Consider the following 48277-nt stretch of genomic DNA (forward strand, 5'->3'; position numbering starts at 1 on the left):
TTCTTCGTGCGTGGGCGGATTCGAGGATGTAAAAATCAGTGTCCTGCAGGAGGACGGGACAGGGGAGACCCCGCAGGCGCGTAAGCGGCGAGGAGGCTTCCCGAACCGCCTGCGGAAAGCGAAGTGCCTGGAGCTCCAATCAACAGAACTCAGCGAATAAAAAAAGCGAAAAGAATTCTCTTAACTAAGAATCTTTTCGCTTTTATATGATTAAGACCTCGAACGCCTGCGCTTAATCTCATTCATAATCAACCCATCTTTTAATAAAACCTCAAACAAAATAACAAATGTAATATATACAACAACCCCAGCAGCCACTTGTAAAATAGTAGTAATAACAGACGAACCAAGCGAAAGACCAATCCACCTTACAACCCCGTACATAATACCGCCAGAAACGAGATAATACAACGTCTTGGGCATTACCTTTAAGATATTAATATCTTTCCTTACAAAGTACATCTGCGCAAGGGTAACGGCTATTTCCGCAGCCAATGTACCTATTGCTGCTCCTATTGCACCATAAGGTTTAATGAGAATAAAATTTACGATTAAGTTTACGATCGCACCGACATACAAGGTACTAGTATATTGCTTCATTTTTCCTAATGGAACTAAATACTGTGTTCCAAATACACCACTCCACGCCATTAGAAAAATAGCAGGGCTTAAAATGATTAATACATTGGCACTTAATGTAAACTCTTCCCCCATATACCAAGGAACAAATTCCTGTGCGACACCAGCTAATCCGAACATAATCGGAATTGCTAAAAGGGTGGTAAACTCCAATGATTTTCTGATATATTCATTGGCTTTATCCAGGTCGCCTTTGCCGAACGTATTTGCCATCCGAGGGAGCATAACAATACCTAATGAAGTGACAATCGCTAATGCTATTTTTAGGATTTTATCTGCATAGTCATAAATTCCGACTTCACTAGTTGTTGATAAATATCCCAGCATCGTTTTATTTAATATAAAATAGACTTGTGTTGCGATTTGTGGCAAAAAATAAACAATCGTTGGTTTAAAATGTGAAAAGACTGACTGAAAGGAAATGGAAACAGGGACCACATGTGGTTTAACGTAATACCATAGAACCATGGATCCCAAGAAGAGAGAAAGCCCCATAATAATCGTATAAAGGGTTAAATCACTAGTATCCTTTACAAATATAAAGATGGCGATTAAACTCAATACCTTGAAAAAGATATTTCTGGTCACAATCTTTTTAAAATCTTCCAAACCGCTAAAGAACCAGGAACAGTCCAAAACAGTTGCTAGAAGTGCAATTCCCTGCAGCAAAGCAATTAATTTATACTCTTCGAAAAAGTAGAATACAAAAACTAAATACAAGGAGAGAGAGATGAACGAAAAAAATAATTGCAGAAGAAAAATGCTAAAAAAGGTTCTGCTTAATTCCTTTTTATTATCTCTGGCTATTGCAACCATCTTATTGCCATACGTTCCGATACCGAGCATGGCCAGTAACATGAAGTATTGCACAATGGAATTTGTATAGGCATATATTCCAACACCTTCTGGTTTAAGAACCCGTGAGATGTAAGGTACGGTTATCAATGGCAAGGCCATATTTAACACTTGATAGGCCAGGTTATATAAATAATTTTTTTTAATACTCAAGGATGATCACCTTATTGAACAGCATTTACTGTAGAATTATTTTTTATTGATTTTTCATTTGTTTTGTTAAGACTTTGTATTTAATGAGTTCATTAAATTTCCTGATATGGTATTTTGAAATCAGTAGACTTTTTACTAATTTAAATATCCCGTTAAGATAGTGACCTTCCTTAACTTGTCCAACACCTTGGTGGAAAATATCTTCAGCTTCACTATACTTTTGTTTTTCACCAGTTTTTAATTGACCTTCAACTTTGTTTATTTCGTCTTTCACATAGGAATAATCATCTAATTTATTTTTCTTATATAGTTGTATTAACTTTCGTGAAATAATAAATTGTTCAAAATTATTACTTTTAGAAATGCCGGTGCTTCGCATTCTGTACAACAGTAAGTTTTCATTTAATTTCCCAATTTTGAAACCATTGGATAAGGCCCGAAGTGAAAAATCATAGTCCTCGCTGTAAGGGATGTCTCGATAGCCGCCAATCGCCGTATAGACCTCTCTTTTTAAAAACCAAGTAGGATGAAGAGAGATATTCCATATTCCCATGACCTTTTTAATTTCTTCAGGGGTAAAAGCATTATTATCCCACTCATACTGTTTTTTGTCATTCTCATCAATGACAATCATGCCAGAAAACACAAAATCCAGATTCTTTTCTTCTAAATAACTCTTTTCCTTGCTGAGTCTTTCAGGATCGGAAATATCATCTGCATCCATCCGAGCCACATATTTTCCATTACAATGCTCTAAAGCAGTATTTAAACTTTTTACTAACCCCATATTTTTCGGGTTGGGGATAATTTTTATTCGCGAATCTTTCTTCTGATAATCCTCCAGTAGTAACTTTAATTGCTCATTTTCAGGGTTATCCAAAACAATGAGGAATTCAAAGTGACTATAGGTTTGATTCAATATTGAATCGATACATTTCTCTAACCAATCAGGTTCTTCATTGTAGGTACTCATAATAACTGAGACTAAATCTCCCATATTTACCCCTCCTTATAAAAGTAATCTAAACTTAAAAAACTCTAACGATCTATTAACTCTTCAATTTCTTCTAGAATCCGCTTTATGTCGAAAAAACTCCTTCGAGTAAGAGCAAGTTCTCCATATTGTTTTCTTTCATCACTGTTTAATAAGAACTGTCTCACGCCTTGATATAGACCTTCCTCAGAGTTCTCAACAATCATACCATATCTTCCATTATCTAATAGTTCTACTGGACCGCTGCATCTTGTCGATAATACTGGTTTTCCAAGAATTAAAGCTTCTGCCACAACCAGCGGTAAGCCTTCTGCTCGTGAAGAACTTACATATAAATCAGCTGCCGCTACATACTTATAGGGATTACTTTGAAAACCAAGAAAATGGACGCTATTTGAGACCCCGGATTGCCGGCATTGCTGCAGCAGTGATGCTTTCTCTTCGCCTTCCCCGATTAATACAAGATCATGTTCAATCCCTTCTTTAATCAGTCTGGCATGAACGTTTATTAATCGATCAAAGCCTTTTGCCTTGATTAATCGACCAACCGAACAAACCGTTACTTTTTTGTTTACTATTTTTTCTTCTTTCGCTTTAATGATTATATCCTCTGCGTCAATCGGGTTATAAATCACACTATGATTCCCATGGAGCTGGAGAGTAGTCTCGAACCCTTTCCGAGAATCATTTGAGACAAACACAATATCATTAAATTTTTTGTATTGCTGCTTTTCTTCCTCATCACTTTTATAATAATGAACGGTCCAATGGTGATTAGAGAAGTCAGTGTGAACCCAGGCGATTTTTTTTGAAGCAGGATTCGTAGAGCCGGAAATTAATTTTGTTGTACAGCCTTCTAGAAAGGCGATTTCAACATCAAAGGTACCCTTAACATATTTCTTGTATATTTTCTCTGCAGGGAAATACTTAAATATTTTATAAATTATTTTTCTTATCAAGGTGCTCTTAGGATTGAAAAGATAGTTGATTTTCACGTGAGGAGGAACTTCCTTTAAATAGACCCCTTCATTAAATAGTAACAATAATGTAACACTGTATTTGTTCGTATTTAAATTTTTCAAGAGGTTTATTAGGACCTTTTCAGCCCCGCCCCCGCCTAAATTATCTATGGCGATTAATAATTTCTTCATGTATATCCCTTTCCACCAATACAAGATAAAGAGACCCTCTGATCGTTTGAGGTGTCTCAATATAATTAAATGTATGAAGTTATTTGTTTAGTTTATTGAATTTGATTTCCTTTTTTCCAATAACTGATAGGCATAACCCAGAACAATGAAATAATAAAGCATAAACACGTCATTTTCTAGAATATTGTAAACGACAGCACTAGTCACACCGCCAAAAAGGAAAAAGAGAAGTAATGGGGAAATTATAGATCCTTTTCGTAATGCCCATGTCATTTTAAATATACAATAAATAAACAAAGCCACTAATGCTACTCCGATAATTCCTGTTTCGGCCAAGATCTGGATATATTGGTTATCGGAATAAAAATTCCATGCTATTTCATATTCCTTATAGATAGGTGAAGAGTACGTTTGGGTTGCAGAACCTCCAAATGTTGCAAAGCCATAGCCCATGATCGGTTTGTCTTTGAAGACTTCTATTGCCTTTTTGACATAATATACCCGGCCATCTGCATTACTTAGTTCGATATTTTCCTCTGATAGTGCTTCTTTAAAACGATTCAAACCATCATTTTTTCCGGTATTATTATTCTTCTGCTCATCGGTTTCGCTTGGTGCCTTTTCGGTAATGACGTGTTTATCCATATAATCTGTTAGAGATGCTACGGCAAAGAATGTAACCGCAGACGCTATAACAATAATTAAGACCGATTTGAAATGGTAAATTTTACGGTTAACAATAAGATAAGCGACTAAGAATGCTGCGATTGCTAAGACTGCGCCCCTTGAATACGTTAAAAGGAAGACAGAGAGCATTAATGTCATCCCAATATAAATGATAATTTTTGGTTTTCCTTTTGTGATAGCTAATAAATAAAAGCTAATTAAAAATGCGATTAATAAGTAAAGAGCGAGTTCATTTGGACCACTGATTAAGCCATAAATACGCGTTTTATTTGTAGGTGATAAGTTCATATTTGCCCATAATTCAGGTAAAAGAAGGGTTCTTACAGAAATCTTTTCTACGAGTCCATGGATAGATAAAACAACGGCTGTAATAAAGGTGGTTAAAGCAAAATCCCTTATATCCTTCTCGCCAATGTTCATTCTCTTCACAATATAATATAGAAGGAAAAAGACAAGGAATGCTCGTACCTGCATGATAATGGCAATCATCGAAACTCCCGTCAGTAAGGCGGAAACGATTCCAACTATAAGAAAGAGGATGTAGGAAATTTCAAGTAAATTAAAACGGAATAAATTTCGAATATTATTCCTCTGATTATAAATCACCTTTAGAAGAAGGAAAAAAATCAGTATGTCTGCAATAAATTTAAATCCGCTATTATAAACAATTAAAAACGGCCGAATGGGAACGAATACAATCAAAAAGAGAAGGGCGATTTTTTCATCATAAAATACTACTGCAGCTAAAAGCAGGCAAATAACGATGCCGATAATTGGATTAGGAACAAATAATCCTATGATTACAAGGAAAACTCCTATTAAGATGGATAGAAATCGATTAGATATGATAGTCATTAATAGTACCTCATTTATTTATTATCTTCATTTTCCAAATTGTAAATTGCTAATGTTTGATTTAACATCTTATCAAAGGTCAGGTTTTTTAAGAAAAAGTCCTTACCGCTATTTGCAATTTTCTTTGCGAATTCTTCATCTTCTAATACCCTTAAGATACTGTCAGCCATTGTGTTTTCATCGCCATAAGGGACCAGAAGTCCTGTTTCATTATGTCTAATAATCTCAGGCAATCCGCCAACATTGGTTGAAATAACTGGTTTTTCATAGGCCAATGCTTCTATTGCAACAAAGGGAAATGCTTCGTTCTCTGATGGCAAAACAATTAAATCACTATTGATATACACAGTATCCATATTATTTACAAAACCTTGGAAGTTAATGTTAGAGAGTAGATTTAATTTGGCGGCTAATAATTTTAGCTCTTCCTTTAAAGGACCGTCTCCAACGATATTTAACCTCCATTTCAAATGGGGGTGGTTATTTTTTAGTTTTGCTAAACTCTGAAACAGAAATTTATGGCCCTTCTCTTCACTTAAACGTCCAACCACTGAAATCATTTTCTCATTACTGTATACTCTTTTTGAATGGTCTACCTTTGGCTCACTTATTCCATTATATATAACAGTAATTTTATCCTCAGGTATGCCCTTTTGTAATAGTTCCGTTTTAATAAAGTTCGCTACTGATATTACCCTATGGTTTAACCTGATCATAGAGCGGTTTAAAACTTTAAACAAAGCAGGCATTGGAACATTGACATGATAGGTCCAGACAACTTTAACCTTTGCACCAAGTAATGTCGCTAACAGTGCAATGTAATTCTCTCTTAAAAATTGAGCATGAATGTAATGAACACCCTCCTGTTGGCAAATTTTCTTTATCTCCATTGCAGCTTTCAGGTCAAATGGACCATTCATGGTAACTTGGTAGGAGGGTAAACCCAATTCTTTAAATTTGTCTAAAAAAGGACCATTTTCAGAGTAAACAAAAACACATCGGTCTTTCCCAAGAGCAGATATTAAATTTAGAACATATTTTTCTGTTCCCCCATCCCCAGGATAGTTGAGTATATACATAATTTTTTTCATGCTGGATATCAGTCCCTTTAATGTGCAAAGTTAGGTGTATAAAGGTCACAATTCACAAAGATGTTTACCGCTTAAAGTATATTTTATGGAAGGGAAACCGTCAAATACAACCCCTTCATTACTATCTATACACTACCCTTAAATTCTTTTGAGTTCAAACATATTTGTCATCAATACCCTAATAGAATATAATGATTTCTGAAGAATATTAAAATGGGCTTTTCATGGAAACGGTTTTTATAACTGTATGGAGTATTTGGAGATGAAAAAATGAAAGAAGAAAAACATAAAGTAAAAATATTGAATGTTTTTTTTAATCATATAACCAAAAGTGTATTAGTGAACAAATTAGTTGAAAAAATTTCACAAAATCAAAAAACATTTTTAGTTACCGCAAATCCTGAAATTATTATGTATGCTAATACAGATCAAGACTATTTTTCTGTTGTCAACAATGCGGATTATACAATTCCTGATGGGATTGGGGTCATTATAGCATCAAAAATGATTGGTGACCCGCTTTCTGAGAGAATTGCTGGTTATGATCTGTTAGTAGAATTATTAAAGGTTGGCAATGAAAAAGGGTGGTCTGCTTATTTTTTAGGAGCAAAAAAGGAAGTTGTACAAAAGGCAGTCGATAATGTGAAGACAACTTATCCTCAGCTAAAAATAGCAGGTTGGAATGATGGTTATTTTGATTGGAATTCTTCCAACATTTCTGATGAAATAAAGGAAAAGAAACCAGATCTAATCTTTGTTGCCTTGGGGTTTCCAAAACAGGAAATTTGGATTTCTAAAAATATTGAGTCCTTTGAAAAGGGACTTTTTATGGGGGTTGGAGGAAGTTTTGATGTCCTTGCCGGTGAAGTGAAAAGAGCCCCGTTAGTTTGGCAAAAAATGAATATTGAGTGGTTATATCGGTTGATTCAGCAGCCAAGCAGATGGAAACGAATGCTGGTATTACCTCAATTTGTTTTAAAAGTGGTTGTTGAAAAATATATAAAGAAATCCGAGTAATCTTAGGAGCGAACAACTAATGAAGGTGCTGCATCTTAATGCTGGAAATGAAACAGGTGGGGGAATGGTCCACATTTTATCCCTTCTAAATCAATTAAACCGTGAAGAGTTTTATCTAGGGCTTCTTGAACATGGGACTTTTGAGACGAAAGCAAAGGAATTGGGTGTAAATACTCTCGTTTTTGAACAAACCTCCCGCTATGATTTATCTGTGCTTTTTAAAATTATCCAGTACATTAAGAAGAATAGTATCGATATCGTACATACTCACGGAGCCAGGGCTAATTTATATGGTTATTTAATACGGAAGTTAACCAAGGTAGTTTGGATGACAACTGTTCACAGTGATCCGAGAAATGACTTCCTTGGACGCGGTCTAAAAGGGAATGTTTTTACTAAGTTAAATCTTGCCGTATTAAAAAAGCCAGATCATTATTTTGCCATTTCTGAGCGCTTTGCTAAAATGATGGGTGATTTTGGTGTTCAACACGATAGAATTACTACAATCTTAAATGGGATTGATTTTGACAAAAAAAGCACAAATAGAATTTCTTATGAAGATTTGAAACTAAACCCTCAAGATTTCGTCATATTAATGGTAGCGCGTTTTGATCCAGTAAAAAGGCATGAATTGGCGATTTTAGCAATCGAAGAAGTTTTAAAGAAATATTCCTCTGTAAAGCTCCTCTTTGTAGGAGACGGACCTGCCCGTCAACCGATGGAAGAGTTAGTGGAAAAATTAAATCTAACACAAAGTGTACTGTTTTTAGGACATAGAGAAAACGTGGATTCCTTTTATAAGCTTTGTGATATCACACTGCTTACGTCTAAAACAGAAAGTTTCCCGTTAGTGCTTTTAGAATCCTCCAAGGAAAAAACAACGGTTATTACCACTGATGTTGGCGGTGTAAAGGATATGATACCCGATCAATCGTACGGTTTTGTATTAGGTGATGATAAGGTTGAGGATATCAGTAAAGCTATTATGACTGCGATTGAATTTAAAGAGAACGGTAAATTGAAAGAAATGGGCGAAAAATTCTATATCTATACATCCCAAAACTTTTCGATTCAATCCACGGCTGATAGTATTTACCAGACATATAAGAAGTTTGTTTAAGAATAACTGTTTCATTCAATAAAAGTGTGTGCTATAATCCAATATGGTACATTCTTTATCAAAAATCTACTAATATAGACATATAACGAGTTTGCGGAGGGGCCTGTATGTTGTATTTTACATTGATTATTAGTTTCATAGCGGCAATACTCCTAACACCAATTGTGAAAAGATTAGCATTTAAAATTGGTGCCACAGATAAACCAAATACTCGTAAAGTTCATCAAAAGATAATGCCTAGACTAGGCGGGTTAGCAATATTTTTAAGCTTCCTTATCGGGATATTAATTCTACAGCCGCACTACGAGTTCCATTGGGGAATTATTCTTGGCAGCGTGATTATTATTTTAACTGGAATTGTAGATGATATTAAAGAGATTTCACCGAAACTTAAATTATCTGGACAAATACTTGCAGCATTTATTGTAGTTGTTCTGGGTGATTTGAACGTTGAATTTATTAACTTACCTTTCGGTGGTCAAATAAACTTTGGGTTCTTCAGTATCCCGCTTACAATGATTTGGATTATTGGTATCACGAATGCGATCAATCTAATTGATGGACTAGACGGACTTGCTGGCGGGGTTTCTACAATTGCATTGTTAACCATTGCCGGAATGGCAGCGGTTATGGGAAATCCTTACGTGACAATGGTAGCACTTATTGCGGCCGTATCTACACTTGGATTCCTGATTTTCAATTTCTACCCAGCAAAAATATTTATGGGAGATACTGGAGCATTGTTCCTCGGATATCTTATCGGGGTATTATCACTCTTAGGTTTCAAAGGTGTTACCTTTATCTCACTAATCATTCCAATTATCATTTTGGGAGTTCCGATTTCTGATACGTTCTTTGCGATTATTAGAAGATTAGTAAATAAGCAGCCTTTGTCTGCGCCAGATAAATCACATTTGCATCACTGTCTATTAAAATCTGGTTTTTCACATCGTCAAACAGTTATATTAATCTATCTAATGGCTGCTATTTTTGGTCTTGCTGCCTTCATTTTTTCACAGGCTACCGTTTGGGGATCATTAATTATGATACTTACTTTAGTTGTGATTATTGAAATAATTGTTGAAAAGATTGGCTTAATACGCGATGACTATCAACCTTTGATTAAGTTCTTAAAGGGGATAAAACCAATTAATGCTAAAAATAGATAATCTATTAGTCTAAGAACCTATCAAAGGTTTCTTAGACTTTTTTTATGTGATTGGAAAGTTTATCATGGTGAATTTCCGAATATTACTACCCTTATTTTGTTTTTGTTTTGGTTATATTGGACAAGATATTTAGTAAGGAGGATGTTCATGATATTTTTTACCTTAATAATATGCTTTATGATTTCCATTCTAATAACACCTCTGGTTAAAAAATTAGCCTACAAAATACGGGCAACAGATAGACCAAATAATAGAAAGGTCCATCAGACTTTAATGCCTCGACTTGGTGGTTTAGCCATTTATATAGCTTTTTTAGCAGGGGTCATTTTATTACAGCCTGTAAATCCATATTCTACTTCTATCATTATTGGCAGTGGAATTATTGTTATATCTGGAATTCTTGATGATATTTATGAGTTATCTGCAAAACTAAAGCTCATGGCACAAATAGCAGCTGCGGCTATTATTGTTCTTTATGGCGGATTACAAATTACGTTTATTAATTTGCCATTTGGCGGTCTTTTTGAGTTTGGATATTTAAGTATTCCTTTTACGGTTCTTTGGATTATCGGTATAACGAATGCCATTAATCTAATTGATGGTTTAGACGGACTTGCTGCGGGTGTATCCTCTATTGCCTTAGTAGCAATATCAGGTATGGCTTTTATCATGGGGAACCTATACGTTGTTACGATAGGATCCATACTTCTGGTTAGTACGATTGGCTTCCTTTACCACAATTTTTACCCTGCTAAAATCTTTATGGGCGACACAGGTGCTTTGTTTTTAGGATTCATGATATCAGTGTTATCACTATTAGGATTTAAAAACATTACCTTTGTTTCATTTATAGTACCGATTATTATCCTTGGAGTACCAATATCAGATACTATTTTTGCCATTCTTCGCAGAATTATTAACAAGCAGCCACTTTCAGCACCTGATAAGTCTCACCTGCATCATTGTTTACTCCGACTCGGTTATTCACATAGAGAAACCGTGCTAATCATCTATGCAATGGCAGCATTATTTGGTTTATTGGCTATAGTGTTTTCACAGGCAAAGCTTTGGGGGGCAATGTTATTAGGGGCTGTATTATTATTTTTCATTGAAATTATTGCCGAAAAGATTGGCTTATTCGGAAGAGAATTTAACCCTTTATTAAAATTATTGAGGACATTCCGTTTTTCTCCCGAAAAAAATCGGAAAAAGATTTAATTAATACGATTGGAAAATGGGAATGGTGCTGTGGAGCCTTTCTCATTTTTTTGTTTGCCGTAAAACCAAGCCATTATAACGAAAAAAAACTGTATAGAATAAATTCTATACAGGTAATAAGATAAATGGTTATTCTGTTCCGTTTTCAGCTAAATCATTATCTGTTTCAGCTGCTGTCAAATCAGTTGTGTTTCCATTTAGATGAGTTTGAAGCAGGAGCTTAACATTTTCTAAGGATTGTTCGTCTAATTGATAATAATATGCCTCATTGATTGTGGAGTCGCTCCCTTCAAGAGCTAATGTTTCAAAGTTTATGCTCTTATCATTAATTACATAATTCACAAATGATTTCATATTATTAAAAGTAAGATTTGTCTCCATGTTGCTTCCGACAGCACTGATAATATCGGATAGTTTTGTAAGAGAATTAATCGATGTTCCTTTTTTAATGATTGCTTTTAAAATTTCTTGTTGGCGCAGGCCTCTATAAATATCACTATCTTGGTGGCGCGTTCTTGCTAGTGCTAACGTTTCTTCACCATTCAATGTTTGGAGTCCAGGCTGTAGCGTAATCGCATCTGCTAGGTCTTTAGAATCCTGTTCAGTAATTAAATATGGCACTTCCACTTCTACACCGTCTAGGGCGTCCACGACGTCAATAAAGGCGTTAAAATTCATTTTCACATAATAATCAATGGGTATATCTAAAACCTCTTGAACTGTTTCTATCGCAAGATCTGTTCCTCCGATTGCATGAGCAGCGTTAATTCTGGTTTTATTCTTTTTACCAGGAATTTTAACGTAGGAATCACGAGGGATGCTCAGCATCTTTACAGAGTTTTCATCTTTATTGAAAGTGACGACCATTAATGCATCAGATCTTGTTCCTGTTCCAAATTTACGGGTTTCACTGTCATCGACACCAATTAATAGAAGAGAGACATTATCCATTATTGGGTCAACCTTTTCTTCCCTCTTTTGTGTGGCTGTTTCAATGGGTTTATAGGACCCATTTACAACTGACTCTGCTTTTTTATATAAGAAGGTCCCGTAAGCAACGGTACTTAATGCAATGACCACTAATGGGATTAGAATCCACGTAAGGAAACGTTTTTTCCTTTTTTTCCGTTTATTTTGTTTTCTAATGGTTCTAATTTCTTGAGACATAAAGGTAATCTCCTTTTTTATATCAACATTTATATTCTATTCATAGCTGAGTTACATTTTACTATTTTTTACTGGTTTAGTAAATTGTAATTTTTTGTAGATTTATGACATATCTTTAGAGAAATTGATTTTTTCTTCTAAATAGACGTTTTCGCCTTTTGTAAAGTTACAATTTGCATTTGTTAAATCGACCACCCAATTCATGAACTCTTGAACTTGCTCTTCAATTACAAATACGTCAAAGACAACTTTATCTAGGTAATGAATTTTTTTAATGATGTATGGAGACGCCCTTAGTTCCTTTTCTATTTTCCCAATCCAGGTATAGTCCACAGTCACATGAACAATTTGAACAAGCCTTCTTTCGACAATGCCGCCGGTATTTAAGCCTTCCGAAGTCGCCTTACCGTAAGCACGAATCAGCCCGCCTGCCCCTAATTTAATGCCGCCAAAGTATCGGGTAATTACGACCACGGTATCTTTCAGTTTCTTTTTTTTCAGCACCTCAAGAATGGGTACACCTGCAGTTCCGCTGGGTTCACCGTCATCATTGGCTTTTTGTATTTGATCATGTTCACCAATGATATAAGCAGAACAATTATGGGAGGCATCCCAATATTTTTTCTTAAGTGTTTGAATAAATTCCTGAGCCTCAGCTTCCGTTTCTGCTCTTTTAATATGTGAAATAAATCGGGACTTTTGAATATTTATTTCATGTTCGCTAGCTTCCTTTTTAACGGTGTAATAACGAGATAGCATAGTACTCCCTCCATAACTTCTTTTTAGATAATATAAAAAAAACATTGGTGTAATATAACTTTAATATAGAAGTGATTTTCCCGTGGTATAATAAGTAATGTTTCAATGGTGTAAAATCTATTTTTTTAAAATAGTAGTTTAGCTATCAAATATTATACTACTTATGAACTAGAAAGTTGGGAAAATTTCTGTTTTAATGCATTGATATAGTAAAATATTCCAATACGCGTTAAACTAGAAAAAAGGTCTCTGGAGGAGAGCATGGCCAAAATTCAGAAGATTAATTTGAAATCAATTGATGAAATCCGTGAAGAGATGATTGAAACTGTCACTAGCAGTAAAAGCGATATCTTTCAAATAAGTGAGCAATGCCGAAAAGATTACGATAATATGACAAATGAACTAAGAACCATTAGAGAGATGATGGTGAAGCTGATAGCAGAAGAGGAACGCCTTGAAGAACAGGTTCTAAAGGCGAGGTTAACACTATCAGAACTTAGCATGAATTTTAAAGACTATACTGAAGTTGAGGTCAGGGAAGCTTACGAAAAAGCGCATCAGCTGCAAATGGACCTGTCCATTAATTGGCAATACAAAAAACAGCTATTGGATAAGCGGGCAGACCTCGAGCGTAGGCTATTGGGGCTCGATGAAACGATAGACCGTGCTGACCAGCTTATTTCGCAGATTTCTGTAGTTATGAATTATCTGATGAGCGACTTAAAGCTTATGGGTGAAGAATTACAGAATGCAAAAGCAAAACAGGACTTTGGTTTGAAAATTATCGAGGCACAAGAGGAAGAGAGAAAAAGGCTTTCAAGAGATATTCATGACGGTCCAGCACAAATGCTTGCCAATGTGATTATGAGATCTGATTTAGTGGATCGTGTTTATCGCGAGCAGGGACCTGAGGAAGCCTTTAAGGAGATTGGCAGCTTCAAAAAAATGGTCCGCGCCGCACTCTATGAGGTCCGAAGAATCATTTATGACCTTCGTCCGATGGCGCTTGATGATTTAGGCCTAGTTCCTACCCTCAGAAAATATTTACAAACCATCGAAGAATATCATAACAAGTCGAAAATTGAATTTACTAACATTGGATTAGAACGCAGGCTTCCAGTGAAATATGAAGTGGCACTATTTCGTTTGATTCAAGAATCTGTGCAAAATGCATTAAAGCATGCAAATGCCTGTGGGATACATGTAAGGCTTGAAATGACAAAGAATGAGCTAACCGTTCTAATTAAGGATAATGGGGCAGGTTTCGATACCACCCAAAAAAAGCCCGAGTCATTTGGGATCATCGGAATGAGAGAACGGGTAGAGTTGCTTGAAGGAAATATTGCTTTTGAATCTAAAATTGGAAAAGGAACTTCCGTTTTTATCGTGGTTCCAATACCGGCTTAAAACAAAAATAAAATGATTTTATGCGGAGCAGGAGGGGAAATAAATGGTGACTAAGATTGCAATTATCGACGACCATCAGCTATTTAGAGAAGGGGTTAAACGAATTCTAGAATTCGAAAAGGCATTCCAGGTTGTTGCCGAAGGTGATGACGGCAGTGATGCGGTAACCATTGTTAATGCTTATAAACCGGATGTTGTGATTATGGATATAAATATGCCTCAGATGAACGGAATTGAGGCTACACGTGAATTGTCAGAGAAATTTCCAGACACTAAAATTATCATCTTATCTATCCATGATGATGAAAACTATGTTACTCATGCACTTCAAACAGGTGCAAGAGGGTATTTATTAAAGGAAATGGACGCAGATGCATTGATTGAAGCCGTCCGTGTTGTGGCTGATGGTGGCTGCTACTTACATCCAAAGGTAACTCATAACCTAGTAAATGAATACCGCAAGCTGACAGCTGGACGTTCAGGCGGCGGTGCTTTTGTTCAAACACTTGAACTGCGTCGTCCATTACATTTGTTAACACGCCGCGAATGTGAAGTACTGCAAATGCTGGCTGATGGAAAGAGTAACCGCGGAATTGGCGAAGCTTTATTTATCAGTGAAAAAACAGTGAAAAACCACGTGAGTAACATTTTACAAAAAATGAATGTTAATGACCGTACGCAAGCGGTTGTTACAGCTATTAAAAACGGCTGGGTTGAAGTTCGTTAATTTAAGATATACATGAGGGCACGCCACTTGGGAATGGGCGTGCCCTCTATTTTTTTTATCGTTTTTCAGATAGAATAGAACAAAACATACTCTAAGGATGGTTTCAATATGAAGACGGCCGTTGTTACGGATAGTACAGCATACATACCAAAAGAAATACGCGATAAATGGAATATACATATGATCCCGCTAAATGTCATCTTTGGCAATGAGGCCTATCAGGAAGAAGTAGACATTACGGCAGGACAATTTTATCAACAAGTGAAGGAGAAAGAACTCCCAACCACTTCCCAGCCTCCAATCGGCCAGTTTGTAGAGCTGTTTGAAACATTGTCTAAAGACTATGAGGCTGTCATTAGCATCCACCTCTCGAGTGGAATCAGCGGCACTTTTGCTGGAGCTGTCACAGCTAGTACGATGGTGGAAAATATCAAGGTGTATCCATTTGATACTGAGGTTAGCTGCATGCCACAAGGGTTATATGCAATTGAAGCGGCCAAAATGGCTCTAGACGGCGCAGTGGCGGAGGATATTGTGTCACGCCTTGAAGAATTGAAAAAAACAGCACATGCCTATTTTATGGTGGATGATCTTTCTCATCTACAGCGAGGCGGCCGACTATCGAGCGCCCAAGCGATTATTGGCAGCCTGTTGCAAGTAAAACCGCTGCTTCACTTCGAAAACAAAGTCATTGTTCCTTTTGAAAAGATACGCACGAGGAAAAAAGCAATGAAACGGATTGTCGACCTGTTAGGAGAAGACGCCGCTTCAGGTGAGCCCTATCAAGCCGTTATTATCCATGCCAACCGCGAGGAAGAGGCGTTAGTATGGCGGTCTGAACTTGAAAGCCTATATCCAAATGTAGAATTCTCGCTCAGCTACTTCGGCCCTGTCATTGGCACTCACCTGGGGGAAGGTGCCATGGGTCTTGGATGGATGAAAAGTTAGATTTATTGGGAGCTAGGCAATTGTTGCCTGGCTCTTTCTCTTTTTTTAAAAATTCATTCGACATTTTGCAGGAATTTTGCCGCATCTTGTAGAATTGTTTTTGAAATAAAAAGGGAGTGATTATTTATTGTTTATTAATAAAACCAAAAAACGAATTTACTAGAAGGGGTGTTGTTCCCGTGCGTTTTTTCATAAAAGATGAATATTTGGTCCCTCAAATAGGAGAAGACTCCCTTCCAATCTCCCAAATCCAAACCATTCCACAGCCATCATTAAACCCTAACTTTCCCTACAACCCAGACCTACAACTACTTCTGACAGGCAAACAACTTTTACTGGATGACCTGCTCTTCCCTCATGAAGAAATCCAAAAACATTATGAAAATGGTTATGTTACCTACCGAAAGGGGATAGAATACAGCAGAAATCGACCTGCCTGTTCACGTTGTGGCAACAAGGAAGAGAATTGGTTTGCACAATTTCCCTGCTCGCGGTGCGGAGAAATCTGCCATTATTGCCGTAAATGCTTAATGATGGGAAGAATCAGCGCTTGTACTCCTTTACTTGGCTGGAATGGGCCAACGCCAAAGCACCCTTTGCCGAATAAAATCCTTGAGTGGAAAGGGAAGTTATCGGAGGGTCAGCAAGCAGCGTCGAACCAGGTAGTTGAAGCGGTGAATACCAATAAAGAGCTGCTCGTTTGGGCAGTTTGTGGGGCAGGGAAAACGGAAGTTCTTTTTGAAGGCATTGAATCCGCATTAGCATCAAAAAAGAGAGTATGTATCGCTACGCCACGAACCGATGTTGTCCTTGAACTGACGCCAAGACTAAAGGCAGCCTTTCCAGGTATTACGGTTGCTTCCCTATATGGAGGGAGTGAGGACCGCCATCTTTATGCACCGATTACGATTGCGACTACCCACCAGCTCCTCCGTTTTTACCATGCCTTCGATACGGTTATTTTAGATGAAGTAGACGCCTTCCCTTATACAGTGGAGGAATCCCTCCAGTATGCCGCTGTACAGGCAAGAAAACCAGTGTCGGCAATGATTTACCTAACAGCGACTCCGAATGAAAAATGGCAAAGGGAGTGCCGCACAGGAAAACGGGCTTTCACCACAATCCCAGCTAGATTCCATCGGCATCCTCTGCCTGTTCCTCATTTTACATGGTGTGGCAACTGGCAAAAGCAATTGAAAAAAGACAAGCTTCCAACCAATATCCTTCACTGGATAAAAGAGCGACTCGAACACAATAAGCAAGCTATACTCTTTTTTCCTCATATAGCTCTTATGGAAATAGCTCTCCCCATACTAAGAAAGTCAGCGCCCGACATTGAGGCTGTTCATGCCGAAGATCCAGAGCGTAAAGAAAAGGTTCAAAAAATGCGTAACAAAGAAATTCCTTTATTACTGACCACGACGATTTTAGAACGAGGTGTGACATTTCCCAATATTGATGTTGCCGTTATCGGTGCTGAGGATAACATATTTGCTGAAAGTGCTTTGGTACAAATAGCTGGGAGAGCGGGAAGAAGCAAGGATTATCCCAAAGGTGTAGTGACATTTTTTCATTATGGAAAAACAGAGGAAATGATAAAGGCGCGAAAACAAATTACAGCGATGAACCAAGAAGGATACAGAAAGGGGCTACTTGATTCATGAAAATCTTCCCCGAGGAGCAATGTTTAATTTGTCATGAAAAAATCATACCTGTCATTGGGTGGACAGCGATTTTTTCAGAAGAAAAAGAACTTATTATCTGTTCAACCTGTAAGGATAAATTTCAAAGAGCGGAAGGAGAAAAATGTAAGCTGTGCAGCCGTCCGTTTCAATTTTTAGAAGAGAAGTTTCGTCGCGGAGAAATGTGTCATGACTGCGAGCGTTGGGAGGAGGACTGTGATTGGAAGGGATACCTCCACGCAAATCATTCTATTTTTCTCTATAATGATTTTTTTAAGGAGGTAATGGCAAAATATAAATTCCGTGGAGATTATGTATTAGCGAAAATATTTGCCCATAGTGTAAAGGAATTCCTGAATAAGATACAGCCAGATTTACTTGTGCCTATTCCATTAAGTGATGAGCGCCTTTATGAGCGCGGATTTAACCAAGCAGAGGCACTGATTATAGAGTCTGGATTAACCCCGGCCAAGCCCCTTACCCGAATACATGCGGAAAAACAATCAAAAAAATCAAGATCGGAACGAATTCATATTCCGCAGGTTTTTCAGATTAACCGTCAGATTGAAATAAAAGGTAAACATATCCTGCTAATTGATGATATCTATACGACAGGTTCCACTCTTAGGCATGCTGCCAAGTTATTAAAAGAATCGGGAGCGGAAAGAATACAATCCTTAACGCTTGCACGATGACCTTCATCCCCGAGCGTTTATTGTTTTTAGGCTTTTGCAGGCTATTCATTAGAGTTTAAAGTGGTAATTTCTCCTCAAACATAATAGACTAAAGGTGTAAGGAAGATTTTTAAAAATTAGAAAATAGCTAGAAAAGTGGTTCTCACTATTTCCCCTGTGTTTTTGTCAAAATTTCGACAAAATTTTAGTTCTGATTTAGCAGGAAAATCATAGGGTAAAATAGAAATGTATCTACATAGGAATATAAAGGAGGAGTCCACAAATGAATTATAACGTTCGTGGTGAAAACATTGAGGTAACTCCAGCAATTAGAGAGTATGTTGAGAAGAAAATTTCTAAATTGGAACGATATTTCACAGAAGCACCTGAAGCAAAGGTAAATGTGAATTTAAGATTCAATCAAGATAAAACTTCTAAAGTAGAGGTAACCATTCCCCTGCCAAATCTAGTTCTTCGTGCAGAAGAAACGAATGTAGATATGTATGCTGGCATTGACTTGATTTCAGACAAGCTTGAGCGTCAAATCCGTAAGCATAAAACAAAGGTTAATCGTAAATTCCGTGAAAAAGGTGATTTCCCGGTTACGTTCGCAACTTCTGAAAATACAGATGTCATAGAGCAGGATGAAGACGATTTAGAATTAGTTCGTACGAAGCGTTTTGATCTAAAGCCTATGGACAGTGAAGAAGCAATTCTGCAAATGAACCTGTTAGGACACAGCTTCTACGTGTTCAACAACGCTGACACAAACCGTACAAACGTAGTTTACAAACGTAAAGATGGAAGATACGGCTTAATTGAAACACATTAATAAAATACAAAACGCAGTTCTGAGAAATCGGAGCTGCGTTTTTTCTGAAATGAAGGAGGTTTTTATATGACATTTTCAATTGTAGGCTTTGACCCAACCGAAAAAGAATGGGGTATTGCGGTTCAATCAAAATTTTTAGGTGTTGGTGCGGTGGTCCCTTGGGCAAAGGCAGGTGCTGGAGCGGTCGCAACCCAATCCTATGCCAATACTGGATATGGTCCAAAAGCACTGCAATTAATGGAAAAAGGTAAGTCTGCACAGGAAACTCTCGAGCTGCTATTAGCTGAAGACTCAGACAGAGAAATGCGCCAGGTGGGTCTGATTGATGCTTTAGGTAATTCGGCCTCTTTCACTGGGAAAGCTTGCTATGAATGGGCTGGCGGAGTGACAGGCACCCATTTTGCTGCACAGGGTAATATTTTGGTGGATGAAGAAACCGTACAAGCAATGGCACGAGTATATACAGAAACCGACGGGACGCTCGCGGATAAGCTTTTAGCAGCATTAGATGCAGGTCAGGGAGCCGGAGGCGATAGCAGGGGTAAGCAGTCTGCTGCGCTGTATATTGTAAAAGAAAAAGGTGGTTACGGCGGGTTTAATGACCGTTATATCGATTTAAGGGTTGATGACCATCCAGATCCAATAAAAGAGTTAATTCGGATTTATCAACTTCAGCAATTATATTTTGCACCTTCAAAGCCTGAACGAATTGCAGAGATTGAAGGAGAAGTTAAAGATGAATTGATTCATCATTTGACTAGAATGTCCTATCTAAGCAGTGAGACCCCGAGCAATGAAGAGTTATTCAAAGCCCTGACAGCCTATATTCATACTGAAAACTTCGAAATGAGAGAACAAAGTTCTGGATTTATAGACATAGAAGTTCTAGAATATATGACAAAATCATAATCTACTCAACCTCCTATGCAGATAGGAGGTTTTTTATGACAAAAATACTATTAATATAATGGTAATATTGTAAATTACTTGAAATATAGTATAATAGTTGTGGTATTTATAATATGGGGGTAGGTAAATAGTGGGGAAAGCGTATCTAAAAGTAGCAACCGTTTATTTTACAATTGGGGTTTTGGCCGGTCTAACGATGGGAATTATTCATGATTTCCGTTTTACATCCGTTCACGCACATGTTAATTTACTTGGATGGGTATCAATGGCATTATTCGGAATTATTTATCACCTTTATCCAAAGGCAGCAAATTCAAAACTAGCTAAAACTCAATTCTGGTTACACAATATTGGGGTTCCCGTGATGTTAGGCGGGATTGCACTTCAAGTATTGGGTGTTCCCGCAGCTCTTCCACCAACAATCATTGGTTCAATAGCGGTGGTTATTGGCGTTATTTTATTTATGGTCAATGTCTTTAAGTATGTTGGAAAAGATTCAAACTATAACTCTGATAATAACGTATCATTATAAAAGCATCATGCACCGATGATTTCTGCTGGGAAATCATCGGTGCATATTTTTTGTTACCAATCATATTCACCTTCCTTCTTTACGTCTGTTTTTGAAAAATAAAGAGGAGAATATGCTTTGATAAAGGTCTGGGAACCTTCTATTAAAAATCCAGCTGCAAAGGTTGGATCCTGTGTCTGCCATTTACCGTTAATCTTTATTTCATTCCAAGCATGCCCCTCCCCGAAAACCACCTTTGCCTCTATTCCTGCGGCACGGTGCAGGGCAGCGTTCAGTCTTGAATAACCCATACACATTGCCAACTTAGAATTAAGCACCTCAATGGCATCGGGATGATCAAGATAAAAATATTCATTATTGATTAAGGTATCCACATCATAGGTAATATTTTGTGCCACCCAAGTGAAGATTGCTTTTGATTGTTCCGAAGTGCTATCCTTTCCTGCAGTTAAATATTTCGCAAGATCTACTATTTGAGGGTCCTCGCTCTGAATAGGCTTACTAGGAAGCAGGTATGGGTTACCTTCAACAATCTCAATCAAGGTGTTAGCGAATGCGTTTCGGTACGGATTGATGTCGGTTCTAACCACACTTATTTTTGAGGTTAGAGGCCCCACGAGACTGATAGTAGTCGGTAATATCCCTAATGCTACGACAATCATAAATAGAAGCAAAAAAACTTTTCTCAACCCTCAAAACCTCCTTCCATTTAATCCTATAAATCAAGTATAAAGCTAATATTAATTTTAATATTCAAATAGTTCAAATTTAAAGCTTGAATAATCAAATATTTACGTATAATACATACTAATCTGTCAAAAATGGTACTATTAAATTAATGATATTAGATACATAGAGGAAGAGAGGGCGAGTACTCATGACAGAGGCAATTGGTCGGAATGAACCTTGTCCATGTGGGAGTGGAAAAAAGTATAAAAAGTGCTGTGGCGCTAAGGAAGCTGTGTCGATTACACATGTAATTGAAAATGAAATTGATGATTTGCAAAAGAAACTTCTTCACTTTGCTCTTAATCATTTTGAAGAGGAATTATTTAATGGTTTTGAGGAATATCAAGATTACTTTGATATTGGAGAGGACGAGCGCCAGTTTTATGAATTTGTTTACACAATTTGGTTCTCACTGTTTAACTCATTGGAAGATGGGGAAACCATTTTAGAACACTTTATTACTGCAGAGGTTGGGAAAATTAAACGCCCAAAATTAAAACAAATCCTTCAATCATGGACCGAAGCTAGAACGATTGCAGGCGAAATTATTAATGTTGAAAATAATTCAATTATTGTGGAAGATGGATTTTCCGCTGAAAAATATGAGGTAATTTTAATAAATACACAAAAATCCTTTGAAGCAGGATCATTTTTTATCGGTTTCCTTCTGCCATTTGATCAAAAGTATGTCTTTTTCCCAGCACCGTTTGATTTGCCGGAATTACCAGTCAATCAAGCAATCGACTTTATAGAGCAGAAAAGTAAAGATGCTGGTTATCATTCACCGCAGCAGTTTTTAATTGAGTTTTTTATGGAGATAATGAAAGACCTTACTATGGTTGGCGGAATGGTTGATATTGATAGTATGGAGTGGCAGAAGCCTATATTCAAGGAAGTGGCAGAGCTATTAAAGAGAAACCTGGAGTCGCTAGATGAAATGCCTTCAACTGTGGATATAGGCATTATTCTATGGTTTAAATTTTGTGAGAAAAAGCAAAAGAATATTCGAAAACCGAATCTATATGCAGCCTCTATGCATTATTTACTTACGTTGTTTAACCATATGGTTTCCCCGCTTACTCAAAAGGAAACCGCTAAATTGTATGGTGTATCAGTAGGCTCCCTTTCTTCCACATATGCTGAATTGGATGACGAATTAGAGGAAGAAATAAGAACCATTATTGAAATGTCATATGAAGAAGAAAATGAAAACCAAGTAACTGCGATGCCATTCAATTCGTTACAGGGACCGATGCCGACAGAACAAGCCATGCAGGAAGTATTGGCGGAGATCCAAGGTGGAAATTTTGAAACAATCGATGAAATAAATGAATTTTTGAATAAGAAGCTATTGAACCCAACTCCAAAGAAAGCACCGAAAACGAATAAGGAACGTGCTCAGCAATTGGTTTACGATGCGATGGAAGTAACCGGTCACCGCCGGAGCAAACTTGCACAAGAAGCTCTTAAGTTAGATCCAAATTGTGTTGACGCCTACGTGATTCTTGCGGATGATGCTGATACTGATGAGGAAGCGATGATGCTTTCAAAAAAGGGCATGGAGATTGGGGAAAAAGAGCTTGGGAAAGCCTTTATTAAAGAAAATAAAGGTCATTTCTGGGGCATGCTCGAAACAAGACCATATATGCGAGCGAAAGCAGCGTTTGCGGATGCACTTCATCAATTAGGAGATACCCTTGTTGCAATACGTGAATTCGAACAGCTTCTAGAATTAAATCCAAATGATAACCAAGGTATTCGTTATATCCTGTTTGGGGCTTATTTAGAAGAAGGGAAATTCGAAGCTGCGGAACGCTTGTTGAAACAGTATGAAGAGGGTACTGCAAATGGCTTATATAACAAGCTTTTACTTGAATTATATAAAAATGGTTTTTCTGCAAATGCAGCTAAATTATTGAAAGAAGCGGAAAAAGCTAACCCACATGTAATCCCATTCCTTACGGGTAAAAAAAGCATCCCCATGTTCCTCCCAAAAGGGTATGTATCGGGGGACGAGAGTGAGGCAATCATCTATGCAGATGAACATTTTCAATTATGGGAAAAGATAGAGGGACTGCAAAAATGGTTGACGAAACAATGAAAACGAGAGGGTAACCTCTCGTCTTTTTGTTTATTTAGGTGGAAAGAGGAAGAATCAATGAAAATGTTGGCTGGAGTGACCGAAAGCTGATTGGAAAAGTGTTTTGGGTCAATGCAGAAAAACTGGAGCGACCGAAACCTAATTACCAAAAGATTTTGGGTAACTGAAGGGGTTCTTAGTGCGGAGAGATATACAAATAAATTAAAGAGTTCAAAGAAGTTATAGAGTGACCATTCGAAGGGCGGGGAATGAAATGCAAAGAATCATTTTTTGTATTGTTTTATTTTTTACAAGTTTTTCGATTGGAAGTATTCAAGTAGAGGCGACAAGCTGGGTCGTCTTAGAACCCCAAGAAGTTGTTAGTAGGGCTGAGGTTGTTGTACTAGGAAAATACGACTTTTCAAGCAATCCTATCCCAGGTGGGCAATCCATCTTTAATGGTCTTAGTTTTGAGGTAACAAAGGTTTACAAAGGCGAAGATATTCCAACTACGATTACCGCGGGTATTGATGGTTTTGATCATGGATGGGTAGATGAATTTCAACAGCAAGGTGGGGAGATGCTGATTTTTTTAGAAAGAAAGGATCCTAGCTTCCTGACACCAGTTGGCGGACCAAATGGTATGATTCAAATTACAAATGGTCAGGTTGTTGTTCATCCGGTAGAAAAAATTAGAAACTTTTATGATGATTACATTAAAGAAGAACCTAAAGAGGCAGTTAAGGAAGTAATAAATAATAAGGTAAGTAATAATCAAGTTCAGATAGAGGATAAGCAGGCATTTCCATTCCAGACTTTACTGTTAGTATTAGGAGTTTTGTTTATTATACTATTCGGTGTCATTCGTTTTAGAAAAAGAAATTAATGGATGAGGGTCGGCAATTAATTTGCTGACCCTCTATTATTTTTTTCGTTTGATTACCGCACAGCATTTTCCCCGTTGAAGGGAATCAAAGCCGACCTTTGATTACCGCTAGCCCCGAATTTCTTCTTTGAAGGGAATCAAAGTTCTCCCAAGTATATTCAATTAGAAAAATAAAAAGGGTCGGCAATTTGCCGGCCCTTGAACTTATCTTATTTCCCTACTCCATGGCAGTTCTTATATTTCTTTCCGCTTCCACAGTAACATGGATCATTGCGGCCAATCTCGATTTGGTTTACTTTTGGTTTTTTCTTAACGGCTTCTCCGTCTTCCTTCGGATTGACAGCCTGACCTTTTGCGACTTCTTGGCGCTCCAGGTTATTTCTGATTTCAGCCTTCATGATATACATAGAAGCTTCCTCTTCAATCGAGAGAATCATTGACTCAAACATCGCGAAGCCTTCATGCTGATATTCACGAAGCGGATCAATCTGTCCATAAGCACGTAAATGAATACCTTGACGAAGCTGGTCCATCGCATCGATGTGGTCAATCCACTTGCTATCAACCGCACGCAACGTTACTACTTTTTCAAATTCGCGCATTTGCTCTGGAGAAAGAATTTGTTCTTTTTCGCTATAACGTTCCTTCACCTTTGCAAAAATAGCTTCGCTCATTTCCTCTGGATCCTTACCGCGTAATTGCTCAATCGTAATGTCACCTTCATGAAGAAAATTCGCATTTACATAATCGATAATACCCTGCAAGTTCCATTCTTCTTCATCCTCATGCTTATTCGCATGGGCATCAACATTCCGCTGGATAGTTGAAATAATCATTTTTTCAACGATTTCACGCAGGTTTTCTGATTCTAACACTTCGTCACGCTGTGTATAAATGATTTCACGTTGCTGACGAAGAACGTCATCATACTGTAAAAGCTGCTTACGGGCATCGAAGTTATTGCCCTCTACACGTTTTTGTGCAGATTCAACGGCTTTAGAAACCATTTTACTTTGAATAGGCTGAGAATCATCCATACCCAGTCTCTCCATCATCGCTTTCATGTTATCTGAGCCGAAGCGGCGCATTAGTTCATCTTCCATTGATAAGTAGAACTGGGTTACACCGGGATCTCCTTGACGTCCGGAACGTCCACGCAGCTGGTTATCAATCCGACGGCTTTCGTGACGTTCTGTTCCTAGAACCGCAAGTCCACCTAAGTCAACGACACCTTCACCAAGCTTGATGTCCGTACCCCGTCCTGCCATGTTGGTTGCGATTGTAACTGAGCCTCTATGACCTGCTTCAGCAATAATTTCCGCTTCGCGTTCATGGTTTTTCGCGTTCAAGACATTATGCTTGACCCCTTTTTTCGTTAAATACTTCGAAATCAGCTCAGATGTTTCAATTGCTACCGTACCAACAAGAACAGGCTGACCTTTTTGATTTCGTTCAGCAATATCTTCGACAACTGCACGGAATTTACCGTCCATGGAGGAATAAATTAAATCTGGACGATCATCACGTGTTATAGGTTTATTAGTTGGAATAACAATAACGTTCATATTATAAATGTTACGGAATTCTTCTTCTTCCGTTTTCGCCGTACCTGTCATACCTGCAAGCTTTTCGTACATTCTGAAATAGTTCTGGAAGGTAATCGTAGCCATTGTCATACTTTCGTTTTGAACTTCCAAACCTTCTTTTGCCTCAATTGCCTGATGTAATCCTTCACTATAGCGGCGACCCTTCATTAAACGACCAGTAAACTGGTCAACGATGACGATTTCTCCTTCTTGAACAACATAGTCAATATCAAGGTGCATGCTTACATTTGCCTTCAGGGCTTGGTTAATATGATGATTCAGAGTAACATGCGACATATCAAAAAGATTCTCTATTCCAAAAGCACGCTCTGATTTACTGATTCCTTCCTCAGTCAGCATTACGCCTTTTGTTTTCTCATCATAGGTATAATCCGTACCTTTTGTCAGTGTTCGAACAAATGCATTTGCTTGAATATAAAGAACCGCCGACTTCTGGGCAGAACCAGAAATAATCAATGGTGTACGAGCTTCATCAATTAAAATCGAGTCAACCTCGTCAATAACCGCATAAAAAAGTGGCTTCTGTACTTTTTGTTCCTTATATAAGACCATGTTATCGCGCAAATAATCGAAGCCAAACTCATTGTTTGTTCCATATGTAATGTCACAAGCATAGGCTTCCTGTTTTTCTTCCTTAGACATACTGTTTAAATTTAGACCAACAGTAAGTCCAAGAAATTGATAGAGTTGTCCCATTTCGTTTGCGTCACGGCTTGCCAAGTATTCATTGACTGTAACAACGTGGACACCTTTTCCAGAAAGGGCATTCAAATAAACCGGCATGGTAGCGGTTAAAGTTTTACCTTCACCAGTCTTCATCTCCGAAATATTCCCCTCGTGGAGAGAAATCCCTCCCATTAACTGAACATGGTACGGATATAAGCCAAGCACACGGCGGGCACCTTCACGGACGACTGCAAAGGCTTCTACGAGTAAATCATCTAGTGATTCACCTTTTTGATAGCGAAGCTTAAACTCTTCCGTTTTTTCACGGAGCTGAACGTCGCTAAGTTTTTCCGTTTCAGCAGCTAGTACGTCAATTTGTTTCGCCATTTTGTCCAGCCGTTTCAGCTCGCGCTTATTGAGGTCGAACACTTTATTTAAAATCCCCATCATATGATGAAACGCTCCTTTATATCTGATTTATCCTACTAAATAATTCGCTTTAAATTACAGAAAATCCTATCAAAAATACATGATAAATATCCTTTATATCTTACCACTTCCATATTAGAGTGACAACATTGTTACCGTTATAGCCACATATTCAAAAAACGAACCTTAATGTCTATCCGTATGAGGACACTTTATTTTATCAAAATTGTCAAATTTTTGTATGCAGTCTATTTCTAGAATAATCAACAAAAATAGTGTTGGTAATGAATAAATACTTCATTTTATGTATAAAAATTAATTTCTATACACGTTTACAACCTGAATGTGGTATTAACCTAATCCTTTAATTATCAATGTTTTCATGTTGTTTTTAGGAAGAAGGTCCTGTGAAACTTATATGAAAAATTATTCACAAATTGTACATTGGAAAATACTTTTGCAATGTTAGATACTACCATTAGAGAGGTTAAACTTAGATAAATATAGAGAGATGAAAATTTAAAATGGGAAGGGTGAGTCAAGTGGCTTTTTGGGGGAAGAAAGATAAAGAGAAACCCGAATCTAGAGAGAGTAAAAAGAAGCCTGGACTTTTTCGTAGACTCTGGCAGAAATTTAGAAACATAGACTGGAAGGATCCCGTAAATAGGTGGAAAGCATTATTTGTCGCCCTAATCGGGTCTATTGTCATTTTTGGAGGAGGATACGGAGTTCTTTCCTTTACGAACTCGCCATCATTTTGTTCCAGCTGTCATGAAATGGCGCCAGAAGTAACAACATTTACCGCAAGCGCTCACAGTGAAATCACCTGTGTACAGTGCCACATCAAACCTGGGTTTGTAAACATGATTACCCACAAAGTGATTTCATTAAAAGAAGTATATCACCACGTAATGGGAATTCCAGAACAAATCGTACAAACCGAGCATGAAGCGGTTTCAGATGAAAACTGTTTACAGTGTCACTCCAAGAACCGTTTAGTTACCGCATCAAAAGACTTAATTGTTAACCACAAAGGACATATCGAAGAAGGCGTTCCATGTATCAGCTGTCACTCCGGTGTAGCACATGCTAAAATCGCTGCTCGTGGTATTAATACAGAAGAAGTTCGAGGCCATTGGACAGATGATGTAGCACAGCAAATGATGGAACAAAAATACCTAGCACCAAACATGGGAACCTGTATTGACTGTCACGATAAAGTGAATAACGGTGAAAAGCCATGGAAAGATGTTGCTTATCTTGTTCCGCCAAATCCAGAGCATTTAGAAGAAGCAGCGAAAGAAGAAGCAAAGAACACTACTAGTGAAGTAAAACATGACGCAACGACTGAGGAAGAAGCAGCAGAAGCAGTTGCAGAACATACTAAAAAAACACAAGAGATTATTTTAGAAGCGGTTGGCAAGCAAAAGAAAGATGTGAAGCTTTCTATGGCATGTGAAACATGCCATCAACGAGTCAAAGTTCCAGAAAGTCACCGAGTTGAAAACTGGAATGGTAATCACGGCGGTACAGCCCTTCAAGAGCTAGACACATGTGTAGACTGTCACCAGGATTCAAAGTGGATAAGAGATATTCCTAAAGAAGACCTAATGTCCATGCTTAAAATGGCTGAGGTTAAAGAAGAAGATAAAGAACACAAATATACAGCAAATATGACCGTCGTAAGAGAACAAGCTCGTATCAATAAATTCTGCAGTGCTTGTCATAGTGAACGTCCAACAAGCCACGAAAAGAGCAATCACTGGTTAGTTGGCCACGCGAATAACGCGTTATCACCAGAAGAAAAAGCAGAATGCTTTGTCTGTCACGATCGACAAGAACCAAAACCAGGTTCAACAGAACTTGCAGCACCAACGGATGTTTATTGTGAATATTGTCATAGAACCGGTTTTAAGGATGATGAGAAAAAATAAAGTTTAGTTGTTTTATAGGAGGGAAAATGGATGGAAGAAGAACATATAGAACAGAACCCCCCTCCCCGGAAAGGCTACAAATTATTTAAATATTTAACAGTAGCAGTAATGTTTATCGTTGTATTTTTCTCATTAGGGTTGATAGGAGTAGAAACGACTTCTAGTCAAGAGTTCTGCTCCTCCTGCCATGAGATGAAACCACAGTATTATACATTGAAGGCATCGAGTCATAGTGAGGTTGACTGTGTCAGCTGCCATGTTGACCCAGGAGCTAAAAATTATGCGAAAGCACAGGTAAACGGTGTAGTTGAATTTTATAAAAAGCAAACAGACACATATCTAGCACCGATTAAAATGCCAAATCTAATACCAGATGAAGCCTGTGAAAGATGTCATAATATGAAGAGTCGTGACGTAACTCCTTCCGGGGATATTATCATCCCTCATGATAAACATAAGACAGAAGGAATCGAGTGTGTTCAATGTCATAGTGGTACTGCACACGGGGAAATTTCAGATCGAAAAATGACCTACAAAAGTGACTATGGAAAATGGAATCATAAATTAGGTGCCTCTGTCATGAGTGACAGTAAATACATCCGTCCCCAAATGGACACCTGTATGGAATGTCATAAGGCCAGAAAGGTAACGCTTGAATGTACTGCATGTCACGAATCAACCATGGTTCCGGATGATCATAAAACAGAAGAATTTAAAGCTGGCGATCATGGAAAAATAAAACCTTCAGAACTAGAGACTTGTGAGAAGTGTCATTCTTATATGTCATCAGAAGAATATGATCTATTTAAAGAAGACCCTAGCTATAAGAAGTACTTAAATAATGAAGAAATTGACTCATCCAATGTAACGGTAAATGCATATGCAAAGACAAATACCTTCTGTAAAGACTGCCATGGTGAAAGACCAAAAAGCCATCAAATCACTTCTTTCATGACGAAACATGGTGAGCTATCAGAGGATACACAAACATGTTTCACCTGTCACGAGAATCGGATTAACAGTGATGCACCAGTTACCAAGGTCCAATGTTCTTCCTGTCATACAAGATCTCACAAAGAGAATTGGAAGAGTAAGCACCCAGTAAAACTTGCAGAAAATCAGAAATTTGATAAAACATGCTTAAAATGTCACGTGGAGACAACATGTACGAAATGTCATAGGCCAGATAGTAATCAAAAGGCCAAGAAATAATTTCCGAGAGGGGATTTAACATGGAAGCAGCAAAAGTACCTCAGGAAGTTGAGGGTAGGACAGCCAAGAAGCAACCGAAAACTTTTACAAAAAAGACTAGTATTCTGTTGTTATTTTTAACATTAGTATTTTCGGTAGGCACGGGGTATGCTCTCGGTCAGTTTTATTTTTGGAATGATGTTGATATGAATAGAGTGAATGAGCAGCTTACCTATTACAAGGAAGAGGTTAGAAAAGACCCAGCAAATCTACAGAATCGTATTGTGCTAGGATACACCTACTTTTTAAAAGGTGATAATGAAAAAGCAATTAAAGAGTTTGATTATGTCCTAGAACAAGACAAAAACTATTACGATGCTCATTACAACCTAGGTTTGGTATTTTTGGATGAAGAACGCTATAACGAAGCATTGATAGAATTTGAAAAGACGGTAAACATCGCTCCTAAAGACTATAAGGGCCATGTGCAAATGGGAATCGCGTATCGCGGATTAGAAGAGTACGATAAAGCAACGAAGGCACTAGAACAAGCCAACAAGCTAGCACCAACTAACTCCGATATCATTTACCAAATTGGCATGGTAGCCGAAGCAAAAGGTGATTATGAGGATGCGATTCTTATTTACAAGGACGCGCTTGCTTATGACCCATTGTTTGAGGATGCAGTAGATGCCCTTGATAGATTGAAAGATAAAGACACAAAGGCTAAAGGTGAATAACAATGAAAAGACGTAATGTTTATATCGGAATGGCGCTCATTGCTATAGCTACGGCAGCGGTTTTTACCTTACTTTTTATGAATAATACTAAAGCAGTTGATACAGGATTATTAAAGGTTCTTGATCCGAATGGGGCACCAAGTCACAGCCAATCTCTTACTGGTGATTTCAGTAAACCAATGGATAAGCCTATGGATATAGCGGTAAGTAGTTCTTTCACTTTTGTCACTGACACGAATAATAAGCGTGTTCTAACATTTGATGCCGGTGGTAATCTACTTTACTCATTTGGTGAGGATGGTAATGGTGAGGGACAATTCAAATTCCCATATGGAATTTCAATTGATGAAAAAGGAAGAGTATTTGTAGCAGATTTGTATAATGGTAAAATTTCAATTTTTGATGAAAAAGGGAAATTTATTGAATACTTTGCACCGGAAGCTAATAAGGAAGGGAAAGTTTCCGCTCCTGCTGCTTTGCGAATCATAGATAAAAAGGTTTATGTCACAGATATTAAAGCTAACAAGGCCTATGTATTTGATATGACCGGGAAGCTGCTTCTTGAGGTTGGTAAGCCGGGAGTAAATGACGGCGAGTTTAACTCTCCAAATGGCATTACAGCTGATGAAGAAGGTAACATTTATGTTGTTGACACTGGTAACCAACGCGTACAGATTTTTGATAAACAAGGTAAGTTTGTAAAAATCATTAATGGTTCCAATGATGGTAAAGGTGAATCAGTTTTTGTCAACCCACGAGGAATTGGTATCGACAGTACCGGCAAAATGTATGTTGTCAGCAATCTAACACATATGGTTTATGGGTTTGATAAAGATGGCAAAAAAATCTTCCAAATGGGCGGCATGGGTGAGCAGAATGGACAATTCTATTTACCAAATGGATTGTTTATTGACAGTAAGGACAATGTTTATATTACGGATACTTTAAACCTCAGGGTACAGGTCTTTAATTAATCTAGTCAAATAAGGTAATCACTTTTTTTCCTTACAATTTAAGGGGGTGGTTTAGAAAAGGATACTGCTAATAGAAATTTTCATAGATTAATTTATTAAAAAAAAAGAGAGAAAAAAAGAGAGATTTATTTGGGAGGTTTTAAAGAATGAGAAAGTTTAGTTTAAGCTTTTTATTTGCACTCATGCTGTTTGGTTTGTTCGCGATTGCAGCGTCTGCTGAGACGTACGAGGGGAACAACGGAACAATGACTCCTGGAATAGCGGGGGAAGGTCTACCGAACGCAAACAACACTGCTGATGGTGTTGATGATCCAGGCGCAAATCCTTCTGTAAAGAAAAGTTTGTCTGGTCACAATGTTCATACGTCTTACCAAAACAACACAAACTCTTGTGCTAGCTGTCACCAAACACATACTTCACAAGGTGATCAACTATTATTTGCAGATACAGTATATAACACTTGTACTGCTTGTCATGATGGTACATTAGGTTACTTAAACGTTTTCTCTGATGGTCAACTTACTGGCGGAGCAAAAACGACTGGTGCGGGTACATTCGGTGGTTCACACGGCTCTTCTATGCACATGGCAAACGATACTATTAAAATCGGAGCTGCTCCTGGTGGAAACCCAGTAGAAACTTCTAAAACTAAAGGAACTATGTGGGGAGAAAGCTTCAACTGTGCAAGCTGTCATGCTCCACACGGCTCTTACTCTGATCGTTTATTACATTATAATCCAAACGGAATTGCTGCATTACCAGTTTCAAAAGGTGGTAACCAATTAGAAAACGTTCCTGTAGTTAATACATTACCTGCAGTCGATGCTGCTGCTCCTGCTGTAGTATTACTACGTACTGAAGATACTACTACTGGTAAAGTAACTGTAGCTCAATACAACAAAGGTGCTTCTGCGTATGCAAAGTCTACGGCTCCATGGTTATATGGTTATGATACCCGTACAGACGGGCTTTCTTACTATTCACGATTAGTTAAAGCAGATGATACTATCGCTGCTTACGGTTCAACATCTGGTGTTTATTTCGATTACGAGCATGCTGAAGCCTATTCTACTTCCGCTGCAGGTGCTACTGCACTTAAAGCTGCAGGCAAAGGTTTCATCGCTCGTCCAGTCGTAGTACAGATGGCCAAAGAAGGACACGACACTATTCAAAGTGCTTACTGGTCAGGTGCAGATATTTCTAAATTCGATGGCAAAACTTCTGCTGAATTAGTAGACCTTGGCTACAAAGTATCAGGTACTAATGTTGTAACAAACGTTGGGGTACAAATGTCTAAGTTCTGTGCGGCTTGTCACACTGACTACTTAGTTTCAAACAGTACTAGTGGTGGTTCTCACTTCGGCGATGAAACTGCTGCTTACCGTCACAGCACAAATAGCGACAGCTACACTTGCGTACGCTGCCACTTCGGTCACGGTACTGACGCATATATCATGAAAGATTCACTTGGACGTACAATTAATGATTTAGTAACTAGCAATACCATGACTGAAATAGACGCATTAAATTACATGCAAGACAACAACCCTTCATCAGCTCTTAAGAAGTTCACTAACATGTCAGTTTGTTGGGCTTGTCACAACAGCTCACACGCTGAAACAATTAAGAACGCAGAGCGTCGTGCTGATCACCCATCAGGTATGCCTGCTGGAAACTAAAAAAATAAGCTAAAAATTAGCTGCAACTAATTATTAGCTCAAAATTAAATGTTCGGAAAATAGGGTGTTATGCTATTGCATAGCACCTTATTATTTGCAAATATTTTACCAACGTTGTCATAAAATTGTCAAATATATTAACTTACAATGTGAAAGATTAATTATCGATATTTTTACAATCTATATATGAAGATTTGTTGAATTATCACCTCATTCTCTAGAACCTTCCTATTAATAAGAATAAAATATATAGAGAGAGCAACAATTTGCGAAAAGCAAATAGTAGAAATGAGAGGTGCTAAATGAGGTATAGAGGTCTTCTACATAAAACCAAATTTCAAGTACTTGTCATACTTGTTTTATGTATTCAATTATTAGGACCCCAACAATTGTTTTCGATTTCAACTGTTAAAGGAGAGGGAATCACGGAACCAGCAATTGACGATTCCTCCAATGAAACAAACGTAAATAATGAGGAATTAACTGATATAGAACCACCTGTAACGGATGATTCTTCCAATCAACCAGATGTATTAGTTGAAAATCCTTCACCACAAAGTGAGTTAACAATTGATTCTATCCTTCCAACAATTAATTTTATAAAACCTAAACATGGTGACTACCTAAATTCAAAAATCTTAGAAGGGACCACAGAACCTTCTGCAACAGTTAGTATTTGTATGGATTGCACAGAAGATTCAGAAGGTGTAATCATTGGATCGTGGGTGTCAGTACAGGCGGATAGTACGGGGAAGTGGTCATATCAAGATCCAGAATTAACTGAAGGCAATCATGCTTTTTATGCTAAAGCAATTGACGGTGAAGGTGGCATTTCGAATACTAATAAAATCACCTTTATCGTTGATACCTTACGACCACAAGTATTGCCAGATGTTTTTCCGAAACAGGATATGACGCAAGTTTCATTAAACCCAGCTATTAAGGTGAAAATCTCAGATGCTACAGAGCTAAATGAAGAAGAGATTAATAATAGTATCAATCTAACACAAAATGGTACGAAGGTCGAAGGGACATTCAGCTACAATAAAGCTACAAAAGAGATAACCTACACACCATTAGAAGCTTTGTCACCAGGTGTAAAATATAATGTTTTCATTAGTCCATTGGGGATAATCGACGCTGCTGAAAATAGTGCTTTTCCAAGAATTTGGTCCTTCACGACTGTCGGCATCAAATCGGAAAAACATCCAAATCCTCATGGGAGTTATACCAATAATGTAGATACATGTGGAAATTGCCATAGTACGCACAACGCAAAGGACGCTAACTTGCTAACAACAAACACTAAGGCTGAAACAACCCAAACCTTAATAGAAACTGAAACAAACAAGAAAGAAGATTTAGCGGCAGATGTATTTTGCATGTCTTGTCATGACGGAACAGTAGTGGCACCAATGCCAGAAAATAGTAAAGCTGTCCATACACATGATGCAGCCGTTAAGATTGATGGCACACCGAGTGGCAGTTCCTGTGGAAGCTGTCATAATCCGCATTTAGAGCAATCGGAAAATAATCCTAACATGGCACAAGACCACATTACTTATAAGCATCAACCGTCTAATCCAGTAGATCCAAATAAACCAACCGAGGAAATAAGCAGTAAAGAACAATTATGTGAGTCATGTCATGAAAACGATAGTGCTGAGAAAATAGCTCATGCAGATGTAAAGTATTCTGTTTTCAAATATAGTAAATCTAGTACAGCAACTGGAATCTATGAAGATTATGAACTCTGTCTTCGTTGTCATAATGAGGAATTCAAGAGTAAATATAACAAATCTGCAGATATTGCCAGTCACTATAACAATTTGACAGAAGAAATAATGAAACAGTATGAAAAAACGAATGGTCCATCATCCTTCGCTAAAAGAGAGATTTCCGTTGCGGAGGAAAGTTTTTCTGGTCATATCATAAAAGCACAGGATGGTAGTCCTCTTGTTGGCCAATTACCATGTGCAGAGTGTCACGATACCCATGGCTCTAACAATATAAAGCAACTTAAAACATCATTAGGTCATGAGGGAATTCAGTCATTTGCTGCCTTAGAAACAGATAGTAAGACTGTCAAAGTATTAATGGAAAACAAAGAGCTTGAGTTAAGTATTTTATCTGAATCAAAAGAAAGAGAGTTTTGTCTGGCGTGTCACAATGGTACAACTGCTATCTACGGAGTCACAGGTCAAATATATGATGTGGCACTTAACGAACATTTGGCTTATCCAAGCAAAGCCTGCTCTTATTGTCATGGAAGAGGAGAGTCTGAAGTGGAAAAAGCGTTGAGTGCTGCCCATGCCCCTAAAAAAGGGTTGGTACCAAATTAATAAGTTCTAGAATCAAGGGGATTATGCCTCTTGATTTTTTTTATGTCCAATATGTTAACAGAACTGTTAAAAAGGGCAGGAGTTTATGCCTATCTTGGATGGTACAATGTTCCTGATTAGGGATTATTATGAAATTTCTAACATCTTAATAGTGAAAATGTTTTTCGATGTGATGTTGAAAATTAAGACCATACACAGATAAATAGGTCTTTTTTTTAAAAGGATTTTGTGAAAATAGGGGGGGCTAAATGAAATAGTAGCGGAAATTTTTTTGACATGTTAGAAACATAGAAGGAGGCATGAAAAATGTCCGAAAAAATGGGAAGTTTTAAGTTGAAAAGTAAGCAAATTATTATTCTGATGTTATTAATTACTACAGCCGTTTTACTTGGTAACTTTATCGTTTCTGCAAATGACACCTATTATTCAAATTACTACCCTGCTAAAAATGCCACTATCACAGTATCGAACTCAAAAATATCTGTTTATATTAAAAGCGTTAATGAATTAAATAGTTCTAGTGCAATATTGAAGGTAAATGGACAGCAAGTTCCAGCAACCTTTGCTGCCAAAAGCTACACCGGGGGCAAGGAAGGTACGATTAGTTTTAATGCAACAAATCTCAATGATGGTGTTAACACCATCGAGGTCAGTATGAAAGATAAAGCCGATTCATCTATTGTTTATAGCGATACGTGGACTTTTACAGTGGCAGAGGCTCCAAAGATTATTAACATGAGCCCAGCTAATAATAGTGAACAAGCTACTCTAAATCAAGTATCCGCTGTTGTAACTGATAATGGTGCAATTAATTGGGATACTGTGCAGCTAAAAATTAATAATGTAGTTAAAACTCCACTTGAGATAAATAAAGATACAGGAACTGTGACATTTATTAACTCCATCTCCACCGGCAGTTATACTGCCTACTTAGAAGCAATAGATAGTATCGGAAAAAAGACTACAAAGACATGGAAATTCATAGTCGATTCTACACCACCTGAAATCAGTAGTTTAAATTACTTTAAGGATGGTATGACACTCACTGATGGTCCTCTAAAGTTGAGTATTGGGTTAAAGGATATAGTAGATATCAAGGATAATGTAACCCTAAAATTAGACGGGGAACCTTTAGCAATTGATTTTAAATATCCAGGGGAAATTGATTATTATGGAGATTATGTAATCACATCTAGAAAGACTGCTACCTTGACATATGAAGGAATGGTCCCAAATGGAAGTCATACGTTAGAGTTATTTACGGAAGATAAGTTTGGAAACCAAATTACACGCACCTGGAATTTTACAGCGGCAGTTAAACCAAATATTTCAGATGTATCTCCGATAAAACATGGGCTGAGTGATTTAAAGCCAACGATTTCGGCAGTGGTGACATCGCCAAATGGTGAGATAAACGCTGATTCAATTGTTGTAAAAGTAGATAATGAATCAGTTAATTTTGATTTTGACCAAAGTAAAGGACTAGTTAGTTATACACCAACAAAGGACTTGAAAAATGAAAGTTATCATACAGTTACTATAAAGGTGGCTGACCAATCAGGGATTTCCTTAGATAGGGAATGGAAATTTTATTCCAATACCTATAAAGAAATGGATGATTCTAGTGCAGATGCATGTACATCATGTCATGATGATTCTAGCTTTGAAGGTTCAAATGGGGTATTAGAAAATGTCCATAAAGAAAAACTAAGCTTTGGAGGAACGCATTCTAAAAATCGTTGTGAGAACTGTCATAATTATATCACTGTGGAAGCGGGATGTAGTCAGTGTCATGATGATCCAGAAGGTGATCAATATGCACATGCTCCACACGGTTCTACACCATCAATCCATTATCAGGCTAAAAACTTTGATCCTAATTTCCCGGTTCGTGTAGTTGAAAACCGATCCATGAACGATTGTGTTATTTGCCATCAGCCAGGATCTGGGGTTAAAGGATATCAAGGCTATCTAACAATCCCTACTAGAACCTTAAACAACCATGATATTCCTGAACTTCACAAAACGGAGGATACATGTACACAATGTCATGCGAAATCTTTAACCAGTGAACATGCTAGAGAAGACAGAACCGATAAAAATAATGAAGAGATGACCTGTAAGACCTGTCATAATAGTACTGACCCTGTTGTGGTAAAGGCAATTAGTGATGGAAATACGTCCTGTTCCTCTTGTCATAAGCAACTTCATAATGGTGTACACAGCGATTGTAAAAAATGTCATATTAACAGTTATTAATTAATAAGTATTTTTGTGCTGCTCTCCATTTTATAGAAATGGAGAGCTTTTTCTTGTGGATAAGTTATAAATTATAAGAAAACCTCTATTAAATTGTAGATAACTTCTGTGGACATGTAGATATGTGGATGGAATTTTTAGATTTTTTAAAAAAGTACGGTAATAACCTCACTTATCCACAGGTGCCATTTAGGAATTTGGAAATTATCCTGTTGATAAGTAGAGTTATACACAGAAGGTATGGCCTATTGAATTCAATTTTGAAATTTCTTCTTCTTTCAGGCTATAATGGATAAGGAACAAACGAACGCTTATGACATATGCTAGAAATAGACCGTAATTTTTATAGAGGTGACGAAAATGGAATTAGCAGAAATTCGAAATGAACTTGAAAAATCAGCTAAGAAATTAGTGGACTTCAGGGGGTCTCTTTGACCTTGAAAATAAGGAAGCGCGCATAGCTGAACTGGATGACCAAATGCTTCATCCTGATTTCTGGAACGACCAGCAGGCGGCCCAAACTGTCATTAGTGAAGCCAATGCTTTAAAGGATCAGGTAAATGAGTTTAGTGACTTATTCGAAACATTTGAGAATCTTGAAGTAAGCTATGAGCTTGTAAAAGAAGAAAGTGATGCGGAACTCCAGGCAGAGCTTGAGGAAGAGTTAATCAAACTGACCTCAAGATTAAATGAATTTGAACTTCAGCTGCTGCTAAGCGAAGAATATGATAAACATAATGCGATATTAGAGCTGCACCCAGGTGCTGGTGGAACGGAGTCACAGGACTGGGGATCGATGCTGCTCCGTATGTATACACGTTGGGCAGAGAAAAAGGGCTTTAAGGTTGAAACACTTGATTATCTTCCTGGTGATGAAGCGGGGATTAAAAGTGTAACCTTGGCGATAAGAGGTCATAACGCATACGGTTATTTAAAGGCGGAAAAAGGGGTCCATCGTTTAGTCAGGATTTCACCGTTTGATGCTTCTGGCCGTCGTCATACATCCTTTGTATCGTGTGAGGTTATGCCTGAATTTAATGATGAAATTGAAATCGAAATCCGAACTGAGGATCTAAAAATAGATACGTATCGTGCCAGCGGTGCAGGTGGACAGCATATCAATACCACTGATTCAGCTGTGAGGATTACCCATATGCCAACAGGGGTTGTTGTTACCTGTCAGAATGAGCGCTCACAGATTAAGAACCGTGAAGCAGCGATGAAAATGTTGAAAGCCAAGCTTTATCAACGCGAAATCGAACAGCAGGAAAAAGAACTACTGGAAATTCGCGGTGAACAAAAGGAAATCGGCTGGGGCAGCCAAATTCGCTCCTACGTATTCCACCCTTATTCAATGGTAAAGGATCATCGGACGAGTGCAGAAAGTGGAAACGTCCAAGGTGTTATGGATGGAGATTTGGATCCATTTATTGATGCTTACCTTCGTTCTAGAATTTCATAATCAAATTGAAATGACGTGTGCAAATTGCTCGCGTCATTTCTTTTGTTAACATTAATTTGACTTTAAAAACACAATTACTTGGCTGAGGGTATCAGGCAAGCTTTTGTACCTCCAAAAAACTCACAAAGAATATGACGAGTTTTTTTTATTTAATAGTAAATACTAATAAAAATTTAACCCTTTAATGCGTTATCTCAATCCCATTTACAGCAAATTATTGCCATGCTATACTCACCTTCGGTTGAGTTAGAAAATATAGCAAAAAGGTAATATAGAGGGGAATTGCACTATGAATAAGAGAAAAAGTAACCAGACTGCACCGAAATTTGAAAGTGCTTTAGAATACATAAACGTAATTATCGGATCTGCTATCATCGCGCTGGCCTTTAATGTTTTTCTGCTGCCTAATCAAATTGCTTCAGGAGGAGTCAGCGGAATCAGTACGATATTATTAAGCGTGCTCGGATGGGAACCTGCTTACGTTCAGTGGGCTTTTAATATTCCATTGTTTATTGCTGGAGTTATTTTACTAGGAAAACAATTTGGGGTTAAAACCCTTGTCGGTACAATATTTTTACCATTTGTTGTTTTTTTAACAAAGAATATTGAACCGTGGACGAATGATGCATTACTTAGTGCTTTGTTTGGCGGGATTGCAGTAGGTCTTGGGCTTGGAATTGTTTTTAGAGGAAATGCTTCAACAGGCGGAACGGACTTGGCGGCACAAATTATTACAAAATATACAGGGTTAACACTTGGAACGAGTGTTGTTCTGATTGATGGACTTATCGTCATTTCAGCTGCACTTGTGTTCGATATTGAACGTGGATTATATGCACTCATTGCCTTATATGTAACAAGCAAAACGATAGATTTGGTTCAGGTTGGTTTTGGCAGGTCGAAAACGGCGATGATAATTACGAATAAGCAAGAGGAAGTTCGTGCGGGAATTCTAAATAAAATTGACCGGGGCGTGACAAAACTATCTGCATATGGTGGGTTTACCGATAATGAACGTCCAGTTCTTATGTGTGTAGTTGATCAACGTGAGTTCACAAAATTGAAACAATTGGTTAAAACCCTTGACCCGACTGCGTTTGTCGTCGTTATGGATGCTTCTGAAGTGCTGGGAGAAGGTTTCAAAAGGGCGTAAGACTGCTATACTATCTTCGTATGGTAATTTTTTCATTAAGGGGGAGTAACTATGAAGAAAAAACTGCTAAAGATGTTACTGGGAACAGCTCTAGTTATGGGTCTTGCTGCATGTGGCGGCGGGGACGACGAGGGTGGAGACACAGCACAAGCAGGTGATGCTGAAAAAGTTTATTCACAAAAGTGCTCGAGCTGCCATGGCGGTGACTTAAAGGGTGGTATGGGACCTGACCTAACTGCTGTTGGAGCTAGCAAGTCAAAAGATGAAATTGCTGCTATCATCAAAGATGGTACAGATGGCGGAATGCCAGCAGGTCTAATTGAAGGCGAAGACCTTGATAAGGTTGCAGATTGGCTTTCAGCTAAAAAGTAATGATTGTAAACGTTCTGTGATTTATACAGAACGTTTTTTATTTTTACAAAAACTTAATATTTTCATAGGAATTTTATGATTTTGTCGAAAAATCTAGGATATATATAACAATTTATGTAGGTTTTGAAAAGAAACTGTAATAATTTTACCGCTTTTTTTACGTCTATAGAGTGTTATAATGAATTTATGCGAAATCCTGCAGTATTTTGTCTAGGATTTTGTTTTTGTGCAAGAAAATAAGAGGTTAATGTCGAATAATATTGGTTCGAAACTAACTTATAAAGGTGATCTAAAATGATAGAAATGCAGGATGTGTTTAAAAAGTACCCAAATGGGGTTACTGCCATAAATGGGATTGACGTACGGATTAACCAAGGCGAGTTTGTCTATGTAGTTGGTCCAAGTGGTGCGGGGAAGTCTACGTTCATTAAAATGATGTATCGTGAGGAAGTCCCAACTTCAGGTACAATCACGATGAATGGTGTTAACCTGGCTAAAATAAAAAATAAGAAAGTGCCTATTTTCAGGCGGAATCTTGGTGTAGTCTTTCAAGACTTTAAACTATTGCCAATGAAAACCGTTTATGAGAATGTTGCCTTTGCACTTGAAGTTATTGAAGCACAGCCGAAATATATCAAGAAGCGCGTAATGGAAGTACTTGACCTTGTTAACCTTAAGCATAAAGCAAGAATGCTTCCAACAGAGTTATCCGGAGGCGAGCAGCAGCGTGTTTCGATTGCCCGTTCGATTGTTAACTCACCAAAGGTAGTAATAGCGGACGAACCTACAGGTAACCTTGATCCAGAGACATCATGGGAAATCATGAATATCTTTGAAGAGATTAATAACAGGGGTACTACGATTGTAATGGCAACTCATAATCGGGAAATCGTCAATACCATTAAACATCGTGTAATAGCGATTGAGGCTGGTAAAATAGCACGTGATGAACAAAGAGGTGATTACGGTTATGAAAATTAGAACTCTTGGCCGTCATGCGCGTGAAAGCTTTAAGAGTATTGGAAGAAATGGCTGGATGACGTTTGCCTCCGTAAGTGCTGTTACGGTAACGCTCATTTTAGTTGGTGTCTTTTTCGTTATTATGATGAATCTCAATAAAGTGGCAGAGACCATAGAAGAGGACGTGCAAATTCGCGTTCACATCGATGTTGCAGCAAATGATGAAGATCAGCAAAAGTTAAAAAGTGTGATTGAAAATATTTCAGAAGTACAGAGTGTGAAATTTTCATCCAAGGAACAAGAACTTGAAGAGTTAATTAAGAGCATGGGTGAGGATGGACAAGCGTTTAAACTTTTCGAACAAGACAATCCACTTAACGATGTATTTATCGTAAAAACGAAAAAGCCACAAGATACTATGAAAGCAGCGAAGGAAATTGGAAAGCTAGAGTATGTTACGAAGGCTGTGTACGGTAAGGGAACGGTTGAAAAATTATTTAACTTTATCAAAGCAAGCCGAAATGTAGGAATTGTATTAATCGCTGGATTATTTTTCACTGCGGTATTCTTAATATCTAATACTATTAAAATTACGATCATAGCTCGCCGTAGAGAAATTAAGATTATGAGGCTGGTAGGAGCAACGAATAACTTTATTAGGTGGCCATTCTTCTTAGAAGGATTATGGCTTGGTATCCTTGGTGCAATCCTGCCAATTATTTTAATATCGATTGCTTACTATAACGCTTATGAGTATCTAGCACCAAAGTTAATAGGGAACTTCATTCAAATTCTTCCATATAGCCCGTTTATGTATCAGGTTTCTGGACTCCTTCTTTTAATGGGAGGATTAATCGGAATTTGGGGCAGTGTGATGTCAGTTAGAAAGTTCTTAAAGGTTTAATTTTGTCAGGAAGGGCAGTGTAAAATGTCCTTCCTGATTTAAATAGCAGGGGATAACGATTTGCCCTTACATAAATGTATAAGTGGGGAGGAGAACTGGGACTTGAAAAAATCATTGGTAACTTTTGCTGTTGCAGGAACATTCATTGTAAGCAGTATTTTTGGGGGAATCGCTGAAGCGGCTTCTATTTCAGGCTTACAAAAACAGCAACAAGAAATTCAAAAGAAAAATTCAGAATTATCTTCTGATATCAATAATGCAGATCAACAGATTAATAGTTTAAACTCAAAGCAGGCAGATGTAAAAGAAGAAATGACTCGCCTTGATCTTTCGATTGGCGATACACATAAAAAAATCAGAGAAAAAACGGCCGAGCTAGAGGAAACAAAGACAGAAATTACTAGACTCCAGGAAGAAATAAAGGTGACAAAAGAACGAATTGATAAGAGAAATGAGCTTTTAAAAGACCGTGCCCGAAATTATCAAGAAACAGGTGGAATGGTCAGTTATCTTGACGTGTTAATGGGATCAAAAAACTTTAGTGATTTTATTGACCGTGCAAGTGCAGTGGCTACAATCATGCAGGCAGACCAGGATATTCTAGTTCAGCATGAAGCGGATAAAAAGAGTCTCGAGGAAAATCAAGCCAAGCTGGAAATAGAGCTAGCTAGTGTTCAAACTATGCTCGCTGACTTAGAAAAAATGAACCAACAATTGAATGCACAGAGAGCAGAAAAGGATAAGTTATTAGCTTCGTTAGAAGAGCAGGAAGATGAAATTCATGAGCATAAAATGGAGCTTCAAGAAGAGGCACAAATTCTAGCGGGACAATCAGCAGCCATTCAAAAAGCCATTGAGCTTGAACAACAACGCCAAGCAGCAGCTGCTGCCGAAGCAAAGGCAGCCGCTGATGCTGCAGCTGCAGCTGCGAACAACAATAATTCTGAATCTGGCAGTGGTGGAGGGGATATTACCCCGTTACAACCATCTCCACCTGTTTCTAGTGGAGCATTCACAATGCCAGCGAATGGAACTTTTACATCAGGGTTTGAACCTAGATGGGGCTCCTTCCACTATGGGATAGATATAGCTAATCGTGCAGCAAATGTACCAATTTGGGCAGTAGCCGATGGTGTTGTTATTCAATCCTACTATTCTAGCAGTTATGGGAATGTTGTTTTTATCGCCCATTCTGTGAATGGACAAACGTATACAACGGTTTCTGCTCATATGGAAGCGCGAATGGTCAGCTCTGGAGCAGTTGTAAAAAAAGGCCAGCAAATTGGAATTATGGGTAACACCGGTGATTCAACGGGTAAACATTTACACTTTGAACTTCATAGAGGGCAATGGAATGGAAGTAAGAGTAACGCAATCAATCCTGTGGGAATTGTACCAATGCCATAAAGTCTAAAGGGAGAAGCTATGCTTCTTCCTTTTTTTGCATAAAAATCAGTAAAAGGGCACCTCCATATTTCTGGCATAACTCGTCCATTCCTTACATAATAGTTAATAAACAGACGGGTAAGAGACTCATTAATTTTTGAAGCTGCACATGAGGGGGAACAGGATGAAAAGTAAGTGGATTGCCCTGATGATGGTTGGTTCGCTTCTTACCGGAGCGGGGGGCACATATGTGGGAATGAATTGGTTTGAACAAACAGAGGGAAACACAGCCCTTGAACAAACATTAATGAAAACAGATACAGCCGTTACAAATCAAAATGATATGGAGGACCTTGCGAAGGTCAACCAGGCATATGAATTGATCCTAAGCCGATATGTTGAAAAGGTAGATAATGAGATGCTTGTGGAGGGTGCCATCCAAGGAATGCTTACTGTTTTAGATGATCCCTATTCCGTTTATATGAATAAGGAAACTGCCCAACAATTCAGTCAAGCTTTAGAATCATCCTTTGAAGGTATAGGTGCAGAGGTAGGCATGGAGGATGGGAAAATCATCATTATTTCTCCATTTAAAAATTCACCAGCTGAAAAAGCAGGATTAAAGCCGAATGATGAGATTTTGAAGGTAGACGGAAAAAGTGTTGAGGGTCTAGATTTAAATAAAGCAACCTTAAAAATTCGCGGTAAAAAAGGAACAAAGGTCCAATTAGAAATCGCACGAAAGGGCTTAAAGGAGCCTCTCACCATTGATGTTACACGTGATGAAATTCCACTTGAGACCATTCATGCTTCTGTGAAAAAACTAGATGGAAAAAAGATAGGGTACATTGAAATTACTTCGTTCTCTCAAGAGACAGCTGCTGATTTTAAAAAGGAGCTAAAAGAGCTGGAGAAAAAAGATATTAATGGCCTAATTATAGATGTTCGTGGAAACCCTGGCGGATTGCTCGTTAGTGTTGAGGATATCTTAAAAGAATTTGTTACGAAAGAAAAACCATTTATTCAAATCGAGAAACGAAATGGAGATAAGGAACGGCACTTCTCCAATCTTACCGAGAAAAAGGATTACCCAGTAGCAGTCCTCATTAACAAAGGCAGTGCATCGGCTTCAGAAATTTTAGCAGGAGCATTAAAAGAAGCGGCAGGCTATCAATTGGTTGGGGAAACGACTTTTGGTAAAGGAACAGTACAGCAGGCAGTTCCGATGGGAGATGGCAGCAATATTAAGCTGACGCTCTTTAAATGGTTGACACCTGATGGAAACTGGATTCACAAAAAAGGAGTGAAACCTGATGTTGAAATCAAGCAGCCTGCCATCTTTGATACACATCCACTTCAAATTGAAGAACCGCTTAAAGAGGATATGAACAATGAGCAGGTCAAAAATGCTCAAGAAATATTATCTGGTTTAGGCTTCGCTCCTGGAAGAACAGATGGTTATTTTAGTAAAGAAACCACAACAGCACTTAAAGCTTTCCAGCAAAACAACAACTTGCAGCCAACGGGAAAAATTGATGCAAAAACAGCAGCAATGCTAGAAGAACAGGTAATAAAAGAAATGAAAAAAGAGAAAAACGACATCCAGCTTCAAACCGCATTAAGACTAATTACAAAATAAAAGGTAAACAGAGGCAGCTGCCTCTGTTTTTTATGTGCGACAATTCAGGATAAGTATGATTGTGGAATACCAAGATTTCCGTGGAAATATTTGTTGAAGCCTAATGAAAAAACACGAATTACGCAGAAGAGTGTATGTGGAATCTTTATGAATACATAAAAATTCGACATTTTTTTGTTTTTTCAAGAATCTAGCAATAGGTTTTATCCCTCCATTTTGGTAAAATAATCTTTAGAGCTAGAATAGTAGAATTTATGATAGAGGCAGGTGGAGGAATTGGTGCAATTATGGCTTTTTGAGCTGTTGAAAGGGACAGGTAGACTTTTTCTACATCCGGTTTTTTACTATCTCATTTTCCTTTCAGGAATACTGGGAGTATCAAGGGTTAAACGTGAACGGAAAAATTTCAATACAAGGACATTTGATGCCTATTTTGAACTAAGACAGCTGTTTCCTATAGGATTAATACTGGGTCTAGTACTTACCATTGTCACATTAATGGCTGGGTTAACACTTCCATTTGCAGCCATCCTTCTAATTGCTTTCTTTACGATATTATGGAGTTTAACGACCAATATTAGGCTTATGTCACCAGTGTACACGGTAGGTGCAGCTTTTTTTGCCATTACTTTAATCACTGAGTATGAATGGACCATACCACTTTTTAATGATACATTTCAGGTTTTAGAAGAAAAGGTATATCCTTCCTTGGTTATCTTAATGGCACTTTTATTAATTTCAGAAGGAATTCTTATTACTAAAAATGCAGGTAAAGGTACCTCTCCAAAACTGGTAAAAAGCAAGCGTGGACAAAATGTTGGAGCACACGAAGTGAAACGATTCTGGCTGCTGCCTATGTTTTTACTAATTCCTGGGGAGGCTTTGACTCTGCCATTTGATTGGTGGCCAGTCTTCAACATAGGAGCGGAATCCTACTCGCTAATCCTGGTACCGTTTGCGATTGGTTTTAACCAGCAAATTCAAGGTATGCTGCCAAAACAATCTATCCAGTTACAAGGGCGTAGAGTTACAACACTTGGAATATTGATATTGATTTTATCTGTTATTGGCTATTGGTATCCGATAATTTCCATAGCAGTAGCAGCGTTGGCGATAATCGGCCGGGAATTAATCTCCTTAATGCAACGATTGAAGGATGATAATTTACCGTTTTACTTCTCAAAGAAAAACAACGGCTTAATGATTATTGGAATTATACCCGAATCCCCTGCTGATAAAATGGGACTTCAAGTAGGGGAAATCATTTCAAAAATAAATGGTGTTAAAATTCTTGATGAACAAGTTTTTTATGAAGCTTTACAAAAAAATCGAGCACATTGTAAGCTTGAGGTTCTAGACATAAATGGTGAGGTCCGTTTCGTTCAACGTGCCTTGTATGAAGGTGATCATTATGAACTTGGTATACTTTTTGTACAGGACCAAAGGAAGTTTGATGAAAGAATTGGATGAAGTTTAAACCTAAGAGAGAGTTAGAGAACTCTCTCTTTAAATTTGTTTTCTACATAAATTATCAGTATATTTGAGAGTGTGAGTGCTAAACCTAAAATGGAAAATTTATATCCAAGAAAGGTGGTTTAGCCATATGATTAGCTTTTTAGATTTTACCACTCCTATTGATATCAGCTTTGAAGGAGTTTCTGCAGTTGTTTTTTATTTCACTACCTATTCATTAATTGGTTGGATATTAGAAAATAGCTACAGCTACATGACAAAACGAAAATTTTTTAAACCGAATTTTTTTCACGGTCCCTTTAAACCTATGTATGGCTTTGCCCCTGTACTTTTGGTTTATTTAATTGGTCCGGAAACAAATTGGGGAATAATCCTTTTGCTCTGTTTTTTCATTCCTACTATTATTGAGTACATAAGTGGTGCATTGCTTCAAAAGTTTTTTCAACGTCAATGGTGGGATTATTCTGATATGCCCATGCAGATACACGGCCATATTTGTCTGCCATTTTCTCTTTGCTGGATATTGTTGTCCTTAGCTTGTATAAAATGGGTTCATCCTGCAATCGTTTCTGTTTATGGACCAGTCGAAATACTGTGGGCATGGATTTGGCCAGCGGTTATCTTATATTTCATTGCAGAACTGGCATTGTCCATAAGAAGACACACTTCTCAAGTGTTAGAAGAAGCAAAATCACCTAACCCTATACAGTAATTAATCACCAACTCCTTCTACCTAATAAAGAAGGAGTTTTTCTTTTTAAAAAATGGCTGTGTTAAATCAGGCTGTTGATTTGTGCTCCACTAAGGAATGCTTCTTCGAATAATC

The 48277-nt window shown here is 37.8% G+C and carries 39 protein-coding genes; 30 read left to right on the forward strand and 9 right to left on the reverse strand.

What is annotated here, in order from left to right:
- Window positions 1–210 precede the first annotated feature (210 nt).
- The 5 genes from CHI06_RS01235 to CHI06_RS01255 form a co-directional block, all read right to left on the reverse strand.
- Complete coding sequence (locus CHI06_RS01235) at window positions 211–1647, reverse strand: flippase (RefSeq protein WP_095246602.1); 1437 nt, start codon at window positions 1645–1647, stop codon at window positions 211–213.
- A gap of 43 nt (window positions 1648–1690) precedes the next feature.
- Entirely contained in the window at window positions 1691–2644 is a 954-nt protein-coding gene (locus tag CHI06_RS01240) for a glycosyltransferase family 2 protein (protein ID WP_095246603.1), read from the reverse strand.
- 41 nt (window positions 2645–2685) lie between these two features.
- Window positions 2686–3792: a glycosyltransferase gene (locus CHI06_RS01245; RefSeq protein WP_095246604.1), complete on the reverse strand. Its 1107-nt coding sequence runs from the start codon at window positions 3790–3792 to the stop codon at window positions 2686–2688.
- An 87-nt stretch (window positions 3793–3879) separates the two neighbouring features.
- Entirely contained in the window at window positions 3880–5334 is a 1455-nt protein-coding gene (locus tag CHI06_RS01250; RefSeq protein ID WP_095246605.1) for an O-antigen ligase family protein, read from the reverse strand.
- Between the two features lie 14 nt (window positions 5335–5348).
- The gene (locus CHI06_RS01255) at window positions 5349–6425 is read right to left on the reverse strand and encodes a glycosyltransferase family 4 protein (RefSeq protein ID WP_095246606.1); all 1077 of its coding nucleotides are present in this window, start codon (window positions 6423–6425) and stop codon (window positions 5349–5351) included.
- Between the two features lie 270 nt (window positions 6426–6695).
- Here CHI06_RS01255 and CHI06_RS01260 point away from each other — a divergent pair, with 270 nt between their 5' ends.
- The 4 genes from CHI06_RS01260 to CHI06_RS01275 all read left to right on the forward strand — a co-directional run bounded on the left by CHI06_RS01260 (window position 6696) and on the right by CHI06_RS01275 (window position 10949).
- Window positions 6696–7442: a WecB/TagA/CpsF family glycosyltransferase gene (locus CHI06_RS01260; RefSeq protein WP_095246607.1), complete on the forward strand. Its 747-nt coding sequence runs from the start codon at window positions 6696–6698 to the stop codon at window positions 7440–7442.
- A gap of 19 nt (window positions 7443–7461) precedes the next feature.
- On the forward strand, window positions 7462–8562 hold the full coding sequence (locus tag CHI06_RS01265) for a glycosyltransferase (RefSeq protein WP_095246608.1): 1101 nt from the start codon (window positions 7462–7464) through the stop codon (window positions 8560–8562).
- Window positions 8563–8669: 107 nt separating this feature from the next.
- Window positions 8670–9731 (forward strand): glycosyltransferase family 4 protein, encoded by a 1062-nt coding sequence (locus tag CHI06_RS01270; protein ID WP_095246609.1) that lies wholly within the window; start codon window positions 8670–8672, stop codon window positions 9729–9731.
- Window positions 9732–9878: 147 nt separating this feature from the next.
- Entirely contained in the window at window positions 9879–10949 is a 1071-nt protein-coding gene (locus tag CHI06_RS01275) for a glycosyltransferase family 4 protein (protein WP_095246610.1), read from the forward strand.
- 129 nt (window positions 10950–11078) lie between these two features.
- Here the strand turns inward: CHI06_RS01275 and CHI06_RS01280 are convergent, their stop codons facing one another.
- Together CHI06_RS01280 and CHI06_RS01285 are read right to left on the reverse strand one after the other, a co-directional pair.
- Window positions 11079–12116 carry an LCP family protein gene (locus CHI06_RS01280; RefSeq protein WP_095246611.1) on the reverse strand — a complete coding sequence of 346 codons (1038 nt, stop codon included), beginning with the start codon at window positions 12114–12116 and terminating at the stop codon, window positions 11079–11081.
- A gap of 102 nt (window positions 12117–12218) precedes the next feature.
- A complete protein-coding gene (locus tag CHI06_RS01285; RefSeq protein WP_095246612.1) occupies window positions 12219–12875 on the reverse strand; it encodes a YigZ family protein in 657 nt (218 codons plus the stop codon).
- A gap of 261 nt (window positions 12876–13136) precedes the next feature.
- On the opposite strand from CHI06_RS01285, the gene CHI06_RS01290 reads away from it, so the two are divergent.
- The 8 genes from CHI06_RS01290 to CHI06_RS01325 all read left to right on the forward strand — a co-directional run bounded on the left by CHI06_RS01290 (window position 13137) and on the right by CHI06_RS01325 (window position 20586).
- Entirely contained in the window at window positions 13137–14282 is a 1146-nt protein-coding gene (locus CHI06_RS01290) for a sensor histidine kinase (protein ID WP_095246613.1), read from the forward strand.
- A gap of 46 nt (window positions 14283–14328) precedes the next feature.
- Window positions 14329–15009: a response regulator gene (locus CHI06_RS01295; RefSeq protein WP_179292501.1), complete on the forward strand. Its 681-nt coding sequence runs from the start codon at window positions 14329–14331 to the stop codon at window positions 15007–15009.
- 108 nt (window positions 15010–15117) lie between these two features.
- Window positions 15118–15957: a DegV family protein gene (locus CHI06_RS01300; RefSeq protein WP_095246615.1), complete on the forward strand. Its 840-nt coding sequence runs from the start codon at window positions 15118–15120 to the stop codon at window positions 15955–15957.
- 179 nt (window positions 15958–16136) lie between these two features.
- Window positions 16137–17621, forward strand: coding sequence for a DEAD/DEAH box helicase (locus tag CHI06_RS01305; protein ID WP_095246616.1), 1485 nt, complete (start codon window positions 16137–16139; stop codon window positions 17619–17621).
- A complete protein-coding gene (locus CHI06_RS01310) occupies window positions 17618–18334 on the forward strand; it encodes a ComF family protein (RefSeq protein WP_095246617.1) in 717 nt (238 codons plus the stop codon). The genes CHI06_RS01305 and CHI06_RS01310 overlap by 4 nt, the downstream gene beginning before the upstream one ends.
- Window positions 18335–18596: 262 nt before the next feature.
- Window positions 18597–19145: a ribosome hibernation-promoting factor, HPF/YfiA family gene (gene hpf, locus CHI06_RS01315; protein ID WP_095246618.1), complete on the forward strand. Its 549-nt coding sequence runs from the start codon at window positions 18597–18599 to the stop codon at window positions 19143–19145.
- A 66-nt stretch (window positions 19146–19211) separates the two neighbouring features.
- The gene (locus CHI06_RS01320) at window positions 19212–20054 is read left to right on the forward strand and encodes a DUF1028 domain-containing protein (protein ID WP_095246619.1); all 843 of its coding nucleotides are present in this window, start codon (window positions 19212–19214) and stop codon (window positions 20052–20054) included.
- A 130-nt stretch (window positions 20055–20184) separates the two neighbouring features.
- Window positions 20185–20586 carry a cbb3-type cytochrome c oxidase subunit I gene (locus CHI06_RS01325; RefSeq protein WP_095246620.1) on the forward strand — a complete coding sequence of 134 codons (402 nt, stop codon included), beginning with the start codon at window positions 20185–20187 and terminating at the stop codon, window positions 20584–20586.
- A 53-nt stretch (window positions 20587–20639) separates the two neighbouring features.
- Here the strand turns inward: CHI06_RS01325 and CHI06_RS01330 are convergent, their stop codons facing one another.
- Window positions 20640–21275 carry a transglutaminase domain-containing protein gene (locus CHI06_RS01330; protein WP_095246621.1) on the reverse strand — a complete coding sequence of 212 codons (636 nt, stop codon included), beginning with the start codon at window positions 21273–21275 and terminating at the stop codon, window positions 20640–20642.
- Window positions 21276–21463: 188 nt separating this feature from the next.
- Here CHI06_RS01330 and CHI06_RS01335 point away from each other — a divergent pair, with 188 nt between their 5' ends.
- Together CHI06_RS01335 and CHI06_RS01340 are read left to right on the forward strand one after the other, a co-directional pair.
- Entirely contained in the window at window positions 21464–23416 is a 1953-nt protein-coding gene (locus tag CHI06_RS01335; RefSeq protein WP_095246622.1) for an SEC-C metal-binding domain-containing protein, read from the forward strand.
- 253 nt (window positions 23417–23669) lie between these two features.
- The gene (locus tag CHI06_RS01340) at window positions 23670–24281 is read left to right on the forward strand and encodes a hypothetical protein (RefSeq protein WP_142300915.1); all 612 of its coding nucleotides are present in this window, start codon (window positions 23670–23672) and stop codon (window positions 24279–24281) included.
- Between the two features lie 209 nt (window positions 24282–24490).
- Here the strand turns inward: CHI06_RS01340 and secA are convergent, their stop codons facing one another.
- Window positions 24491–27004, reverse strand: a complete 2514-nt coding sequence (gene secA, locus CHI06_RS01345) for a preprotein translocase subunit SecA (RefSeq protein ID WP_095246624.1) — start codon at window positions 27002–27004, stop codon at window positions 24491–24493.
- 521 nt (window positions 27005–27525) lie between these two features.
- Between secA and CHI06_RS01350 the strand changes: the two genes are divergently transcribed.
- From CHI06_RS01350 to CHI06_RS01425, 16 genes are all read left to right on the forward strand, one after another.
- Window positions 27526–28917, forward strand: coding sequence for a cytochrome c3 family protein (locus CHI06_RS01350; protein ID WP_095246625.1), 1392 nt, complete (start codon window positions 27526–27528; stop codon window positions 28915–28917).
- Window positions 28918–28947: 30 nt separating this feature from the next.
- The gene (locus CHI06_RS01355) at window positions 28948–30129 is read left to right on the forward strand and encodes a cytochrome c3 family protein (RefSeq protein WP_095246626.1); all 1182 of its coding nucleotides are present in this window, start codon (window positions 28948–28950) and stop codon (window positions 30127–30129) included.
- Between the two features lie 20 nt (window positions 30130–30149).
- Window positions 30150–30848, forward strand: coding sequence for a tetratricopeptide repeat protein (locus CHI06_RS01360; RefSeq protein ID WP_095246627.1), 699 nt, complete (start codon window positions 30150–30152; stop codon window positions 30846–30848).
- A 2-nt stretch (window positions 30849–30850) separates the two neighbouring features.
- Window positions 30851–31822, forward strand: a complete 972-nt coding sequence (locus tag CHI06_RS01365; RefSeq protein WP_095246628.1) for a 6-bladed beta-propeller — start codon at window positions 30851–30853, stop codon at window positions 31820–31822.
- 146 nt (window positions 31823–31968) lie between these two features.
- Window positions 31969–33501, forward strand: a complete 1533-nt coding sequence (locus tag CHI06_RS01370) for a cytochrome c3 family protein (RefSeq protein WP_095246629.1) — start codon at window positions 31969–31971, stop codon at window positions 33499–33501.
- 302 nt (window positions 33502–33803) lie between these two features.
- Complete coding sequence (locus tag CHI06_RS01375; RefSeq protein ID WP_095246630.1) at window positions 33804–35843, forward strand: Ig-like domain-containing protein; 2040 nt, start codon at window positions 33804–33806, stop codon at window positions 35841–35843.
- A gap of 306 nt (window positions 35844–36149) precedes the next feature.
- Window positions 36150–38102 carry a hypothetical protein gene (locus CHI06_RS01380; protein WP_095246631.1) on the forward strand — a complete coding sequence of 651 codons (1953 nt, stop codon included), beginning with the start codon at window positions 36150–36152 and terminating at the stop codon, window positions 38100–38102.
- A gap of 360 nt (window positions 38103–38462) precedes the next feature.
- Window positions 38463–39564 (forward strand): peptide chain release factor 2 gene (prfB, locus tag CHI06_RS01385; RefSeq protein WP_133369034.1). Its coding sequence is split into 2 segments (ribosomal slippage): window positions 38463–38534 and window positions 38536–39564, totalling 1101 coding nucleotides; the frame shifts between segments, so codons are not numbered across the junction.
- A gap of 289 nt (window positions 39565–39853) precedes the next feature.
- Entirely contained in the window at window positions 39854–40717 is an 864-nt protein-coding gene (locus tag CHI06_RS01390) for a YitT family protein (RefSeq protein WP_095246632.1), read from the forward strand.
- A gap of 51 nt (window positions 40718–40768) precedes the next feature.
- The gene (gene cccB / locus CHI06_RS01395) at window positions 40769–41089 is read left to right on the forward strand and encodes a cytochrome c551 (RefSeq protein ID WP_095246633.1); all 321 of its coding nucleotides are present in this window, start codon (window positions 40769–40771) and stop codon (window positions 41087–41089) included.
- A gap of 294 nt (window positions 41090–41383) precedes the next feature.
- Window positions 41384–42070: a cell division ATP-binding protein FtsE gene (ftsE, locus tag CHI06_RS01400; RefSeq protein WP_095246634.1), complete on the forward strand. Its 687-nt coding sequence runs from the start codon at window positions 41384–41386 to the stop codon at window positions 42068–42070.
- On the forward strand, window positions 42060–42953 hold the full coding sequence (gene ftsX / locus CHI06_RS01405; RefSeq protein ID WP_095246635.1) for a permease-like cell division protein FtsX: 894 nt from the start codon (window positions 42060–42062) through the stop codon (window positions 42951–42953). The genes ftsE and ftsX overlap by 11 nt, the downstream gene beginning before the upstream one ends.
- Before the next feature lie 102 nt (window positions 42954–43055).
- The gene (locus tag CHI06_RS01410; protein ID WP_095246636.1) at window positions 43056–44360 is read left to right on the forward strand and encodes a murein hydrolase activator EnvC family protein; all 1305 of its coding nucleotides are present in this window, start codon (window positions 43056–43058) and stop codon (window positions 44358–44360) included.
- A gap of 163 nt (window positions 44361–44523) precedes the next feature.
- Window positions 44524–45978 carry a S41 family peptidase gene (locus tag CHI06_RS01415; RefSeq protein ID WP_095246637.1) on the forward strand — a complete coding sequence of 485 codons (1455 nt, stop codon included), beginning with the start codon at window positions 44524–44526 and terminating at the stop codon, window positions 45976–45978.
- A 276-nt stretch (window positions 45979–46254) separates the two neighbouring features.
- Window positions 46255–47448: a PDZ domain-containing protein gene (locus CHI06_RS01420; RefSeq protein WP_095246638.1), complete on the forward strand. Its 1194-nt coding sequence runs from the start codon at window positions 46255–46257 to the stop codon at window positions 47446–47448.
- 133 nt (window positions 47449–47581) lie between these two features.
- The gene (locus tag CHI06_RS01425) at window positions 47582–48163 is read left to right on the forward strand and encodes a putative ABC transporter permease (RefSeq protein ID WP_095246639.1); all 582 of its coding nucleotides are present in this window, start codon (window positions 47582–47584) and stop codon (window positions 48161–48163) included.
- The last annotated feature ends 114 nt before the right edge of the window (window positions 48164–48277 follow it).

It is taken from the genome of Bacillus sp. 7884-1, from assembly GCF_002272245.1.
Taxonomy (GTDB): Bacteria; Bacillota; Bacilli; order Bacillales; family Cytobacillaceae; genus Neobacillus.

Excerpts from the sequence above, each read along its gene's own strand:
- CHI06_RS01240 (WP_095246603.1), bottom strand. The coding sequence starts at position 2,644 with ATGGGAGATTTAGTCTCAGTTATTATGAGTACCTACAATGAAGAACCT.
- CHI06_RS01245 (WP_095246604.1), bottom strand. The coding sequence starts at position 3,792 with ATGAAGAAATTATTAATCGCCATAGATAATTTAGGCGGGGGCGGGGCT.
- CHI06_RS01250 (WP_095246605.1), bottom strand. The coding sequence starts at position 5,334 with ATGACTATCATATCTAATCGATTTCTATCCATCTTAATAGGAGTTTTC.
- CHI06_RS01255 (WP_095246606.1), bottom strand. The coding sequence starts at position 6,425 with ATGAAAAAAATTATGTATATACTCAACTATCCTGGGGATGGGGGAACA.
- CHI06_RS01260 (WP_095246607.1), top strand. The coding sequence starts at position 6,696 with ATGAAAGAAGAAAAACATAAAGTAAAAATATTGAATGTTTTTTTTAAT.
- CHI06_RS01265 (WP_095246608.1), top strand. The coding sequence starts at position 7,462 with ATGAAGGTGCTGCATCTTAATGCTGGAAATGAAACAGGTGGGGGAATG.
- CHI06_RS01270 (WP_095246609.1), top strand. The coding sequence starts at position 8,670 with ATGTTGTATTTTACATTGATTATTAGTTTCATAGCGGCAATACTCCTA.
- CHI06_RS01275 (WP_095246610.1), top strand. The coding sequence starts at position 9,879 with ATGATATTTTTTACCTTAATAATATGCTTTATGATTTCCATTCTAATA.
- CHI06_RS01280 (WP_095246611.1), bottom strand. The coding sequence starts at position 12,116 with ATGTCTCAAGAAATTAGAACCATTAGAAAACAAAATAAACGGAAAAAA.
- CHI06_RS01285 (WP_095246612.1), bottom strand. The coding sequence starts at position 12,875 with ATGCTATCTCGTTATTACACCGTTAAAAAGGAAGCTAGCGAACATGAA.
- CHI06_RS01290 (WP_095246613.1), top strand. The coding sequence starts at position 13,137 with ATGGCCAAAATTCAGAAGATTAATTTGAAATCAATTGATGAAATCCGT.
- CHI06_RS01300 (WP_095246615.1), top strand. The coding sequence starts at position 15,118 with ATGAAGACGGCCGTTGTTACGGATAGTACAGCATACATACCAAAAGAA.
- CHI06_RS01310 (WP_095246617.1), top strand. The coding sequence starts at position 17,618 with ATGAAAATCTTCCCCGAGGAGCAATGTTTAATTTGTCATGAAAAAATC.
- hpf (WP_095246618.1), top strand. The coding sequence starts at position 18,597 with ATGAATTATAACGTTCGTGGTGAAAACATTGAGGTAACTCCAGCAATT.
- CHI06_RS01320 (WP_095246619.1), top strand. The coding sequence starts at position 19,212 with ATGACATTTTCAATTGTAGGCTTTGACCCAACCGAAAAAGAATGGGGT.
- CHI06_RS01335 (WP_095246622.1), top strand. The coding sequence starts at position 21,464 with ATGACAGAGGCAATTGGTCGGAATGAACCTTGTCCATGTGGGAGTGGA.
- CHI06_RS01340 (WP_142300915.1), top strand. The coding sequence starts at position 23,670 with ATGCAAAGAATCATTTTTTGTATTGTTTTATTTTTTACAAGTTTTTCG.
- secA (WP_095246624.1), bottom strand. The coding sequence starts at position 27,004 with ATGATGGGGATTTTAAATAAAGTGTTCGACCTCAATAAGCGCGAGCTG.
- CHI06_RS01355 (WP_095246626.1), top strand. The coding sequence starts at position 28,948 with ATGGAAGAAGAACATATAGAACAGAACCCCCCTCCCCGGAAAGGCTAC.
- CHI06_RS01360 (WP_095246627.1), top strand. The coding sequence starts at position 30,150 with ATGGAAGCAGCAAAAGTACCTCAGGAAGTTGAGGGTAGGACAGCCAAG.
- CHI06_RS01365 (WP_095246628.1), top strand. The coding sequence starts at position 30,851 with ATGAAAAGACGTAATGTTTATATCGGAATGGCGCTCATTGCTATAGCT.
- CHI06_RS01370 (WP_095246629.1), top strand. The coding sequence starts at position 31,969 with ATGAGAAAGTTTAGTTTAAGCTTTTTATTTGCACTCATGCTGTTTGGT.
- CHI06_RS01375 (WP_095246630.1), top strand. The coding sequence starts at position 33,804 with ATGAGGTATAGAGGTCTTCTACATAAAACCAAATTTCAAGTACTTGTC.
- CHI06_RS01380 (WP_095246631.1), top strand. The coding sequence starts at position 36,150 with ATGTCCGAAAAAATGGGAAGTTTTAAGTTGAAAAGTAAGCAAATTATT.
- CHI06_RS01390 (WP_095246632.1), top strand. The coding sequence starts at position 39,854 with ATGAATAAGAGAAAAAGTAACCAGACTGCACCGAAATTTGAAAGTGCT.
- cccB (WP_095246633.1), top strand. The coding sequence starts at position 40,769 with ATGAAGAAAAAACTGCTAAAGATGTTACTGGGAACAGCTCTAGTTATG.
- ftsE (WP_095246634.1), top strand. The coding sequence starts at position 41,384 with ATGATAGAAATGCAGGATGTGTTTAAAAAGTACCCAAATGGGGTTACT.
- ftsX (WP_095246635.1), top strand. The coding sequence starts at position 42,060 with ATGAAAATTAGAACTCTTGGCCGTCATGCGCGTGAAAGCTTTAAGAGT.
- CHI06_RS01415 (WP_095246637.1), top strand. The coding sequence starts at position 44,524 with ATGAAAAGTAAGTGGATTGCCCTGATGATGGTTGGTTCGCTTCTTACC.
- CHI06_RS01425 (WP_095246639.1), top strand. The coding sequence starts at position 47,582 with ATGATTAGCTTTTTAGATTTTACCACTCCTATTGATATCAGCTTTGAA.